Source organism: Nonomuraea sp. NPDC005501 (assembly GCF_040605905.1).
Classification (GTDB): domain Bacteria; phylum Actinomycetota; class Actinomycetes; order Streptosporangiales; family Streptosporangiaceae; genus Nonomuraea.
The window spans coordinates 1-56,129 of the sequence record NZ_JBEXDT010000053.1 but is presented as its reverse complement, the minus strand read 5'-3'; the positions used below and the strand labels follow the sequence as shown (position 1 = coordinate 56,129).

Sequence of the window (56,129 nt, the reverse complement as noted above, 5' to 3'; positions counted from 1 at the left end):
AGAAGCTCGGCGCCCCCGCGTACAAGATCGCCTCCTCGGAGCTGGTGGACCTGCCGCTGATCCGGCTGGCCGCCGCCACCGGCAAGCCGCTCATCCTGTCCACGGGCATGGCCACGGCCGGGGAGATCGACGCCGCCGTACGGGCGGCCCGCGACGCGGGCTGCGCCGAGCTGGCCGTCCTGTCCTGCACCGCCTCCTACCCCGCCTCGCCCGCCGAGAGCGACCTGCGCGGGCTGCCGCTGCTGGCCGGGCTCACCAGCGCGGTCGTCGGCGTCTCCGACCACACGCCTGGCATCGGCGCGTCGCTCGCGGCGGTGGCCCTGGGGGCCTGCCTGATCGAGCGGCACGTCACGCTGGACCGGGCGGGAGGCGGCGTGGACGCGGCGTTCTCTCTGGAGCCGGCCGAGCTGGCGACGCTGGTCGTGGAGAGCGAGCGGGCCTGGCAGGCGCTCGGCGAGGCCCGCATCGGCCCCAGCCCGTCGGAGCGGGAGGGGCTGCGCTTCCGCCGGTCGCTGCACGTGGTGGCCGACGTGCGGGCGGGCGAGGAGGTGACCGGGCGCAACGTACGCTCGATCCGGCCGGCCGGCGGGCTGCCGCCCGCGGCGATGACCGACGTGGCGGGCCGCCGCTTCACCCGGGACGCCGCGGCGGGCACGCCGCTCACCTGGGACCTGGTCTGACCCTTTGTGACCTGGTCTGAGCCTTCACCGCAGGGAGAGACCTGGTCTGAGCCTTTACCGCAGGGAGAGACCTGGTCTGAGCCTTCACCGCAGGGAGAGACCTGGTCTGAGCCTTTACCGCAGGGAGAGCAGCACGTCGGCGACGCGTTCGCGGCCCTTGCCGTCGACGAGGCCGCTGCCCCGCCGGCCGTACTCCTCGCGCAGCCCCGCGTCGCCGAGCAGGCGGGCGAGCACCTCGACGGCGGCCTGTCCGGGGTCGGGGCCGAGCGCGGCGGCGATGCCGCCGGCGGCCAGCGCCTCGTAGCCGATGAGCTGGTTGGCGGCCACCCAGGTCAGCGCCGCCGGCACGCCGAGATAGAGCAGCTCCCAGATGGTGGAGCCGGCGGCGGTGAGCACGAGGTCGGCCTCGGCCATGAGCTGCGGCAGCCGGTCGGTGGGCGGGATGACGGTGATCGGCCCCTCCACCGCGAACAGCCGGGGGCTCACCACCGTCGCGCGGAACGGCAGCCCCGTGGCGTTCAGCGCGCCCGCCCAGGCCGACGTCACGCCGGCGCTGTCGGTGCCGCCGAAGAAGCACAGCACGCGGGGCACCTCGCCACGTGGGCCGGGCGCCCGGCGCAGCCGGCGGACGCTGTCGCGCAGCAGCGCGTAACGGACCCCGGCCAGCCGCTCGGCGAGCAGCGGGAAGGGCCGCAGCTCCGCGCCGAGGTTCTGGTCGAGGTAGAGGTCGGCCTCCTGACCGAGCGGGTCGCCGTCCACGATCGCCAGCACGGCCGCGCCCGTCGCCCTGATCCGGGCGCCCGTACCCGGAGCCAGGTCGTACGAGTCGAGCACCACCACGTCGAGGCGCAGGTCGCGCACCAGCTCCGCGAGGCGCTCGGGGTCGGCCGGGGCCGGGACGAGCGGCAGGCCGCGCGCCAGGAGCTGCGCCCGCGCCCACGCCGAGCCGGCCAGGTCGCCCAGGAAGCCGACCTCGACGCCGCGCCCGCGCAGCTCCTCGGCGAGCGCCACGCAGCGCACCAGATGGCCGACGCCCCTGCCGGCGCCGGCGTCGCAGCGGACGCCGACCCGGCCGGTCATGCCTCCTGCAGCGCTTTCTGCTGGACGTGCGCGTTGAGCCTGAGCACCTCCGGCCGGGCCCGCAACCAGCCCACGAGCGTCGCGTACGGCAGGCACCGGTCGCCGAGGGCGGCCACCACCCGCGAGATCAGCCGCCAGTCGTCCTCGGTGTCGAGGGTGACCCGCAGGTCGGCCGCCGCCGGGGCGTAGGCGAGGCCGAGCAGCCGCGACGCGCCCGGATGCGTGTAGAGGTAGGAGGTGACGTGGACGCGATGGTGGGCGGTTGCCTCCCGCCCGGCCCGCGCCAGCGCCTCCCGGCTCGCGATCTCGACGTCGAGGCCGCGGGGCAGGGTCCGGGTCAGGCTCGTGCTCAGGTAGTCGAGGCCCGGCACGGCCCGGTAGACGAGCGCCGCCTCGCGGACGATCGCGGGGTCGAGCAGCGGGCAGTCGGCGGTGAAGCGCATGACCGCGTCGGCCGGGTGCAGCTCCAGCGTCTGCTGGAACCGGGTGAGCACGTCGTCGACCGGCCCCCGGTGCCACGCGACGCCCAGCCGCAGGCACTCGGCCACCACGGCCTCGTCGGCGGGCTCGGTCGTGGTGGCCACCACCAGCTCGTCCACCGCGTCCGCCTGGCGGACGGCCCGCACCACCCAGCCCAGCACGGACCTGCCGCCCAGGTCGCGCAGGACCTTGCCCGGCAGCCGCGTGGACCCCGTCCGCGCCTGAATGACTCCGACAATCCGCACTGAAGCCCCATTCCCCCGTGTGACCGTGCGTTGCTGGTCGATCGCGCTATGCTACCGGCTCAGCTCCGGCGACTACAGGGCGTGAACACGATTCAGGGGGTCACGTGAGCATTCTGAACGGCTCATCCGTTCTGATCACCGGCGGCACGGGGTCCTTCGGCAAGGCGTTCATCCGCCACGCGCTGGGCGTCCTCGACGTGCGCCGCCTGGTGGTCTTCTCCCGCGACGAGCTCAAGCAGTGGGAGGCGCGCCAGGTCTTCGGCGACGACAAGCGGCTGCGCTGGTTCATCGGCGACGTGCGCGACCGCGACCGGCTGACCCGCGCCATGCACGGCGTCGACTTCGTGGTCCACGCCGCCGCGCTCAAGCAGGTCGACACCGCCGAGTACAACCCGTTCGAGTACGTCCGCACCAACGTCACAGGCTCGCAGAACGTCGTCGAGGCCGCCATCGACAGCGGCGTGCGCAAGGTCGTCGCCCTGTCCACCGACAAGGCGTCCGGCCCGGTCAACCTCTACGGCGCGACGAAGCTGGTCGCCGACAAGCTGTTCGTGTCGGCCAACCACTACGCCGCCGGCCACGCCACCCGCTTCGCCGTGGTCCGCTACGGCAACGTGGTCGGCAGCAGGGGCTCGGTCGTGCCGTTCTTCCAGCGGCTCGCCGCCGAGGGCGCCAGCCTGCCGATCACCGACAAGCGCATGACCCGGTTCTGGATCACCCTCGACCAGGCCGTGCGGTTCGTCGTCGACTCCTTCGACCTCATGCGCGGCGGCGAGCTGTACGTGCCGCGCATCCCCAGCATGCGCATCACCGACCTGGCCGAGGCCGTCGCGCCGTGCGCCACCGTCCACGAGGTCGGCGTCCGGCCCGGCGAGAAGCTGCACGAGGAGATGATCGGCTCCGACGACGGCCGCCGCGCGCTGCGGCTCGGCGACCGCTACGTCGTGCTCCCGGCCATCGCCACGTGGGGCTACGAGCCGCCGCCCGCGGGCGAGCCGCTGCCCGACGGCTTCGCCTACCGCTCCGACACCAACGACCTGTGGCTGTCGGCCGAAGACCTGCGCCGCATGCTCGCGGACGGCCGCTGGTGATCCCGTACGGCCGGCATTCGGTCGACGAGGACGACGTCCGGGCCGTCGCCGAGGTGCTGCGCGGCGACTGGCTCACCACCGGGCCGGAGGTGACCCGGTTCGAGGCGGAGCTGGCCCGGTGGACCGGCGGCGTGCCGTGCCTGGCGGTCACCTCCGGCACCGCCGCGCTGCACGTGGCCTACGCCGCCGCCGGCATCGGGCGGGGCGACGAGGTCGTCACCTCGCCGCTGACGTTCGTGGCCACGGCCGCCGCGGCCGCGCTGCGGGGCGCCCGGGTCGTCTTCGCCGACGTGCAGGACGACACCGGCAACCTCGACCCCGACGCGGTCGCCGCCCTGGTCACGGGCCGCACGCGGGCCGTGACCGCCGTCGACTACGCCGGCCACCCCGCCGACTACGACGAGCTGCGCGGCGTCGCCGACCGGGCCGGCGCGACCCTCGTCGGCGACGCGGCCCACTCCCTCGGCGCCTCCTACAAGGGGCGGCCCGTGGGGCTGCTGGCCGACATCACCACGTTCTCGTTCTTCGCCACCAAGACCGTCACCACCGCCGAGGGCGGCGCGGTGGCCCTGCCCCACGGCGAGCGCCACACCCGCGCCGCGCGCTTCCGCAACCACGGCCTGGTACGCGACCCGGCCGAGCAGCGCGACCCCGGCCACGGCGGCTGGCACCAGGAGGTCCACGACTTCGGCCTCAACTACCGGCTGCCCGACGTGCTGTGCGCGCTCGGGCTGAGCCAGCTCCGGCGGCTGCCGGCCTTCCTGGCGCGCCGGGCGGAGCTGGTGGCGCGCTACGACACGCTGCTGGCCGGGGTGCCCGGACTGCGGCTGCCGGGGCGGCGCCCGTACACCGAGCCGGCCTGGCACCTGTACCCGGTGCGGGTGCTCGACGGCCGCAGGCGGGAGGTCTACGACCGGATGCGGGCGGCGGGGATCGGGGTGCAGGTCAACTACATCCCGGCGTACTGGCATCCGGTGTTCGAGGACCTCGGCTACCGGCGCGACATGTGCCCGCGAGCCGAGGCGTACTACGGGGAGGAGCTGTCGCTGCCGCTCTACCCCGGTCTGACCGACTCCCAGCAGGACCAGGTCGTGGAGTCGCTGCTCACCGTCCTCCACTGACGGCGCCGCCTCGCGGGGCCGCTCAGCCGGGCGGGCACTGCTCCACCAGCATCAGGCAGCCGTCGTCGCCCCGGTCGGCCACGAACCTGCGGCCCGCCACGGTCGCCGCCGGGCGGGCCCGCGTCCGCACCAGCGGGCGGATCTTCCTGCCCTGGTCCAGGACGACGTCCCAGCGCGGCTGCCGGCCCACCGGCTCGTCGATGTCGACGAGCCGGATCCGGCCGCTGAAGACGTGACCGTCCAGGGTGGCCGGGAAGTACACCTCCTCGCCGTCGCTGCGGCGGATCAGCCGGAGCACCGGGTCCTCGTCGCCGGGGTCGGCCAGCTCCCCCGCCACGAGCAGGTCGCCGCCCTCGATCCGGCACTCGCCGATCAGCGCCTCCGCCCGGCGCACCCGCAGCCCCCACACCCCTCTGGCGCCGCGTACGGGCACCACCCAGGAGCCCGCCCTGCGCACCGGCACCGGTACGGCCGGGGGCAGCCACCGGGGTCCCGCCACCTTCGCCTCCAGCCGCAGCCCCGTCGCGCGCAGCTCGACGCGCAACTCCCAGTGACCGCGCCGGGCCAGCCGGGCCGGGGTCAGCGTGGCGGGGTCGAAGGCGAAGCCGAAGGGGAAGCCGTGCTCCGCCACCACGCCGCCGTCCTCCTGGGCGAGGCCGAGGCAGGCGGGCATGACCCTGTCCTCCGAGAGCGGCACGGTGTCGGAGGTGCCGCGCTCCTGGAGCCACACGCGTACGCGGACGCGCCCCAGCCCCCGCACGTCGAACCGGCCGACCGACACCCAGCCCTCGCCGTGAAGCACGCCGTCCCGCCAGCCGGCGGACAGCAGGCGCGGCAGCAGGGCCAGCTCCTCGGTGACCTCCGACAGGGCCTGCGGCAGGGCGGGATGCCGGCCGTACCAGCGCCTGCGTCCCAGCCCGAGCCCACTCCCGAGCCCCCTTCCGAGTCCCTGGGGGACGAGGGGCGGCCACAGACGGCCCTCGTCCCGTTCCGCGAACACCGCCGCCAGCTCGTCCGGCCGCCTCCGGTGCAGCAGGTGCGTCAGCAGCCTGCGCGGGAACGGCAGGCTCAGCCAGTCCTCCGGGGCGACCCCGTCGAGGTAGCGGGCGGCGAGGTCCAGGAGCTCCGGGTCCGCCGCCGCGCCCATGACCGCCACCGCCTCCACGGCCACGCCCATGTCGATGTCGAGGGTGTCGCGGTCGAAGCGCGGCTTGACGGCCGGGGCCCGGCGGGCCAGCAGGGTGGCCGTCTCCAGCACCGACAGCAGGCGGTCGCGTACGTTGTCCGGCTCCATGCGGCGGTCCGTGACGGACTCCTCGCGCCTGCGCCAGTGGTAGACCACCGCCTTCAGCACGTCCACCGAGGCCGCGCCCACATGCGCCGCCATGGCCACGGGCTGGTCCTCGTACAGCCGCTCCGGGAACGTCAGGGCCAGCGCGTCCCAGGAGGATCGCCGGTAGACCTTGTTCCACAGCATGCGGTCGCGGACCAGCAGCGGGTGGCGGGTGATGTGGGTGCGCTCCAGCCGCCTCGCGAACGCCTGCCGGTGCGCCCACGAGGGCACGAGCTGGTTCCGGTGGATGCGCATGACGTTGCCGCAGGCCAGGTCCGAGCCGGTGGACTCCAGCGACGCCACCAGGCGGCGGAACGCCTCACGCGGCACCAGGTCGTCGCCGTCCACGAAGGCCAGGTAACGGCCGGTCGCGTGCCGCACCCCGGTGTTGCGCGCCCGCCCGACGCCGCCGCCCGTCAGCCTGACCAGGCGCACGCGCGGGTCGGCCGCCTGCCGCGCCTCCACCACGGCCCGCCCGCCGTCGCGGCTGCCGTCGTCGACGCAGATCACCTCCAGGTCACGCAAGGTCTGCGCGAGCAGGGAGTCCAGGCAGGGGCCCAGGTACTCCTCGACGTCGTGGAACGGGACGATCACCGACAGGATCGGCACGAAACCACCCTCTCTTCCTCAGCTTCGTCGTCTTCGCCGACCTTCGCCGGGCCTTACAGCGGGCTTTAGGGCGGGGCCGGCGGCTTCGCGGGCCGGGCTCAGCGGGACAGCAGGCGCAGGACCTTGCGGGCGGCCCGGCGGGGGCGCGACAGCCGGCGGGCCAGGCGGAACCCGAGCGACCTGCGCAGGGAGGCCGCCTTGCGCTGGCTCCTGCGCAGCTTGGCGCGGGTGCGTACCAGCTCGCGCTCGCGGTAGGTCAGCTTGGTCTCCAGACGCGTGATCCGGGCCAGCGACGCGGTCAGCTGATCGGTCAGCCGGTCGCGGGCGCTGAGCAGGTCCCGGTACGTGGGCGCGGCCCCCGCCAGCTCGGCCGTCCCCGGCGCCTGCCCGAGCTCGGCCTCCAGCTTGCGGGCCCGATCGAGGCCGTCCTGGTCGCACGGCTGCCCCGCCATGCCGCACAGCGTCAGCGCGAGCTGCCCGGCGTCCAGCGGCCACGGCCACGGGTGGTGGTGCCCGGCCGCCAGCAGCCGTACGGCGAAACGCCACAGGATCCGGCAGAGCACCACCTGCGCGGGCACGGGACCGCCCAGGGCGGGCGCCGGGATGATGGCGGTGAACCGCTCGCCGTCCCAGACGAGGTTGTCGGCGGCGGCGTCGCCCCCTTCCGCGACCCATGCGGCCAGCCCGGCCAGCAGGTCGCGCACGGACCGCACGTCCTCGCGGGCGCACGCCTCGACCAGGATCTCCTCGACGATGCGCCCACGCGGGATGGGCCGCACGGCTCCTCCGGGCAGCCTTCTGGTGGAGGTGGCGGTGACCTCGTGCACGGCCCGCCCGACCTCGACCAGCCCCTCCGGCAACGGCTCACCGCCCGCGCGGTCGTCACCGGCACGGACCTCGGCCGGATCGTCCCCGGAGGCCGGGCGGGTGGCGACCGTGAGCCACAGGGGCGCCAGGTGCTCTCCCAGCCCGTGACGGAACGCCAGCCGGGTCAGCCGAAGCGGGTCGGCCACCAGCATGGTGTCGCCGCCGGGCGCCGTCAGCGGCACGGTGAGCGCCTCGGGCAGGTTCTCGCGCAGCAGCTCCCGTCCGAACAGGGCACGCGGGGCGCTCCTGGCCGGATAGGCGGCGTAGCACCGCTCGACCACGAGCCCGGCCGCCTCCAGCGCCGCGTCCAGGGCCTCCGGTCCGCCGGGGTGGCTCGGGTCGAAGCCGTGCGGCTCCCAGTGCCCGTCCGCGCCTTCCCGGTCCGGCGGCCGGGCGTCCACGAACCGGTCGATCCCGAGGTCGTTCGGCACCGCCAGGACGAGCCGGCCGCCCGGCGCCACAAGTGCGGCGAGGGCGTCCAGCGAGGCACGCCACGGCGGGGCCGGCTCCTCGGCGGAGTGCGTGCGTTCCAGCCCGTCGAGCGCCAGCACCAGGTCGTACGGCTCCGCCACGGTCAGCGCGCGGAGCCGCCCGCAGTGGACGTCCAGCGCCTGGTGACGCTCGCCGAGGGCGCAGGCGTCGGGGTACGACCGCACGAGCACGGCCACCGACGACGCGCCACCGGACATCTCGTCGCCGGAGCCGGCACCACCGGAGAACCCACCGCGAGAGCCTTCGCCGCCGGCGAGCGCGGCGATGAGGCTCTTCGGGTGCGGGCCGGCCAGCAGCACGCGGCCGGCCGATGGGACCAGCCGGCGGACCAGCTCCAGCCCCGCGCCCCGCCAGTCGGTGGCCGCGTCGGCGTCGGACCACAGCAGCATCTCGCCGCCGATCAACCGGACGTTGCCGGGCGCCTCCGTCATGCGCATCGCACCCCCTTCCAGCCGAACATCCGCCGTAGCTCCTCAGGTGTCGCCTGACAGTCGAAGCCCAGCTCCCGCCGGGCGGCCTCGGCGGCCACGCCGCGGTCCACATGCTCGCCGTGCAGCTCGGGCCAGAGCCGCATGCGGCGGGCCGTGCCTCCGTATTCGGGGCGTTCGCCCTCGAACTGCATCGGATCGCCGTACACGGCGATGTCGCAGCCCACCGAGGCCCCGTAGAACAGCGCGCTGCCGAGCCGGTTGGACGCCACCCTGCGGTGGCGGCGCAGCTCGGTGAGCTGGCGCCGGAGAAAGTCACGTCCGGAGTCGTCCCAACGGGAGCCGCGCTCGCCGTGGCAGATGACCCGGAATCCGGCCGACTCGTACGCCCGCCTAATACCGATGTTTGCGAATTCGAGCCAGTAAAGGCATACGGTCACCGGGCCGGTCTCCACCTCGCGGATCCGCGCGGCGAGTTCGCCGTGATCACCGGTGACCGCGTTCTTCTCCCAGCCGTGGAAGGGGTACCAGATCGTGCCCTCCCGCTCCTCCTCCGGCACCCGGCCGAGATCGGGCTCCAGGTCGAGGAGGTAGATCCACGGCGCGCCGATGAGGTAGTGGCCCCGGCGCCCCATCGACCAGCCGCGCCGCCGGAGTACGTCGGCCCAGATGAACCGGGGATATCCCGGTGTGCACCAATGGTCGTTCGGTGGATATCCGTGCAGATAATTCCAGCCGTGCTGGAGAAATCCCTGTATACGCCGGGGAACGTCGTCCGGGAGCCCGCAGTATCCGGCGAGTATGCGGGAGTGCCCGTACCAGTGATTGGATTCGTCCATCATTCCCCCTGTAGCGGTTGGCGCGCCCCAAGGGACATTCGCAGCATCGCCGGTACATCACCCGGCTTTATACGGTTCCATTACCCGCGACTGGGTCTCGGTTTGAGCCATGGAGGATCGCCGATACACTACGTTCTGGTTCGACCACGGAGAGTGAGGGAGCATGACCCACCTCGACCGCCTGCGCGGGGTCTTCCGCGCCGCGCTGAGCCTTCCGGACGACGCCGACGTCGACGAGCTCCAATACCGGGCGATCCCGCAGTGGGACTCCCTGGCCCACATGGCGCTGGTCGCCGCCATCGAGGACGAGTTCGACATCATGATCGACACGGACGAGATCATCGACATGAGCTCGTTCGCCGAGGCCGCGCGGCTGCTGGAGAAGCACGGTGCCGGCGCCGCGTTCTGACCCACACCCGTCCCCGGCCGGCGCCCCCGGTGACGGGGCCCCGGCCGGCGCCCCCGGTGACGCGGCCCTGGCCGGCGCGGCCGGTGACACGGCCACGGACCGCGCCACCGGTGACGCGATCCCCGGAGCCGCCGGCGGCACGACCGCGGACCTCGATCCGGCCCCGCGCACGCGGGTGGCGCTGGTCACCGGCTCGACCTCGGGCATCGGGCGGGCCGTCGCCGTGGCGCTCGCCGCTGCCGGTGACGAGGTGATCCTGCACGGGCGCGACGCCGAGCGGGCCGCGAAGGCCGCGGCCGAGGTGGCCGCCGAGACCGGCGGCCGCACCTGGTCCGTCCACGGCGACGTGGCCGACCCCGGCGCGGTCTCCGCCATGATGCGCCACGTCCGGGAGCGCCACGGCCGCCTCGACGCGCTCGTGGTCAACGCCGGCACCCACGACGCGGCCCTGCTCGGCCTGCTGCCGGGCATGGCGGTGTCCCGGCTCTTCGACGTCAACGCGGTGGGCGCCGTCCACACGCTGCAGTCGGCGGTCCGGCTCCTGCGCCGGGGCACGAGCCCCGCCGTGGTGATGGTCTCGTCGATCATGGGGCGCCGCGGGTCGGCGGGCCAGGCCGTCTACTCCGCCACCAAGGCCGCGCTGCTCGGCCTGACCGTGTCCGCCGCCAAGGAGCTCGGCCCCGCCGGCATCCGGGTCAACGCGGTGGCGCCCGGCTTCATCGAGACGGCCATGCTGGCCACGCTCGACGACCGGGCCCGCGCCACGACGGTCGCCGCGACCCCGCTCGGCCGCGTGGGCCTGCCCGGCGAGGTCGCCGCCGCCGTGGCGTTCCTGCTCTCCGGCCACGCCTCGTTCGTCACCGGCCAGGTGCTCGGTGTCGACGGCGGGCTGGTGCTGTGAGGTTCCGACACGATGGATGGACGTCCCATGGATCGTTTCCCGCACCCTGACGCGCGGCTCGTCGTCGCCGGAGAGCCGGGGGGACTCACGGGCGACCTGCTGGCCGCCCGGGTCGACCGCGCCGCGCAGGTGCTCGCCGGCCTGCCGCCTGGCCCCGTGTTCTGCGGCATGCGCAACGACCTGGCGTCCGTGGTGCGTTACCTCGCCGCGTGGCGGACCCGCAGGCCGGTGGCGCTGCTCGACCCGGACCTGGCGGCGGGGGCGCTGACCGGCCTGATCAGGAGGTTCCGGCCGGTGGGGATGTTCGGGTTCGCGCATGCCGTGGAGGCCGCGCCGCGCGGGCGCCGCGACGCCGGCGACCCGCATCCCGACCTGGCCGTGCTGCTGGCCACGTCCGGATCGACGGGCAGCCCCAGGCTCGTGCGCCTGTCGCGCCGGGCCGTGCTGTCCAACGCCACGGCCATCGCCGCCGTCCTGGCCATCGGCCCCGGCGACGTGGCGCCGACCAGCCTGCCGCTCTACTACAGCTTCGGCCTGTCGGTGCTCAACAGCCACCTGGTGGCCGGCGCCACCGTGGTGCTCACCGACGCGGGCCTGCTGGAGCGGTCGTTCTGGACCCACCTCGACGGCCACGGCTGCACCTCGCTGGCGGCCGTCCCGTACCAGTACGAGATGCTGCGCAGGCTCGGCTTCGAGCACGCCGAGCACCCCACGCTGACCACGCTCACGCAGGCCGGCGGGCGGCTGCGGCCGGAGCTCGTGACGCGGTTCGCGGCCATGACGGAGCGGTTCTTCGTCATGTACGGCCAGACGGAGGCCACCGCGCGCATCGCGGTCCTGCCGCCGGACCGCCTGGCCGACAAGCCGGGCTCGGCCGGGACCGCCGTCCCGGGCGGCCGGCTCAGCGTGGACGGCGGAGAGGTGATCTACGAGGGGCCCAACGTGATGATGGGCTACGCGGAGACGGCCGCCGACCTGGCCAGGGGCGACGACCTGGGCGGCGTGCTGCGCACCGGCGACCTCGGCCACCTCGACGACGAGGGCTTCGTCTTCCTCACCGGCCGCATGAAGCGCATCGCCAAGATCTTCGGCGTACGGGTCAGCCTGGACGACGTCGAGGGCCTGCTGCGCGACTGCGGCCCGGTGGCGGTGACGAGCGGGGACGACCGGGTCACGGTATGGGCCGAGGGGCTCGACCGCGACGCCTGCGCCCGCCTGGCCCGCCGCCTCGGCACGGAGCTACGGCTGCACTGGAGCGGCTTCGACGTCCGCGCCGTGGACCGCCTCCCGCTGCTGACCACGGGCAAGATCGACTACCGCGCCCTGGAGGCCCGGACATGAGACGACCGGACGGTCCGAGGGCCACGACGGACCCGGCAGACCGGGTGGGTGTCTTCACGTTGGGCCAGGCCGAGCGGGAGCGGGTGCTGCTGCCGCGGCTGGCCGAGCTGACGGAGCGGCACCGGCACGCCTGCCCGCCGTACGCGCGGATCCTGGCGGCGATCGGGTCGCACGGGCCGTACGCGCGCGTGGCGGAGCTGCCGTGGCTGCCGGTGCGGATGTTCAAGACGCACGAGCTGCGCAGCGTGCCCGAGGAGGAGGTGTTCCGGGTGCTCACCTCCAGCGGCACCACGGGGCAGCGGCCCAGCCGCGTCCACCTCGACCGTGCGGCGGCCGCGGCGCAGCCACGCATGCTGGCGGCGACGCTCCGGGCGGTGCTGGGCGAGCGGCGGCTGCCCATGCTGATCGCCGACATCCGCTCGGTCGTACGGGCCACGACGCTGAGCGCGCGCGGCGCCGGGGTGCTCGGCATGATGAACCTCGGCCGTGACCACACCTTCGTGCTGGACGAGGGCGGCGAGGTGGACGCGGCGGCGGTGCGGGGGTTCCTGGCGCGGCACGGCCGGGAGCCGTTCCTGATCTTCGGGTTCACGTACATGGTGTGGCTGCACCTGCGCGGGCTGGGGCTCGATCTGTCGCAGGGGGTCTTGATCCACTCCGGGGGGTGGAAGAGGCTGGCCGACCAGGCGGTGGACGCGGCCGAGTTCCGCCGGCGGCTGGCGCGCGAGTGCGGGCTGACCCGGATCCACGACTTCTACGGCATGGTGGAGCAGATCGGCACGGTCTTCCTGGAGGGGCCGGAGGGCGGCGGGCTCTACTGCCCGGACTTCGCCGACGTGGTGATCCGCGACCCGGAGACGTGGGAGGAGGCTCCACCAGGCGTGCCGGGGCTCATCGAGGTGGTCAGCACGCTGCCGACGTCGTACCCGGGGCACGTGCTGCTGACCGAGGACCTGGGGGTCGTCCACGGGGTGGACGACGGCACATGGCCGGGCAAGCGCTTCTCGGTGCTGGGTCGGCTGACCCGCGCGGAGGCACGCGGGTGCAGCGACACGCTGGGCGGGATGGGGGCGGCCGCGTGACCGGCCCCGTCCACGTCCCGCGGCCTCCGTCCGAGCGGGCCGCCGGTGAGGGGCAGCCGCTGCGGGTTCGGGTGCCGGCCGAGGGGACCGCCGGTGACGGGCAACCGGTACGGGTCCAGATTTCCGCCGAGGGGACCGCCGGTGACGGGCAACCAGTACGGGTCCGGATTCCGGCCGAGCGAGCCACCGGTGAGGGGCAGCCGGTGCGGATCCGGTTTCCGGTCGAGGGGGCCATGGGGGTCGGGGATCTGGTTCGGGACGTGACCGGGGGGCCGGGGCTGAGCGTCGGGGACGATCGCGTGCGGGAGTTCCTCGTGGCCGTCGGGCGCGGGCTGCTCAGGCCCGCCGTGGCGCGGCGGCATCCCGAGCTGGCGTCCCTCGGGTTCTTCCTGCGGCCCCGCGAGCTGGAGCGGGCCCTCGGCCCGGCGTCCGGGGAGCACGTGCGGGTGCCGCGTGGGCTGGTGTTCCACGTTCCCCCGGCGAACGTCGACACCGTCTTCGTCTACTCCTGGGCCCTGTCGGCCCTCATGGGCAACCGCAACGTCGTCCGTCTTTCGGCCCGTGCCGGCGTCGTGGCCGAGGTGATCCTCGGCGTGCTGCACGAGGCGCTCGACGGCGCCGACCCGGTGGTGGCCCGCACGCAGCGCGTCGTCTCCTACGACCGTCCCGGGCGGGAGAGCGCGGGCGGCCGTCCCCTGCGGGAAGGCGAGGGCGGGCGTCCCCTGCGGGAAGGCGAGGGCAGCCGTCCCCTGCGGGAGAGCGAGGGCGGCCGTCCCCTGCGAGAAGGCGAGGGCGGCCGTTCCCCGTGGGAAAGCGGGGGCCGGGCCCCCGACCCCACCGCCGAGCTGTCGGCGGCGTGCGATCTGCGGGTGATCTGGGGCGGCGACCGTACGGTGGACGAGATCCGCCGGCATCCGCTCGCGCCCCATGCCCGCGATCTCGCCTTCCCCGACCGGTCGTCGTTCGCGGTGGTCCGGGCCGCGGCGTGGCTGGCCGCCGAGCCGGCGACGCGGGCGGCGGTGGCCGACGGGTTCGCCACCGACGCGTACTGGTTCGACCAGGCCGCGTGCTCCTCCCCGGGCACCGTCTTCTGGGTGGGCTCCCCGGGCGAGTGCGCGGCGGCCCGCGACGGGTTCACCGCCTGCCTGGCGGAGGCCGTGGCGCGGCGCGGGTGGACGGTGGACGCGGCGATGGCGGTCGAGAAGCGGGTGGCCGCGTACGGGCTGGCGGCCGACGGCGTGGCGAGCTCGGTCGAGTTCCGTGGCAACGCCCTGGCCCAGGTGGTTCTGACGGCGCCGGACCGGGCACCGCGGCGGTGGCTCGGCACGGGGACGTTCGCGCACGCCCGGCTCGGCACTCTCGGCGAGCTGGCGGGCGTGGTGCGGCGGAAGGACCAGACGATGACGCACTTCGGCTTCGGCCGCGAGGAGCTGGCCGAGCTGGCCGGGGCGTTGGGCGGGCGCGGGGTGGACCGGATGGTGCCGGTCGGGGCCGCGCTGGGGTTCCACCGGGTGTGGGACGGCGTGGACCTGCCGGCCGAGTTCACCCGGCTGGTGACCGTCACCGCGCCGCCCTCGTAGCGGCCCTGCCCGCCGCGTCCACCCCGCTGGTGACCGCCACCGCGTCGCACCCGTAGCAAACCTGCCCGCCGCGCTCACCCGGCTGGTGACCGTCACCGCGCCGCCCTCGGAGCAAACCTGCCCGCCGCGTCCACCCGGCTGATGGCCGCTACCGCGTCCTCCCGGTGGCTCTACTTCGCCCCATCCTGCTCCGGCTCGCCGCCGGACTCCAACTCCTCGGTCAGGAGCGCCAGCAGGCCGGGCAGGTGACGCTCGATGTCCTGCCTGGGCAGCGAGACCGCGCTGCCGTTGCCGTGGTCGCGCTGCACGATCAGCCCCGCCTCACGCAGCACCCGGAAGTGATGCGTGCGCGCGGCCTTCTTCACCGGCAGGTCGAAGGAGCCGCACGCGCGCTCGCGGCCCCCTGGATCGGCCGCGAGTTCGGCCACCACGCGGCGGCGGGAGCTGTCGGCCAGGGCGCCGAACACCTTGCCCAGATCCATGAATCTCCCCTAGGTACGATTTGTTTCGTACCTGATAGATGTCTACCATCGTCAGGTATGAAGATTATCGTACCTGAAGGAGACGGGGCCGTCGGCCTCTACGGCTTCGCCCGGCCGAAGCCCGAGCGGGCCGACGAACTGGAGCGACTGCTGCTGTCGTTCGTCGAACCGACCAGGGCCGAGCCGGGCTCGATGCAGTACCAGGTCCACCGGGACGCGGCCGACCCCGGCACGCTGGTGTTCTACGAACTGTGGCGGTCGGCCGACGACCTGCGCGCCCATCTCGCGCGTCCCGAGCTCGCGGACTTCCAGCGGCACCGCATGGACTACCTGCTGGAAGACCTGGAGATTCACTGGCTGACGCCTCTCAGCGCGACCCCCTGACCCCTCAGCGGACCGCAGACGGCCGCCCGCCCCGGCACCAGGGGCGGGCGGCCGTCGCCGCGATGATCGAGGGACAGCTCGCGCACAGGATGCCCGCTTCCGACACCGAGGCGAGGGGGAAGGCCGGCGCCAGTACGTGACACCCCGCGACGCCCCCCGAATGCGCCGGCGACGGCAGCGGCACCCGCCCGTCACTGTGCCGGCGAGTGATCCTCGTTCGGCCTGGAGGCGGTGGCGTCGCGGCGGGCGCGGAGGGCGCGGACCCTGCCCCGGCTCGCGCACGCCGGGGACGGGCACCAGCGCCGGCGCCCGGGTGGATCGATGAAGACGCCCCTGCAGTCGCGCTCCGGGCAGCTCTTGAGAGCCAGCCGGTCCGAGCCGGTCATGTGGTCCGCGGCCTGGCGGGCGACCCTGGCGAGGGCGCGTGCCGTCGTCGCCGGCGGTTCGCGGCGCAGCCGGTCCTCCGCGACCAACCGGACCGGATCGTCGTATGCGGCCAGGAACGCGGCCAGCTCCGCCACGGCATCCGCGGGCGGGGGGCGCTCGTCGACAGTGGCCAGGGCGAGCGCACGGAGGGTCTCCCGGAGTTTCCGCGCCTGGTCCACATCGTCCTCATCAGGCGGTAGAGCCGGGGACAGCTCGCAGCGCTCCAGCCACTCGGCGAGGCGGCCGGGCGTGCCCAGCCGCTCCACCGGGTCCGCGCTGAACGTGCGGCCCCTGGTGGCGAGGAGGTTCAGCCAGACGGCGCCGCAGTCGAAGCGGAAGGCGAACGGGTCCTCTTTGCTCATGGGTCCATGGTAACGCTCAGACCGTTACATCTGTTACCGTCCAGACTGTAACGTTCAGGGCGTTACAAGGACTGACCGGGAGCAATGGGCATGACGACGAATCGAACGCTGTCGGAACGACTGACGCAGGCGCGGCTGGACCGGGAAGAGGGATACCGGCTGCCGGCCATGACCTGAACCCTCCGCACGCGCGCCGGCCGGTGGCACGGTCCAGGAAGGCGGGGTGACCCGTCACGCGGGTGGGGATGTTTGGCTTTAAGGTGGCACCTGTGGTGATTCAGGGCTTGCTGGCAGCCGCACTGGTGATGAGCGGCGCCCCGGCTGCGGGCACGGGGACGAGCGCGGGAACGGGCACGAAGGCGCGGGTCGACTGCGCGAAGGTCAAGTGCCTGGCGCTGACCTTCGACGACGGCCCAGGCAAGTACACCGGCACCCTCCTCGACGTGCTCGAACGCGAGCACGTGAAGGCCACGTTCTTCCTCATGGGCAAGCACGTGGAGCAGATCCCGGCGGTCGTCAGGAGGACGGTGGCCGAGGGGCACGCGATCGGCAACCACACCTACTCGCACCCGTCGTTACCGACCCTGCTCGATCAGGAGATCATCGACGAGATGCGCCTCACCCAGGACGTCGTCCAGAACGTGACCGGCCGCCGGCTGCGGATGTTCCGGCCCCCGTACGGGCACACCGACGCCCGGGTGCTGGGGCTCGCCGGCTCGCAGGACCTCTCCCAGGTGCTGTGGACCGGCACGACCCTCGACTGGAAGCTGCGCGACCCGGCGAAGATCAAGGCCGCGGTGCTGCGGCTGGCCAAGCGCGACGGTGTGATCCTCATGCACGACACGGTCCCGCAGACGGTCCGGGCCATGCCGGCGATCCTCAAGGAGCTGAAGAAGCAGGGGTATCACCTGGTGACGGTTCCGACCCTGCTGGGCGGCAGGACTCCGGACGCCGGTGTGAGTTTTCCCTAGTTCGCGGTAGGAAGCACGTCGGGGCGACCGCCCCGGTAGCCGGGACGGGGAGCGCATGCTGACGGAGACCGCGAAGCCATCGCGCTGGGCGACGCTCGCGACCTTCCTCGCCATCCAGGCCGTGCTCGCGTGCTGGTGGGCCGCGTACTATCCGGGCCTGTTCAGCCGCGACTCGGTTCTGTACCTGAGCCACACCATGGTCGGGCCGTGGGTGAGCGACCACTCGGTGACCTACGACGCGCTGCTGTGGCTGAGCGTGCGTCTGACGGGCGACATCGGCGCGGTCACGCTGCTGCAGACGACCGCCATGGCGGCCACGCTCACGTACCTGGCCGCCGCGCTGAAGGCACTCGGCGCGCCGCGCAGGACGACGACGGCCGTGGCCGTCCTGCTGCCGTTCCTGCCGCCGGTGGGCGCGTTCTCGGTGGCGCTGTGGAAGGACGTGCCGTTCACGCTGTGCGCGGTCGCGATCGCGGCGTCGTGCGCCGGGCTGGCGGCGACCCGCCGCCTGACACGGTGGCGGCTCGCGGGGCTCGGGACGCTCATGCTGGCGCTCGGGCTGTTCCGGGCGAACGGCTTCCTCGTGGTCGGCGTCGCCGTGGCCGTGCTGCTGGTCGTGGTGCGGGGCGCGAGGATACGGCTGGCGCTGGTGGGGCTCGTCGCGGCGGCCGTCCCCCTGGTCCTCAGCAACGTCGTCCTGCCGCGCGTGGGCATCGCCGCCCCGTCCAGCACGTACGTCTACCACACGGCCTTCGGCGACATCGCGGTCCTGTACCGGGAGCATCCGGAGCTGTTCGACGACCGCGACAGGACGCTCATGACCGCCGTGGCCCCCCTGTCGCGGTGGAACGAGGGCGGCACCTGCCACACCATCAACCCGCTGATCTGGCGGCGCGACTTCAGCTGGCAGCAGGCCGACGCGCACGCGGGCGAGCTGCTGGAGCTGTGGCGGCGGCTGCTCACGGAGCGGCCCGTGGACGTCGTGGACGCGCGCCTGTGCCGGGGCTCGATCGCGTGGAACCCGGTGCAGGACGAGTGGGCCGTGGGCGGGCAGACGTACCACTTCTCGCGGCGGCCGAGCGCCGAGACGTACGTGGGCCCGAACAAGGTGCCCGACTACCCGCAGCGGTGGATGTTCTCGCTGCGGCCGAAGTCGGCGGAGCTGTACCGGGTGGCCGACTCGTGGCTGCTCGCCTCGGCGGAGCCCGGCTATGACTGGCTGCTCTGGCGGGGCGCGACTTGGGCGTACCTGTCGTACCTGACGGCGGGGCTGGCGGCGTGGGCGCTGCGCAACAGGTACGTGCCGGCGGTCGTGGCGGTGGTGGCGGGGCAGCAGCTCGCCGTGCTGGCCAACATCTCGGCGCAGGACTACCGGTACATGGCCACGCCGCTCTTCGTGGGGATGATGATGGCGCCGCTGCTGTTCGGCAGCCTGGTACGGGTGCTGCGCGGGGCTCGGCGGCCGGCCGCCGAGCCGGTCCCGGGCCCAGAAGCCGGCTAAAATTTGCGGATCACGCATCTTTGCAGACCACGCAAGTTTATGTATCGTGGTGGGTGTGGGAAGTGACGAACGTGAGCGTTCGGGGCTGCGCGAGCGCAAGAAGCGAGAGACGCGCATCGCGCTGAGCTGGGCCGCCATCCGGCTCACCGTGGAGCGCGGGTGGGACAACGTACGGGTGGAGGACATCGCCGCCGAGGCGGGCGTCTCCCCCCGCACCTTCAACAACTACTTCTCCAGCAAGGGCGAGGCCATCGCGGCCCGGCACGTCGAGCGGGCCCACGCGATCGCGGAGGACCTGCGCGCCCAGCCGGCGGACAAGCCGCTGTGGGAGGCGATCACCGACGCGGCGCTCTCGCAGTTCGCGCTCGGCCTTGACGCGCGGCCGGAGGCGTCGGACGAGCGGACCGCCGGGCTACGCCTGATGGTGCAGGAGCCGGCGCTGCAGACCGAGTTCGTCAAGGCGAACATGGCCGCCGAGGCCGAGTTCGCCGCGGTGATCGCCGAGCGCACGGGCACCGACGTCACCCGCGACCTGTACCCCAACCTCGTCGCCGGTGCCGTGAGCGCCGCCATCGCGGCGGTCACGCAGCAGTCGCTGCGCCCAGGACCGCCGGTCTCGGTACAGGAGTTGCTGCGCGAGGCGTTCGGCCGGCTCTCCCAGGGGCTCACCACCCCGTAGCCCCACACTCCCCACAACCGCACACGGTACGAAGCCCGGCGCCGCCGGGCCGATGCGTCATGCCCTTTTCCAATGACCAGGAGGATCGCCGTGTACACCGACATCTCCCCCGAAACCACCCCCGGCACGCTCGTCGACGTCGTCATCGCGGGCGGCGGCCCGAACGGGCTCATGCTGGCCTGCGAGCTCGCCCTCGCCGGGGTGCGGCCCGTGGTGCTGGAGCGGCTGGCCGCCCGCACCGAGGAGGCCCGCGCCAACGGCCTGGTCGGCCAGGTCATCCGGGTGCTCGACCGCCGGGGCCTGTACGAGCGCCTGACCGGCGACCCCGAGCCGCCCCGGCCCGTCCCCGGCTTCGTGTTCGGCGCGCTGCCGTTGATGCTGGCCGGCGTGGAGGACAACCCGCTCCACATCATCCAGGTGCCGCAGCGCCGCGTCGAGGAGGTGCTGGAGGAACGCGCGACCGAGCTCGGCGTCGAGATCCGGCGGGGACACGAGCTGACGGGCCTGTCCCAGGACGCGGACGGCGTCACCGCCGAGATCGCGGGGCCCGGCGGCCCGTACACGCTGCGCACCGGTTATCTGGTCGGCGCGGACGGCGGCCACAGCGTCACGCGCAGGCTGTCCGGCATCGGCTTCCCGGGGATCACCAGGGACGACACGATCTCCCGCACCGCGAACGTGTCCGTGCCGGCCTCGCTGATCGACCCCGCCACCGGCGCGTTGAACGTGCCCGGTTACGGCATCGTGCCGCCGTTCATGCACCATCGCACCGAGCACGGTCTGATCGCGTACGCCCCGTTCGCCGGCCGCCTGCCCGTGCTGACCACCATGGAGTGGGACAGCACGGAAGAGGGCACGGAGCCGCCGCCCATGTCTCTGGACGAGCTGCGGGAGAGCGTACGCCGGGTGCTCGGCGTGGACCTGCCCTTCGGGCCGCCGGAGGGCGACGGGCCGCACCTGCTACGCCGGCTGACCAGCGGTAACACCCGGCTGGCCGACCGGTTCCGCGATGGCCGGGTGCTGCTGGCCGGCGACGCCGCCCATGTGCACAGCGCGATCGGCGGCCCCGGCCTGAACCTGGGCCTCCAGGACACGGTCAACCTGGGCTGGAAGCTGGCCGCCGTGGTCCGGGGCCGGGCCCCCGAGGCGCTGCTGGACACGTACGAGAGCGAGCGGCGGCCGGCGGCCGAGCGGGTCGTCATGCACACGCAGGCGCAGTCCGCGCTGATCGCGCCGGGCGGCGAGGTGACGGCGCTGCGCGAGCTGTTCGCCGAGCTGCTCCGCGATCCGGCCAACGCCCGCCACATCGCCGCCACGATGGCCGGGTCCGACGTCCGCTACGACATGGGCGGCGGGGACGCGCACCCGCTGACCGGCCGCCTCGCCCCCGACCTGACGCTGGACACGGGCGGCGGCACCGGCGGCGGCTCGCTCCGGCTCGCCGAGCTAACCCGGACGGCCCGGCCGCTGCTGCTGGACCTGACCAGGGGCGCGTCACCGGCCAAGGAGGCGTCCGGCTGGCACGACCGGGTCGACACGCTCACCGCGCACTCCTCCGGGGCGGCGAGCGAGGTGAGCGCGCTCCTGATCCGGCCGGACGGCTACGTGGCCTGGGCCTCGTCCTCGCCGGACCCGGACGAGGGCGAGCTGCGGGCCCTGCGCGCGGCGCTCACCCGCTGGTTCGGCGAAGCCGCCTGACCCTCACCCGCCCGGCCCTCGCGGGGACGCCCTCGACCAGCCTCTCCAGCTCGGCGAAGCGAACGCGTCAGGAAGAGATCCCCCGGAACGGGGGCGTCACTCCCACTCGATGGTGCCCGGCGGCTTGCTCGTCACGTCGAGCACGACCCGGTTGACCTCCCGCACCTCGTTGGTGATGCGGGTGGAGATGCGCGAGAGCACGTCGTACGGCACCCGCGACCAGTCGGCCGTCATCGCGTCCTCGGAGGTGACGGGGCGCAGCACCACCGGATGGCCGTAGGTGCGGCCGTCGCCCTGGACGCCGACCGAGCGGACGTCGGCCAGCAGCACCACGGGGCACTGCCAGATGTCGCGGTCGAGGCCGGCCCGCGACAGCTCCTCACGGGCGATGGCGTCGGCCTCGCGCAGCAGGTCGAGCCGCTCGCGGGTGACCTCGCCGACGATGCGGATGCCGAGGCCGGGCCCGGGGAACGGCTGGCGCCACACCATGGCGGGCGGCAGGCCCAGCTCCTCGCCGGCCCGGCGCACCTCGTCCTTGAACAGCGTGCGCAGCGGCTCGACCAGGGTGAACTGGAGGTCCTCCGGCAGGCCGCCGACATTGTGATGGGACTTGATGTTGGCGGTGCCGGTGCCGCCGCCCGACTCGACCACGTCGGGGTAGAGGGTGCCCTGCACCAGGAAGTCGACCGGGCCGTCGGCCATGATCGCGCGCTGCTCGTCCTCGAAGACGCGGATGAACTCACGTCCGATGATCTTGCGCTTCTCCTCCGGGTCGCTGACCCCCTCCAGCGCCTTGAGGAAGCGGTCGGCGGCGTCGACGACGCGCAGCTTGACGCCCGTGGCGGCGACGAAGTCGCGCTCGACCTGCTCGGCCTCGCCCTTGCGCAGCAGGCCGTGGTCGACGAAGACACAGGTCAGCCGGTCGCCGATGGCGCGCTGGACCAGGGCGCCGGCCACGGCGGAGTCGACGCCGCCGGACAGGGCGCAGATCGCCCGCCCGTCGCCGACCTGCCTGCGCACCGCCTCGACGGAGTCCTCGACGATGTTGAGCATGGTCCACGTCGGGCGGCAGCCGGCCGCGTCGAGGAAGTGCTTGAGCACCGCCTGGCCGTGCTCGGAGTGGAGCACCTCGGGGTGGAACTGCACGCCGTACAGGCCGCGCTCGGGGTGCTCGAAGGCGGCGACCGGCGTCTCGCGCGTGGAGGCGGTCACCGCGAAGCCGGCGGGGGCGGCCTTGACGCTGTCGCCGTGGGACATCCACACCTTCTGCGTCGCGGGCAGGCCGGCGAAGATGACGCCCTCGGTGACGACGTCGAGCTGGGTCCCGCCGTACTCGGCGACGCCGGTGCGGGCGACGTCGCCGCCGAGCGCGCGCGCCATCGCCTGGAAGCCGTAGCAGATGCCGAACGTGGGCACGCCCGTCTCGAACAGGCCGTGCGGGACGGCCGGCGCGTTGTCGGCGTAGACCGACGAGGGCCCGCCGGACAGGATGATCGCCTTGGGCCGCTTGGCCAGCATCTCCTCGACGGGCATCGTCGACGGGACGATCTCGGAGTAGACGTGGCATTCGCGCACCCGCCTCGCGATCAGCTGCGCGTACTGCGCGCCGAAGTCGACCACGAGAACTGTGTCGAACTCAGACACCGAAGAAACCCCCCAGAGGCGAATGCGGTGTCCCCAGTCTATCGGCAGCCCGCCTTCGGCCCGGACCGGCCGCCCGTCCCGCTCACTCCTCCCCGGGCGCCGCCTCCCGCAGCGGGGGCAGGCCGCCGGCCAGCAGGGTCTCGGTCTGCCGGCGCATGCTCCTGCCGAACTCCGGATGGGTCAGCAGCAGGAAGCGCTCCTCGCGTACGGCGTCGACGACCATGTCCGCGACCCGCGCCGGGTCGATGCCGCCGGCGACTCCGGCGTCCACCCGCTCCTGGGACTCCAGCTCGTCGGAGCTGCGGGCGACGGACAGGTCGAACGGGCGCACCCGCTGTGAGCGGTTGATGCGCGTCCGGACCGCTCCAGGGCACAGCGCGGTGACGCGGAGCCTGGAGCCGGAGGCGATCAGGTCCTGGGCGAGCGCCTGCGAGGCGGCGAACGCGGCGTACTTGCTGACGGCGTAGCCGCCCGCGTGCGGCCCGGCGGACAGGCCCGCCACCGACACCGTGTTGACGATGTGCCCCTCGGTGTCCTGCTCGATCATGCGGGGCACGAACGCGTTGATGCCGTGGAGCACGCCCCACAGGTTGACGCCCAGCACCCAGGCGAAGTCCTCGCGGGTCCGGGTCCACAGGTGGCCACCCTGGTAGACGCCCGCGTTGTTGCACAGCAGATGGACGGCCCCCAGCTCGCCGAAGGCCCGCTCCGCGAGATGGTGCACGGCGGCCTCGTCGGACACGTCGGTGATCTGGGTGAGGACCTTGGTGTCGCCCGCCAGCGTCGCGGTCTCCGCGAGCCCGCCGGGATCGACGTCGGCGAGCATCAGGGACATGCCCTCGCTCGCGAACCTGACGGCGAGTGCCCGGCCGATGCCGCTCGCCGCACCCGTGATCACCGCGACCTTGCCGGAGAGTTCCCGCACCGAAGCCTCCTAGCGCTCGCCTCGACGCTACAGGAACTCGCCGGTCAGTCCAGGGCGTTCCGGAAAAGTCATGCCTATGACGGAAAAGCGGAGGAATTCGCGGGAAAGACCGCGCCACGTGGGCGAGCGCCACGCCCGCCGGCGGTTCCCGTGCACCCATTCTCACCATCAAAAGGAACAATCAGCGAGCGGCAGAAAAGGAAACTCCTGCCGAGAAGAGAAATCTCCTGGCAATTGGCGATACAGCCGAGCGGCATTCTCCGCGCCGCCATCCGGCCGTGGCGGTGACACAGGGAGCCGGTGGTCGATGAGACGGCGAACGGCTACCCTCGCCGAACAGGAGGATGACGATGAGGCATGACGCCGCACTCGATGCGATCGATCTCGCGATCCTGGCCGAGTTGCAGAACGACGCGCGGCTGCCCAACAAGGAGCTCGCCGACCGCCTGGGCGTCGCCCCCTCCACCTCGCTGGAGCGCGTGCGCTCGCTGCGCCGCCGGGGCGTCATCACGGCCTTCCGCGCCTCGGTCGACACCGCGCGCCTCGGCCGGCCGCTCCAGGCGCTGCTCGCCCTGCGCGTACGGCCCCACACCAGCCAGCTCGTCGACCCGATGCGGGCGTTCGTGCTGACCCTGCCGGAGACGATCACGCTGTTCCACGTGGCCGGGCCGCAGGACTTCCTCGTCCACGTCGCCGTGGCCGACGCCGACCACCTGCACCGGCTGGTGCTGGAGAAGTTCCTGACACGGCAGGAGATCGTCCACCTGGAGACGACCCTGATCTTCAAAACCGAGCATCAGCCCGTGCAACGGCCGTCCGAGATGTGACAATGATCCGCATGTCGCTGCGGATCACCACCCTCGCCGAGCGCCCCGAGTTCGCCACGGGGCTGTGGGACATGGCCCACGCGTGGGCGGGGTTCATGATGAACGACCCGGTCGCGGACATGTTCTACCCGGCCGCGACGACCACCTTCGCCGACTTCGTGCTGGTGGCCGACGACGACGCCGAGCCCGGCCGGCTGGTGGCGCGCGGGTGCATGATCCCGTACCCGGCCAAGGACGACCCGCTGCCCGACGGCGGCTGGGACACGGTGATCCGCCGGGGCAGGCTCGCCCGCGAGTCGGGCGCCGCGGCCGACAGCATCAGCGCCCTGGAGATCACGGTGCGCAGCGACCGGCTGGGGTCCGGGGTCTCGCCGCGCATGGTCGCCGCGATGCGCGAGCACGCCGCCCGGCTCGGCTTCCGGGAGCTGGTCGCGCCGGTCCGGCCCAACCAGAAGCACCTGGAGCCGCGCACCCCCATGGCCGAGTACGCCTTCCGCACCCGCGCCGACGGCCTCCCCCACGACGCCTGGCTGCGCGTCCACGTGCGGGCCGGCGGGCGGATCGTCCGGGTGGCGTCCCGCTCGATGGTGATCGCCGGGTCGCTGGCCGAGTGGCGCGAGTGGACCGGGCTGCCGTTCGACCGCACGGGGCCGGTGGAGGTGCCCGGCGGCCTCACGCCCGTGCACTGCGACGTGACCCACGATCACGCCGTCTACGTGGAGCCCAACGTGTGGGTCAGCCACCCCCTCGGCTGAGGCTCCGACGTTAGGCTTCGCCGGTTGGGGGCAAGCGCTCCGCATGGCCGAAGAATCGAACAGCACACCACCTGGGCAGACACAGGAATACCCGGGCCGCAGCGGCGAGATGACGCCCGAGCCGCGCGACGAGATGCGTGACTACGCGGGCCGCGACCTGCTGGCCGGCAAGCGCGCGCTGATCACCGGCGGCGACTCCGGGATCGGCCGGGCCGTCGCCGTCGCCTTCGCCAAGGAGGGCGCGGACGTCGCGATCGCGTACCTGAGCGAGCACGAGGACGCCAACCACACCAGGAAGCTCGTCGAGGAGGCCGGGCGGCGCTGCGTGCTCATCCCGGGCGACCTGAGCGACCGCGACCACTGCGCGTCGGTCGTCGAGCAGGCGGTCCAGGAGCTCGGCGGCCTGGACGTCCTGGTCAACAACGTGGCCTACCAGTCACCGGTCGAGGGGCTGGAGGAGCTGAGCGACGAGCAGTGGGAGTACACGTTCGCCGTGAACATCCACAGCTACTACCGCGTCACCAAGGCCGCCCTGCCGCACCTGCGCGAGGGCAGCGCGATCATCAACACCTCGTCCATCAACGGGCTGCGCGGCAACAAGACGCTGCTCGACTACGCCGCCACCAAGGGCGCGATCAACGCCTTCACCTACTCCATGGCGCAGAACCTGGTGGACCGGGGCATCCGGGTCAACGCGGTGGCGCCCGGTCCGGTGTGGACGCCGCTGATCCCGGCCACGTTCCCGGAGGAGAAGGTCGGCTCGTTCGGCAAGCAGGTGCCGATGGGGCGCGCGGCGCATCCGGACGAGATCGCGCCGTCGTACGTCTTCTTCGCGGCGAACCGGCTGTCGTCGTACTACACGGGCGAGGTCCTCGCCCCGATCGGCGGCGAGACGCTCCCGGGCTGAGGCGCCACGGGCTCAGGAGGTACGGCGGAGCAGCTCCTAGTCGTGGGCCCGCCGGTCGAGCCCTTTGGCCGTGGCCCACGCGTCGTCGTGGACGGTCGCCAGGTGCCTCGGGTGCGCGTCGCCGATGATGGACACCACCGTGCCGCTCTCCCCCCGCCCGGCCATCCGCCCGGCGAGCTCCAGCGCGGCCCAGAGCGCGGTGCCGGTCGAGCCGCCCACCGGCAGCCCTGTGACCGCGCACACCCGCCGGGCCGCCGCCACGGAGGCGGCGTCGGGCACGGGGATCACCAGGTCCACCAGGTCGGGCCGGAAGCCGGGCTCCATCCTGGGCCGCCCGATGCCCTCGATCCGCGACGGCATGCCGGTGGCGTAGTCGGGGGCGTCGAGCGTCCAGCCGGGGAAGTACGCGGAGTTCTCGGGGTCGGCCACCGCCACCCGGATCGGCCGTCCCTCGGCCGCACGGGCCGCGCGGCCGAGGGTCGCGGAGGTGGCTCCGGTACCGGCTCCCACCACGACCCAGTCGGGGCGTTCCTCCGCGAGCAGCTCCCCGGCGAGGTCGTGCTCGGCCGCGCGGCCGAACTGGTCGAGGAAGTGGCCGCCGCTCTCGCGGGCCGCCTCGCGCGCCGCATCGTAGATCGCGAGCGGCGGCGTCACGAACCGGCAGGCGCCGCCCAGCTCCTCCACCGGCCGCGCCCGCGCCTCGCTCCGCTCTCCCGGCATGACCACCAGGTACGGCAGACCGAGCCGCCGCGCGAACCACGCCTGCGCCACGGCCGCGTTGCCACCGGTCGCCTCCACCACGGGCGTCCCCTCGGCGACCAGCCCGTCCAGGACCGCCCGCCGGAACAGCGCGCGGGCGTGCCGGTGGCGCAGGCTCCCGGTGGGGTGCTTCGACTCGTCCTTCAGCAGCAGCCGCACCCCTGGCGCGGCGACCGGGAACTCGATGAGCGGCGTCGGCTCGCCCGGCTCCAGCAGGGCGAGCGCGTGTTCCGTCCAGGTCACCGGATCATGGTCCCACGCTCAGGGGAGGGTGACCCGCTCCCCAGGGGCGAGCAGGTGCGCCCTGTCCCCCAGCGGGGCCAGCGCGGCCGCGAGCGTGTCGCGGCCCTGCGAGAAGTGCGCCCAGTGCTCGAAGTGCAGCGGCACCACGTGCCCGGCGCCCAGCAGGTCGGCGGCCTTGACCACGTCGTCGCTGGTCAACGTCAGGTACGCGCCGTCCGCCAGCGCCGTGCGGGCCGCGCCCGCGAAGAGCACGGCGACGTCCACGGGGCCCACCCGGCCGGCGATGGAGCGCACCACGTCCAGCGACGCGTTGTCGCCGCTCACGTACACGGTCGGGAGACCGTCGCCGCTCAGCACGAACCCGGTCACCTCTCCCACGAGGTGCTCGCTCCCGTCGGGGCCGTGCTGCGCCGGCACACCGGTGATCCGCAGCACGCCGCCGGGCCGGGGCAGCTCGACGTGGCTCCAGTTGGGCAGGGCGCGCACGGGCGGGCCGACGCGCTCGGCAGCCGATCCCGTCGAGAGCGCGAGGGGCGCGCCGGCCAGGTAGGCACGGCCCGCGCGGTCGAGGTTGTCGGGATGCTGGTCGTGCGAGAGGAGCACCGCGTCCACCGGCCCCACCTCGTCCGGGCCGAACGCCGGGCCGCCCGTCTTGGTGAGCGCGCGCTGCCCGATCGGGTAGTCGCCGGGCGCGTCGAAGGTGGGGTCGATCAGCAGGCGCACGCCGCCGATCTCCAGAACGGCGGTGGGACCGCCCGCGTAACGAATCTCCATGCTCGGCTACGACACGGCCGGCGGACGGGATATTCCGCCCGTTCTCACTTGAGCCGCAGCCTGCGCATGGTCTTGAGCGTGGTCGCCAGCACGCCCGCCCACTTCTCGTACGGCATGCCGCCCGGCGGCTCGAACCCCAGCCACGGCGCCTGCGTGGCCACGGTCTGCGCCTCGGTGTAGCGCAGCAGGCCCTCGGCGCCGTGCCTGCGGCCGAGACCGGACGCCTTCATGCCGCCCATCGGGGCGTCGTAGGAGGCGTACGCGGCGCCGTACCCCTCGTTGACGTTGACCGTGCCGGCCCGGAGACGGGCGGCGATCGCGCGGCCGCGAGCCGGGTCGGAGGTCCAGACGGAGGCGTTGAGCCCGTAGACGGTGTCGTTGGCGAGCGCGACGGCCTCGTCGTCGGAGGTGAACGGGTGGAGGGCGACGACCGGGCCGAACGTCTCGTCGCGGCACAGCGCCATGTCCTCGGTGACGCCCGTGAGGACGGTCGGCTCGTAGAACAGCGGTCCGATGTCCGGCCTGGCCCTGCCGCCGGCGAGCAGCGTGGCGCCCTTGGCCAGCGCGTCCTCCACGTGCGCCGTGACCGTGTCGAGCTGCCGCCCGGACGTGAGCGAGCCCATCTCGGCGGACCAGTCGTGCCCGGCGGCCAGGCGGAGGCCGCGCGCCTGGGCGGCGAACCGCTCGGCGAAGGCGTCGAACACGCTCGCGTGGACGTACAGCCGCTCAACCGACAGGCAGAGCTGGCCGGCGTTGGTGAAGCAGGCGCGGACGGCGCCCTGGACGGCGAGGTCGAGGTCGGCGTCGTCGAGCACCAGCATCGGGTTCTTGCCGCCGAGCTCCAGCGAGCAGCCGATGAGCCGCTTGGCCGCCTCCTCGGCGATCTTCCGGCCGCCGCGGGTGGAGCCGGTGAAGGCCACGTAGTCGGCGCCGTCGAGCAGCGCCTCGCCGATCTCGGCGGGCTCGCCCAGCACCACCTGCCAGATCTCGCGCGGCATGCCCAGCTCGGCCAGCAGCTCGATGGTCCACAGCGTGGACAGCGCGGTCTGCGTGTCGGGCTTGTGCACGATCGCGTTGCCCGCCAGCAGGGCCGGCACGGCGTCGGTGACGCCGAGCGAGAGCGGGTAGTTCCACGGCGAGACGAGCGCCACCACGCCCTTCGGGGAGCGCAGCTCGCTCACCCGGGTGGCCACGGGGAAGACGCCCTGCCGGCGGCGCGGCGCGAGCAGGCGCGGGGCGCGCCGCGCGTAGTAGAGCGCGCAGCCCGCGACGTCCAGCACCTCCTCGAAGGCGTGCTTGCGGGCCTTGCCCGTCTCGTCCTGCACGATGTCGAGGATGTCGGAGCGCCGGTCGAGGATCGCGTCGTGCAGCCGCAGGAACGGGCGCACGCGCTCGGCGACCGGCCGGGCGGCCCACTCGGCCTGGGCCGCGCGAGCCCGGGCGTGGGCGCGGGCGACGTCGTCGGCACTGGAGAGGGGCAGCCGGGCCAGCGGCTCGCCGGTGAACGGGGTGCTGATCTCCCGCGTCTCCCCGCTGGACGTCACGTGGACCGTGGTCACGCGCTCGGGCGTTGTCACGTGCATGGTCAGAAGGATATTCCGGAACTGCTACCGACCGGTAGTTTTTGTGGATGCGCGGCTACGGGCCACAATCCCCTCATGCCATCCATCGCTCCGCTCAGGCCCGGCGATCCGCGACGCCTGGCGGGCCTGGAGCTCGCCGGCAGGCTCGGCGAGGGCGGCCAGGGCGTCGTCTACCTGGCCAGGGACGCCTCCGGCACGCCGCTGGCCGTCAAGTGGCTGCGCCACGACCTGGCGGCCGACCGGGTGAGCGTCGAGCGGTTCCTGCGCGAGGCGCAGGTGGCCCAGCAGATCGCGCCCTTCTGCACCGCGGCCGTCCTCGGCTCGGGCGTCGAGCAGGAGCGGCCGTACATCATCAGCGAGTTCATCGAGGGGCCGTCGCTCCAGCGGATCGTCCAGGAGGAGGGACCGCGCGCCGGGGCGTCCCTGCACCGGCTGGCGATCGGCACGGCCACCGCGCTGGCGGCCATCCACCAGGCGGGCATCGTCCACCGCGACGTCAAGCCGGCCAACGTCATCCTCGGCGCCGACGGGCCGCGCGTCATCGACTTCGGCATCGCCCGCGCCCTCGACGCCACCTCCACGATCAGCGGCATGCCCGTGGGCACGCCGTCGTACATGCCGCCCGAGCAGATCCTCGGCCACCCGGTCGGGGCGTCCGCGGACATGTTCTCGTGGGCCGGCACGATGGTGTACGCGGCGTCCGGGCGGGCGCCGTTCGGCAGCGACACGATGCCGGCCGTCATCAACCGGGTGCTCAACAACCCGCCCGACCTCGGTGTCCTGGACGGCCCGCTGCATGAGCTGGTGGCCGCCTGCCTGGACAAGGACCCCGCGCGGCGGCCGACGGCCGAGCAGGTGCTCATGCGGCTCATCCAGCAGCCGGGCCAGCCCGCGGCCCCCTTCCGGCAGCCGGGCCCGCCCGCGCCGCCCTTCCGACAGCAACCGGGCCCGCCCGCGGCTCAGCCCCCCTTCCAGCAGCCTCCGCCGCCGTGGGCGCCGCCCCCGCAGGGCCCGCAGTCGGGACCCGTGCCGGGGCCCATGCCGATGTCCACCGGCTTACCCCCGCGCCGCAGGAGCCGCGCTCCGGTGATCGTCGGCGTGACCGCGGCCGTCACGCTGCTCCTGCTGACCTGCGTCGCGCTGGTCGTGACGCAGCGTAAGACGACGACGGCCTCGTCCCGCGCCACGACGACCCCCACCGCCACCGGCCGCACGCCCAGCACCGGGCCCACGCCGACCCCCGTCAGGAAGAGGCTGCCGGGCGGCACCATCGACCTGTACGAGCTGCCGACCGACCCGGTCACGCTCACCTCGTACGAGGTCTACGACAAGCGCTCCGACGACTGGGTGGACTACGCCCGGCAGTCGCTGCGCGGCGGGTTCAAGAAGTACGCCGGCAACTGGGAGACGCTGGTCTCCCCCGACGGCCGCCGCATCGCCACGCGCGGCCGCAAGTACACCGCCGACGGCTACGACTCGGTCATCGTCACCGACCGCGGCACGGGCGCGACGTCCACGGTCAAGACCGTCCGCAAGCCGCTGATCAGCAGCATCCGATCGTGGTCCCGCGACGGCTCCAAGCTGCTGCTCAACATCGAGAAGGAGACCAAGGACACGCGCGGCAAGGAGGACTGGGTGTACCCGGGGTTCGTCCTGGTGGACGTGGCCGAGGCCAAGGCCGGCGTGGTGCGGCTGCCCGGCGGCGCCGCCCCGCCCGACACCGGGTTCGGCTGGGACCCCGGCCAGCGGGGCGTGGTCAACCTCTACGGCTCCGGCAAGGGACTGCGGTTCTACGACGCCGCCGGCAGGACCGTCCGCGACGTGCCGAGCGTCGGCTCGCTCGCGTCGGGCACGCAGGACCTCTTCTCCCCGTCGGGCAAGACGTTCGTGACGAACTGCCCCGGCGGCGACGACGGCGACCACTGCGTGTGGGACTCCGACACCGGCAAGCGCGTGCGGCAGTTCACCTCCGACTGCGACAAGGTGCTCGGCTGGTACGACGAGACGCACCTGTACTGCTGGGAGCAGGACAACGCCTCCACCGACCAGATCCAGGTGGTCGGGTTCGACGGCCGGCTGGTGCGCAAGCTGCTGGAAGTCCCCGACAATCTGGATTTCAGCCCGGTCTTCACCGTCAACCCCGTCAAGGGTGACTGAACCATCGGGTTCGGCCATCCGTGATGGTGGTCATGAAGACCCTGACCCGTACGGCGACGGCCGCCCTCGCCCTCGTCACGGCCACTGCCGCCTGCACCGCCACGCAGCCCGGCGGAACGGCCCCCGCCAGGCAGCGGCTCGGGGCCGTGCGCCTGGTGGCGTACAACGGCTGCGACGACATGCTGGCCGGCCTGCGTGAGCACGCCGCGCGCAACGTCGGGCCGTGGGGCTTCGGCGGCCCCATGCTGATGGCGCGGCGCGACACCGCGGCGGCGGTTCCCGAGGCCAAGTCGACGATCACGCTGGAGCACTCCACCACCAACACCCACGAGGCGGGTGTGGACGAGCCCGACCTGGTCAAGACCGACGGCGCCAGGGTCGTCACGGTCACCGGGGGCGTCCTGCGGGTCATCGACGCCGCCACGCGGAAGGTCACGGCCACGCTGAAGCTGACCGGCGGCGACGAGCCCGGCTTCGTGCCCGCCGACCTGCTCATGTCCGGCGACCGGGCGCTGGTGCTGATGCGCGGCGGCGACATCATGTTCAAGTCGATCCGGCCCATGACCAGCGACACCAGATACGTCCTCGTCGACCTGGCCGGCCAGCCGAAGGTGCTGTCCACGATCAGGCCGCGCGGGCGGTACGTGGACGCGCGGATGGTCGGCTCGGTCGTCCGCCTGGTCACCCGCAGCGAGCCGGACATCCAACTGCCGCAGCCCAAGGACGACGCCACGGACAAGGACCGGCGCAGGCTCAACCAGGAGGCGGTGCGGCGGGCGCCGATCGAGGCGTGGCTGCCCAAGGTGGAGATCACCGACGCCTCCGGGGCCAAGCGCGAGCTGAGCGTGCCGTGCGAGCGGGTCAGCCACCCCGCCGACTACACCGGCGCCTCGCTGCTGGCCGTCCACACCATCGACCTGGCCCAGGGGGTGACCGACGCGGGCACCGACCCGATCGCCCTGGCGGCGGACGGCGACATCGTGTACGGCACCGGTCAGAGCCTGTACGTGGCGAGCAACCCGCGCTGGTGGCCCGTCGACCCGGCGGTCATGGAGGACGCGGCGCCGGTGCCGGACCCGCCGAGCGGCACCGCCCAGGCCCCCGCCGACGAGCCCACCCCCACCGAACCCACGCCCGCGGAGCCCACCGTGAGCGGAACCCCGGCTCCCGCCCGCACCCCGGTGGTGCCCCCGGAGGAGACCGAGGTGCACCGCTTCGACATCGGGCGTCCCGGCGCTCCGGTCTACGCTTCGTCGGGCAAGGTGCCGGGCCGGCTGCTGAACCAGTACAGCCTGTCCGAGTACGACGGCCACCTGCGGGTGGCCACCACCGTGACCTCCGGCGACGGCGAGAGCAGTGTCAGCGGCGTCCACGTGCTCAGGACGTCCGACATGGCCGAGACGGGCCGGGTCGGCGGCCTCGGCCAGGACGAGCGGATCTACTCGGTCCGCTTCATCGGCCCGGTCGGCTACTGCGTGACGTTCAAGCAGGTGGACCCGCTCTACACGCTCGACCTGCGCGACCCGGCGGCGCCGAAGGTGACCGGCGAGCTGAAGATCACCGGCTACTCGGCGTACCTGCACCCGGCCGGCGACGGCCGGCTCATCGGCATCGGGCAGGAGGCCAGCGACAAGGGCCGGACGCTGGGCACGCAGGTGTCGCTGTTCGACGTCGGCGACCCGGCGGCCCCGCGCCGCCTGTCGCAGCTCTTCCAGAAGGACTCCGGCTCGGAGGCCGAGTGGGACCCGCACGCGTTCCTGTACTGGCCCAAGACCGGCATGGCGGTCCTCCCGTTGAACACGTACGGGCAGGACGCCGAGCGGAACGGCGCGGTGGTCCTGAGGATCACCGACTCCGCGATCACCCGGGTGGGCATGATCGAGCACCCGAGGAAGCGGCAGTCGGACATCGTCTACCAGCCGGGGATCCAGCGCTCGATGGTCATCGGCGACGCCATCTGGACGCTCTCCGACACCGGTGTCCAGGTCAACGACGCCGCCTCGCTGGCGCGGCGGTCCTGGATCCCGTTCGGCTGACGGACCCGTCACCCCGCCCGCAGGACCTCGACGAGATCGTGCGCCACGTCCACGAACTCCTCCCGCGAGGACGCCGTCGGCTGCACGTCCACGAACGTCTCATGGGCGCCCAGCTCGGCCAGGCTCAGCACGTAGTCGCCGATCTGGCGGACGGTCCCGGCGCGCGGCACCCGCTCGGCGGGTGCCGGCGCCCGGGTGATCTCCGGGTTGACGCGCACCACCATGCGCAGGGCGGACGGGTCGCGCCCCGCCCGCTCGGCCGCCCGCAGCGCCACGTCCCACAGGGAGATCAGGTAGGCGGGCGGCATCGCCGCGCCGAGCCAGCCGTCGGCCCGCCTGCCGACCCGCTCCAGGGCCGCCGGGGTGAAGCCGGCGAGCAGGATCGGCGGGCGCGGGTGCTGGAACGGCTTCAGGTCGACGTGGGACGGCGGCACCCGCCACAGCGGGCCGTCGTGCTCCACCACCTTCTCCGACCAGGCGGCCTCCATCAGGTCGAGCGTCTCCTCAAGCCGCTGCCCCCGGCCCCGCCACGGCACCCCGGCGGCGGCGTACTCGTCACGCAGCCAGCCGAGGCCGATCCCCACGTCCAGGCGTCCGTGGCTGAGCAGGTCGAGCGAGGCCAGGGCGCGGGCGAGCACGACGGGCGGCTGCCACAGGGCATTGAGGGCGCTGGTCCCGAGTCGCACGTCCCGCGTGCCGACGGCTGCCAGGGTCAGCGCCGCGAGCGGGTCGAAGAACGTCCTGAACGCCGCGGGGATCTCACCGTCGCCTCCCGGGTACCGGTCGCTGGGCTCCAGGGGCACCAGGACGCGGTCGCCGGCCCACAGGCTGTGGTAGCCCATGGTCTCCAGGTCCACGGCGGCCTGCCGGATGAAGTCCGGATCGGCGAAGACGCCGTACTGGGGGACCGCGAATCCGATCTGCATGAGACGTTCCTTCGGGGCTGGGCGGCCGCGACGCCGGATTGCGGCCGTTCGCCCATGATCATGCCGTGGGAGCCCGTGACGCGCACGCGCACAGGGCGCCCCCCGAGCCGTTGCCCGGGGACGCCCTGTGCCCCCGAAGGGCCCGCCCATGCGTGCGGCGGGGTCAGCGCACGACTGTCAGCGCCCGATTGTCAGCACACGATGAAGATGCTCTGCCAGCCGACGGAGGTGTGCTGCTCGGCGTTGCGGTTGGAGGCGAGCTCGAAGTGCATCGGGCCCCGCGCGTTGGGCTGGTTGTACATCCGGCCGCTCTGGCCGTCGCCGAACCACTTGTAGGACCCGTGATAGACGATGTTGGACACCCCGCAGGCGTCGATGAACTGCGTCCGGCCGGTGAAGCCGGGGCCTTCGTAGGCGATGTACTGCGAGGCGTAGGCGGCGCTGCCCATGATCGCGACCATGGCGGCCGCGAGGACGGGAACGAGGGCGATTCTCTTCACGATGATCCTCCCGATGCGACTCTCTCTTCACTGAGAGTATTCATACGGTAACCGTGTGCACAATGAAGAGGCAAGGGACGCCCCGGCGACGCCAAGAAGGCAACGCCCAGGTCAGGGCGCCGCGCCGGCATCCGCCGACGCGCCTTGAAGGGAGATCGCCGCACCCCCAACCTTTGACAAAACACTCATCGTCGACGATTGACCCCAAATCCGTAGTGGAAGGAAGCGGGTTGGTCGACCTGGACGGGGGAACGTCGTGAGCACCAGATATGGGGTCCACTCCGAGGTGGGCGCGTTGCGGCAGGTCATCGTGCACCGGCCGGACCTCAGCCTGAAGCGGCTGACGCCGGCCAACAAGGACGAGCTGCTCTACGACGACGTGCTGTGGGTCAGCCGTGCCCAGGTCGAGCACGACGCGTTCGTGGAGCTGATGCGCGGTCGCGGCATCGAGGTGTTCCACCACCAGCAGCTGCTCGCCGAGGCGCTGGAAGCCGCTCCCGAGGCGAAGAGGCACGCCGTCGAGCGCACCGTCACGCACCTGACGGTCGGCCCGCAGCTCGTCGACGAGATCCGCGCGGAGCTCTCCTCCTGGAGCGGGGAGAAGCTGGCCGAACACCTGGTCGGCGGGCTCACCAAGGACGAGTTCGTCGCCGAGACGCGGGCCAGCCGGGAAGGGCTCGACGCCCGCTCCCTGGTCACCGCCATGGCCCGGATCGGATCGTTCATCCTGCCGCCGCTGCCGAACTCGCTCTACCAGCGCGACCCTTCGGCCTGGCTGTACGGCGGGGTCTCGCTGAACCCGCTCTACTACCACGCCCGCCGCCTGGAGACCATCAACCAGAGCATCGTCTACCACTTCCACCCGATGTTCGCCGACGACGGCTTCGCGTACTGGTATCCGCCGATGGGCGACGACGGCGGCTTCGACGAGGAGGACTTCGGCCGGGCCTCGCTGGAGGGCGGCGACATGATGCCCATCGGCAACGCCACCGTCGCCATCGGCGTCAGCGAGCGCACCAGCCCGATCATGATCGAGCACCTCGCCGGGGAGTTGTTCGCCGCGGGGGCGGCCACCAGGGTGCTCGCGGTCAACATCCCGCCGCACCGCTCCTACATGCACCTCGACACCGTGTTCACGCTGCTGGACGTGGACAAGGCCACGGGGTACCCGCCGGTCGTCGAGAACGCCGCCGTCTACTCGCTGCGGCCCGGCGACAAGGAGGGCACCCTGGACGTGCACCGCGAGCCGAACCTGGCCGCCGCCTTCGAGGACGCGCTCGGCATCGGCAAGCTCGACATCATCCCCACGGGCGGGGACGACTACCAGCGGGCCAGGGAGCAGTGGGACAGCGGCAGCAACTTCGTCGCCCTGGAGCCGGGTGTCGCGGTCGGCTACCACAAGAACGAGTTCACCAACCGGAAGCTGCGCGAGCACGGCGTGGACGTCATCGAGATCGAGGGCTTCGAGCTGGGCAAGGGCCGGGGCGGCGGGCATTGCATGACCTGCCCGATCCTGCGTGACCCGGTCTAGAGCCCGTCGCGACCGCAGCGGCTTCCCGGCGTAAGGACTCCGATGACCCATCCGGCACTGATTCTCTTCCTGGCGCTGTTCGGGCTCTACAGCCCGGTCGCGGCACTGGCCTCGTACCTGCCGATCGTCCGGCCGTACACCCACAAGCAGGTCAACCGGCTCGCGATCGGGCTCGCCGTCAACGTCGCCGTCTTCGTCCTGGCGGCGTTGTGGATCGGCGAGCCGCTGCTCAAGCTGCTCGGCATCAGCACCGCGGCGCTGACGGCCACCGGTGGCATCGCCCTGGCGTACGCCGCCATTCCGCTGATGCGGGGCCAGGCCGGCGCGGTGGAAGAGCTGGAAAGGCTGGAGGAGGAGCGGCAGCCGGGTGCCACCCCCTCGTCCGAGCCGGTGCCGGAGCCCAAGTCGATCCTGTTCACCCCGCTCAGCTTCCCGCTGACCGTCGGCGGCACCACCTTCGCCTTCGGCGTCGCCGCGTCGGCGGCCGCGACCACCCTGCCGGACAAGCTCGCCCTGTCGCTGGCCGCCCTGTGCTTCGCCGTGGTCACGGGGGTGACGCTCTACCTGTCCGGCCACGTCCAGCGGCGCATCTCGTTCAAAGGGGCGATGATCCTGGATCGCGTCGCGGGCATCCTGCTGACCGCGATCGCCGTCATCCTGCTCGCCAACGGCTTCACCGACCTCGTCACCGCTCGCCTGGCTCACTGAAGCCCATGTGCGCCGACGACAGCAGAGCGACGGACGCCAGGACGACTGCCCAGAAACTGTCGCTGCCGACGCTGACCGCCATGGTCGTCGGCTCGATGGTGGGCGCCGGCGTGTTCTCGCTGCCGCGCAACTTCGCCCAGGCCACCGGCGTGTTCGGCGCGGTGATCGCCTGGGTGGTCGCCGGTGCGGGCATGCTGATGCTGGCCTTCGTCTTCCAGTCGCTGGCCGTGCGCAAGCCGGACCTGAACGCCGGCGTCTACGCCTACGCGAAGGCGGGATTCGGCGAGTTCCCCGGCTTCTTCTCCGCGTTCGGCTACTGGGCCAGCGCCTGCGTCGGCAACGTCTCCTACTGGGCGCTGATCAAGTCCACCCTGGGCGCGGTCATCCCGGGCTTCGGCGAGGGCAACACGCCGCTGGCGGTGGCGGTCTCCGTGGTGTGCGTGTGGGGCTTCCACTTCGTCATCATGCGCGGGGTCAAGGAGGCCGCCGGGATCAACAGGATCGTGACCGTGGCCAAGCTCGTGCCGATCCTGCTGTTCGTGGCGATCCTCGCCCTCACCTTCAAGGCGGACACGTTCAGCGCGAACCTGTGGGGCGACGGGCTGCTGTTCGAGCAGGTCAGGGCCACGATGCTGGTCACCGTCTTCGTGTTCCTCGGCGTCGAGGGCGCCAGCGTCTACTCCCGCTACGCGCGCAGGCGCGAGGACGTGGGCCGGGCCACGCTGCTCGGCTTCCTCGGCGTCCTCGCCCTGTTCGCCTCGGTCACGCTCCTGTCCTACGCCGCTCTGCCCAAGGCGCGTACGGAGGCGTTGCGCCAGCCGTCCATGGCGGGGGTGCTCGAGGCGGTCGTCGGCCCCTGGGGCGCCGTCCTCATCAGCGTCGGCCTCGTCGTCTCGGTGCTCGGCGCCTACCTCGCCTGGACGCTGATGGCCGCCGAGGTGCTGTTCGTGGCGGCCCGTGACGACGACATGCCCGCCTTCCTGCGGCGCGAGAACCGCCACGGCACCCCGTCGGCCGCCCTCGTGCTGACCAGCGCCCTCATCACCGCCGTGCTGCTCATCACGCTGCTGTCGGAGGACGCGTTCACCTTCACGCTCAAGCTGACCAGCGCGCTGGCGCTGGTGCCGTACCTGCTCGCCGCCGGCTACGCGCTCAAGCTGGGCGGCCCTCGCACGCAGGTGCTGGTGGCCGCGCTCGCCGTCCTCTACACGGCGTTCCTGATCTTCGCCGCGGGGCTGAAGTTCCTGCTGCTGTCATGCGTCGTCTACGCGCCCGGCACGATCCTGTTCGCCCTCACCCGCCGCGAGCACGGCAGACGCCTCTTCTCCTCCCCCGCCGAGGTGACCCTGTTCGCCGTGGTGGCCGTCGGCGCCGTCCTGGGCGTCATCGGCCTGGCCACCGGCTTCATCACCATCTAGGTCCCACGGAGGGCGTCAGGGGTGTTCGGGTGAGACGACCGGGACGATCTCCGGCGCGCCCAGCCTGATGGCGTCGGCCTCCTGGTCGGTGTCCTGCTCCTGGGAGAGCCGCTCGGCCTCCACCCGCTTGGTGTAGTACTCGACCTCCGCCTTGACCTGCTCCGCGTCCCAGCCGAGCGGCCCGGCCATCAGCTCCGCCGCCTCCCGGGCGACGGCCTTGCCCCGGTGGAACGTCTCGATCGAGATGCGGGTGCGGCGGGTCAGCGCGTCGTTCAGATGCCGCGCGCCCTCGTGGGTGGCGGCGTAGACGATCTCCGCGCGCAGGTAGTCGTCGGCGCCGTCCAGCGGCCTGGCCAGCGACCGGTCCTCCTGGATCAGCTCCAGCACCTCGTCGATCATCGAGCCGTACCTCTGCAGGAGGTGCTCGATGCGGGCCACGTGCAGGCCGGAGTCGTGGGCGATGCGGTGCCGGGAGTTCCACAGGGCCTGGTAGCCCTCGGCGCCGGCCAGCGGGATGCGGTCGGTGCACGACCGCGGGACGCGCTGGTCGAGGCCGTGCGCGACGGCGTCCACGGCGTCCTTGGCCATGACCCGGTACGTCGTGTACTTGCCCCCGGCGACCATCACCAGGCCGGGCACCGGGTGGGCGACGACGTGCTCGCGCGACAGCTTCGAGGTCTCGTCGGACTCGCCCGACAGCAGGGGGCGCAGCCCCGCGTACACACCCTCGACGTCATCGCGGGTCAGCGGCACCGCCAGGACCGCGTTGACGTGGTCGAGCAGGTAGTCGATGTCGGCGCGGGAGGCGGCGGGGTGGCTCTTGTCCAGGGTCCACTCGGTGTCGGTGGTCCCGACGATCCAGTGCCGGCCCCACGGGATGACGAACAGCACCGACTTCTCGGTACGCAGGATGATCCCGGTGCTGGAGTGGATGCGGTCGCGCGGCACCACCAGGTGGATGCCCTTGGAGGCGCGGACGTGGATCTGCCCCCGGCCGCCGACCAGCTCCTGGATGTCGTCGGTCCACACGCCGGTGGCGTTGACGACCTGCTGGGCGCGGATCTCGAACTCCTCGCCGCTCTCCAGGTCGCACACCCGTACCCCGGTGACCCGCTCCCCCTCGCGCAGGAACCCGACGACCTGGGCCCGCGGCGCGACGTGCGCGCCGTAGCCGGCGGCCGTGCGCAGCAGGGTCATCACGTAGCGGGCGTCGTCGACCTGGGCGTCCCAGTACTGCACGGCGCCGGTGAACGCGGCGCGCTTCAGCGCGGGCGCGAGCCGCAGCGCCTTGGACCGGGACAGGTGCCGGTGGCCCGGCACGCCCCGGGTGAGCCCGGAGGCGAAGCCGAGCATGTCGTAGAGCGCGACCCCGGCCCCCACGTACGGCCGCTCCCACCCGAGGTGCGTCATCGGGAAGAGGAACGGCACCGGCCGAACCAGGTGCGGCGCGATGCGCTGGAGCAGCAGGGAGCGCTCCTGCAACGCCTCGCGGACGAGCTCGAAGTTCAGCTGCTCCAGGTAGCGGAGCCCGCCGTGGATCAGCTTGGAGGAGCGGGAGGACGTGCCGGAGGCGAAGTCACGCGCCTCCACCACTCCCACGTCGAGGCCACGGGTCGCGGCGTCGAGCGCGATCCCCGCTCCGACCACACCACCCCCCACCACCACGACGTCCAGCTCCTCGGCGCTCATCCGGGCGAGCGCCGCCGTCCGCTCGGCGGGCCCGAGCCGGGCCACGCCTCTTCCCGCCGTCATTAGCTCTCCCTGGTGTACGGCCTGCATCCCTTGCGCTCCCATACCTACCCGCCGGGCGACGGGCATGTAACGCCGGGGAAAGTTGCCCTCGCCACACCGGCCGCCCGCTGGGAGCGCTAGGCGCGGACGACCTTGACGCCCGCGTCCGTGAGCCGGGCGGCCTGGTCGTCGGGGAGCCCGTCGTCGGTGACGAGCGTGTCGATCTCGCCGATGCCGCAGATCCGGGAGAACGCCCGGCCGCCGACCTTCGAGGAGTCGGCCACGGCCACCACCTGCTGGGCGCGGCTGATGAGCAGGTGATTGACGCTCGCCTCGCCCTCGTGGTGGGCCGAGGCCCCGAGCTCGACGTCGATCGCGTCGACGCCGAGGAAGGCCACGTCCAGCGTCACCTGCTCCAGGACGCCGGAGGCGAGCGGCCCGATCAGCTCGTACGACTGCGGCCGCGCCACCCCGCCCGTGACCACGATCTTCACGTGCCGGCGGACGGTGAGCTCGGCGGCGATGTTGAGCGCGTTGGTGACGACCGTGAACCCGGACTCCAGGGCGGTGCTGGTGGCCAGCGCGCGGGCCAGCTCGGAGGTGGTGGTGCCGCCGTTCATGCCGACCACCGCGCCGGCGGAGACGAGCGAGGCCGCGGCGGCCGCGATGCGGTGCTTGGCGTCGGCGTGCCGGGCGGTCTTGTAACGCAGCGGCAGGTCGTAGCTGACGCTCTGCGCCACCGCGCCGCCCCGCGTGCGCATGAGCATCTGCTGCAAGGAGAGCTGGTCGAAGTCGCGCCGGATGGTCGCCGCGGAGACGTCGAGCGCCTGCGCGGCCTCCTCGACGGACAGGCGGCCCTCCTGAGCGAGCAGCTCAAGAATGGCGTTCCACCGGTCGTATCGGGACACGCGCGCCTCCTCCGGGCTCCGTCAGCAGCAAGGGTGGCACACCAGAGCCGACGCAGCCACACCTGCACAATTGTGCTCCTTTCTGCTATAAAAAGCACAGGAACACGCAAACCCCGCACCCGGGAGGTAACTGGTGACCACCCACACCGAAGCCGAGATCGCCTCCCAGCCGGAGTGCTGGCGTCGCGCCGTCGCCGACGTGCCCGCGGACGCGCTGCCCGTACCCGGCGAGCGCGTCGCCGTCGTCGGGTGCGGCACCTCCTGGTTCATCGCCATGGCGTACGCGGCCCTGCGCGAGCGGGCCGGGCAGGGCGAGACCGACGCGTTCGCCGCCTCCGAGGCCCCCACCGGCCGCCGCTACGACCGCGTCATCGCGCTGAGCCGCTCCGGCACCACGACCGAGGTCCTGGAGTTCCTGAACCGGACCGGCTCGCCCACCACGGCCATCACCGCCGACCCCGACACTCCCATCATGACCGCCGCCGGCCAGGTGATCGTGCTCGACTACGCCGACGAGCGGTCCGTCGTGCAGACCCGGTTCGCCACCACCCAGCTCGCGATGCTGCGCGCCAGCCTCGGCGAGGACCTCGGCCCGGCCATCGCCGACGCCGAGCACGTGCTGGCGTCGCCCCTCGACCCCGCGCTCGTGGAGGCGGAGCAGTTCAGCTTCCTCGGCGCCGGCTGGTCGGTCGGCCTGGCGCAGGAGGCCGCCCTGAAGATGCGCGAGGCGTCGCGCTCCTGGACCGAGGCGTACCCGGCGATGGAGTACCGTCACGGCCCGATCAGCATCGCCGGGCCCGGCCGCGTCACCTGGATGCTCGGCAAGGCGCCCGACGGGCTGCGCGAGCAGGTGGAGGCCACCGGCGGCGCGTTCCACGAGAGCGGGCTCGACCCGATGGCCGAGCTGGTCCGCGCCCAGCGCGTCGCGGTCGCCCGCGCCACGGCCCGCGGCCTCGACCCGGACGAGCCCCTGCACCTCACCCGATCTGTGATCCTTTCTTCATGAGCCTCACTCTCGCCGACGCCCGCGTCGTGACCCCCGAAGGCATCCACGACGGCTGGCTGGCCATCGAGGACGGCCGCATCACGCACGTCGGCCACGGCCGCGCGCCGCGGGCCGGCCACAGCCTGGGCGGCCGGTACGTCGTCCCCGGATTCGTCGACATCCACAACCACGGCGGCGCGGGCGGCTCCTTCCCCACCGGTGACCAGGACGGCGCGCGGGACGCCGTGGAGCTGCACCGGCGCCACGGCACCACGACCCTGGTGGCGAGCCTGGTCACGGCCGCCGTGGCCGACCTGGAGGCCGCCGCGTCGTCGCTGGCCGACCTGTGCGACGACGGCCTGCTCGCCGGCCTGCACTTCGAGGGCCCGTACATCTCCGGGGCACGCTGCGGCGCGCACGACCCGGCGCTGCTGCGCGAGCCGTCGCCGCGCGAGTTCGAGCGGCTGGTGAAGGCTGGCCGCGGCCACGTCCGCATGCTGACGATCGCGCCGGAGCTGCCCGGGGCGCTCGACACCGTGCGCGCGGCCCGCGACCACGGCGTGCTCGCCGCCCTCGGCCACAGCGACGCCACCTACGAGCAGACCCTCGACGGCATCGACGCCGGGGCGAGCGTGGCCACCCACCTCTACAACGCGCTGCCGCCGCTCGGACACCGCTCCCCCGGCCCGGTCGCCGCCCTCCTTCAGGACGAGCGGGTGACGGTCGAGCTGGTCAACGACGGCGTCCACGTGCACCCGGCCATGCTCCGCCTCGCCTGCTCGGTGGCCGGGCCGGGCCGGACGGCGCTGGTCACCGACGCGATGTCGGCGGCCGGGATGGGCGACGGCGACTACGAGCTCGGCGCGCTGCGCGTGACCGTGTCCGGCGGAGTCGCCCGGCTGGCCGAGGGCGGCACGATCGCGGGCAGCACGCTCACCATGGACGTCGCCTTCCGGCGCTCCGTCACCGAGGTGGGCCTGACGCTGTCCGAGGCGTCCGTGGCCGCCTCCCTCACCCCGGCGCGCGTGCTGGGGCTCGACGCTCAGATCGGCTCCATCGCCGCCGGCAAGACCGCCGACCTGGTCGTCCTGACCGACGAGCTGGAGGTGGCCGGCGTGATGAGGCGCGGCGCCTGGCTGACGGAGCCCCGATGATCCTCACCGTGACGCTCAACGCCGCCCTCGACGTCACCTACCAGGTGCCCGAGGTCGACTGGGCCGGGGTCAACCGGGTGCAGGCCGTCCACCGGCGGGCCGGCGGCAAGGGCGTCAACGTGGCCCGCGTCCTGCGCGGCCTCGGCCAGGAGGTGCTGGTCACCGGCCTGGCGGGCGGCCCTGTCGGGCGGGCCGTCGAGGCCGACCTGGAGGTCGCCGGACTGCCCCACGCGCTGGTCCCCATCGCCGCCGAGTCCCGTACGACGCTGGCCGTCACGGGCGGCCCCGGCGGGGCGGCGCTGTTCAACGAGCCCGGTCCTGAGGTGTCGGCGGCGGAGCTGCGGGAGTTCGGCCGGGTGTACGCGTCGCTGCTGGAGCGGGCGGACGCCGTGGTCCTCTCGGGCAGCCTGCCCCGTGGCGTCCCGGCCGGCACGTACGCGACGCTGGCCGCCCTGGCCGCCGAGCACGGGGTGCCCGCCATCGTCGACGCCGACGGGGAGGCGCTCCGCCACGCCCCGGCCGGCCGTCCCGCGATCGTCAAGCCCAACGTCCACGAGCTGGCCCGGGCCGTGCCGCCGCACGACCACCCGGTCGAGGGAGCCGAGCACCTGCGGGCCCGCGGGGCCGAGTCCGTGGTCGTCTCGCTCGGCGAGGAGGGCGTGTACGCGGTCACCCCCGAGGGCACGTTCCGGGCCCGCATGCCGTACCGGGTGGAGGGCAACCCGACGGGCGCCGGTGACTCGCTGGTGGCGGGGCTCGCGCTGGGGCTGGTCGAGGGCGCCGCGTGGCCCGAACGGCTCCGCACGGCCGCGGCGCTCGGCGCGGCCGCCGTGGCCGCCCCGGTGGCCGGCGACTTCGACCGCGACGTCTACGCCAGGACGCGCCCGCTCATCGAGATCACCTGAATCGCCTGAAGCAGCAGATCACCTGAACCGTCGAGATCACCTGAGCCTGATCCAGGAGGAGCCCGCCATGCCTCTCGCCACCACCGGCGACATCGTCCACGCGTCCGCCGCGGGGGTGGGTGCCTTCAACGTCATCCAGCTCGAACACGCCACCGCGATCGTCGCCGGAGCCGAGGCCCTCGGCCTGCCCGTGGTGCTCCAGATCAGCGAGAACTGCGTCCGCTACCACGGCGCCCTGGAGCCCATCGCGCTGGCCTCGCTCGCGGTCGCCCGCCGCGCCGCCGTGCCGGTGTCCGTCCACCTCGACCACGCCACCGACCGGGCACTGGTCGAGGAGGCGGTGGAGCTGGGCATCGGGTCGGTGATGTTCGACGCCTCGGCGCTGCCCGACGAGGAGAACGTGGCCGCCACCGCCGCCGTCGCCGCCTGGTGCCACGAGCGCGGCGTGTGGGTGGAGGCCGAGCTGGGCGAGGTCGGAGGCAAGGACGGCGTCCACGCCCCGGGCGCCCGCACCAAGCCGCACGAGGCCGTGGACTACGTGGCGCGCACCGGCGTGGACGCCCTGGCCGTGGCCGTGGGCACCTCCCACGCCATGACCACCAAGGACGCCGTGCTCGACCTGGACCTCATCGCCGAGCTGCGCGACGCGGTGCCGGTGCCGCTGGTCCTGCACGGCTCGTCGGGGGTGCCCGACGACACCCTCCAGGCCGCCGTACGACAGGGCATGAAGAAGATCAACATCGCGACGCACCTGAACAAGGCGTTCACCGGCGCCATCCGCGACCACCTGACGCACGACGCGAAGGTCGTGGACCCCCGCAAGTACGTGCGGGCGGGCCGCGACGCGGTCACCCGCGAGGTCATCCACCTGCTGGGCGTCCTCGGCGAGTGACCCGGCGGCTCAGCCGCCCAAGCAGCGCAGCACCCGCCCGGCCTGCCGCCGGAACGTGCCGGGCGGGTTGCGCGGCCCCTCGGGGGACAGCAGGAACAGCCACATCAGCGCGTGCAACCGCCGGCACCCGGCCAGGCGCCGCTCCTCGGCCGGGGACAGCTCGACGTGGGCCAGGACGTCCACCTCACCGTCCACCCACATCGACACGTGCTGGGAGATCTCGGACAGCTCGAAGGCGCGGTCGCTCCGCCCCGACTCCTCGAAGTCGACGATCCGCACCCGGACACCGTCCCACAGGAAGTTCGCCAGGTTGCCGTCGCCCGCGCCGAACACCGGCGTCACGCCCTCCTCGCCGGGGCGCCACCGCTCCAGCCACCGCGCTCCCTCGCGGACGGCCTGATCGGCGAGCGGCTCGCGAGGGGTCCAGCGGGCGCACCACTCCCGCACCTGGGCGGCGAGCGGGGCGAGGTGCCAGGGACGTTCGGGCAGGCGGGCGAGCACGTCGCGCGGCACCGCCGCGTGCAGCCGGTCCGCGGCCCGCGCCAGGTGCCCCGCGTACGCCCCGGCGTCCGGCACCGACCGCAGCGGAATCCCGGCGAGGCGCGACATCGTCACCGAGCCGTCGAACGCGATCGGCGCCGGCGCCAGCCCCGGCGCGTGCTCGGCCAGCAGCGTCAGCGCCCGCCACTCCCGCTCCCCCGCCTCCCGGTCGTCGCCGGTGTACCGCTTGACGACCCGGTCACCCAGCAGCTCCACCTGATGTGTCCACTGAAGATCCGCCACACCCGGATGTTAGGCGACGGAGCCGCTCGCGGCGGGCCGCCCGGAGCTCGACGGGAGACCGGGGCCGGGGAGACTGGAGGAGGGGGCCGAGCGAGGAGGGCGCCATGACGACGTACGACCGGCCTCCCGGGGACGCCGCGCGCGCCGTGGACGAGATCGCCGCCGCGGTGGGGAGCGTGCCGGAGGCCGAGCTCGACGCGATCGCCGGGGAGCTGCTCGCGGCGCGCCGGATCGCCTGCTACGCGCCCGGCCGGGAGGGCCTGGCGCTGCGCGGGCTGGTGATGCGGCTGTTCCACGCCGGGCTCGACGCTCACTACGCCGGCGAGATGACCTGCCCGGCCGTGGGGAAGGGGGACGTGGTCGTCCTGTCCTGCGGCCCCGGCCGGCTGTCCACGGTGGAGGCGCTGGCCGGCGTGGCCGTGCGGGCGGGCGCCCGCGTGCTGTACCTGACGGCCCAGCCGCGGAACCCGCCCGCCGGCCGGGCGGATCGCGTCGTCCGGATCAGGGCCCAGACCATGGCCGACGACCGTGACTCGACGGCCGTGCTGCCCATGGGGAGCGCCTACGAGATCGCCCTCTTCGTCCTGGCCGACCTGATCACCAACCGGGTCCGGGCACACCGGTCGGAGTCGGCGGAGATGTCGCGATCACGCCACACCAACCTCGAATGAGCCCGGACCCTCAGGAACAGGTCTTCGTCTCGGGGGCGCAGAACTTGACCTCGGGGTAGCGCGCCGACGCCTTGTCGAGCAGGGGCTCCCGCTCGCCGCGCAGGTGACGGTCGAAGAAGGCCCCGACGTAGGCGCGCGTGACCTTCATCGAGCGGGCCCCCGACAGCTTGGCTCCGATCTCGATGCCGAACTGGTCGGCCAGCAGCCCGACGTCGGTGAAGGACTCGTGCACCGTCCCCGTCACCAGCAGCCAGCGCTTCCACCCGGTGAGCAGCTTCCAGTCGTTCTCCCAGGAGGCGGCGGGGCCGCCGGATCCCGGCGTGTACGTCGCCGGCTTGCCCAGGAACAGGAACGGGCGCGACAGCCCGCCCTCCGGGATCGGGCCCTCCGTGGTGCCGTCGATGTCGATACCGGCGCGCAGCCGGGAGTCCCGCACCATCGCGTCGAGGGTGCTCGCCCCGCCGGCGGAGTGCCCGGCCATCGCGATCCTGGACGGGTCGACGAGGGCGGCGAGCTTGCCGCCCTTCCCGGTCAGCTCGTCGAGCACGAAGGAGACGTCGGCCGCCCGACCCTTGCCCAGCTTCTGCCAGAACGCCGGGTCGTGGTCGCCCTCACAGGCGACGCAGGTGGTGACCCGCCCGTCGGGGAAGGTCGTGGCGACGTTCTCGTACGTGTGGTCGATCGCGGCGACCGCGTAGCCCCTGCTGGCCAGGTCCTCGGCCAGGCCGGTGAGCGTGGCGCGGGGCTTGGTGAAGCCCGGCGAGAGGACGACGAGGGGCAGGCCGTGGCCGCGCCGCGCGGGCCGGGCGTCGGTGAAGGCGTTGGTGCGCGTCCTGCTCAGCGCGTCCAGGGGCACGCCGGTGATCCCGCCGTCCTTCAGCAGGGCCTCGGACTCCTTCGCCGTCATGTACGGCGCCCGCCGCTTGCCCGGCGACGCGGCCGGATACCACAGCGACACCATGAGCTCCCTGGCCTTCGCCGTGGGGACCCAGGGATCGGGGCGCGAGGTGTCCTTCAGGTACAGGGACGTGGTGCCGACCGCGTGCGACCCGGTCGGCTTCGGCAGGGCGGGCGTGACCGCCCGGACGCCGGTCGCCGGCGTGGCCGCGGTCGTTGACGGTGCCGCGGTCGTTGACGGTGCCGCGTTCGCGGGGGACGTCAGGCAGGCGGACGTCACCAGGATCAGAACCCCGGCCGCCAAGCCGGACATGCGAGACGTGTTCATGACCACAGTGTATATACCCGGTGTATATACGCAGCACATAAGCAGGACGGAGGCGGTGACTTCGCGGTAACCGAGTGAGGTGAAAGTGCCGTCTTCCCTGCATGCCGCCGGTGACGAAAGATGCTCCTAGTTACCAGAAAGAACCAAAAATGCGGAAGGCTCTCATGTCCTCATCCACCGAACGCATGGACGCGCGCTCCTGGGGCGTCCTGCTCGTCCTCGCCGGCGCCGTCTTCCTCGAAGGCATCGACGTGGCCATGCTCAACGTGGCGCTGCCCGCGATCCGGGCCGACCTCGGCCTGTCCACGGAGGTGCTCAGCGGCGTCGTCTCCGCGTACGTGCTGGGCTACGGCGGGTTCATGCTGCTCGGCGGGCGGGCCGCCGACCTGCTGGGCCGGCGCCGGATGTTCCTGACCTGGCTCACGGTCTTCCTGGCGTTCTCGGGGCTGGGCGGCCTGGCCACCGAGGGATGGACGCTGCTGGTCGCCAGGTTCGTCACAGGGGTGGCGGCCGCGTTCATGGCGCCCGCCGGGCTGGCGCTGCTCACCGGCAACTTCCCCGAGGGCCCCCGGCGCACCAAGGCACTCGGCGTGTACGCGGGCATCGCCGCGGGTGGCTTCTCCCTCGGCCTGGTCGCCGGCGGGCTGCTGGCCGCGCTCGGCTGGCGGTGGGTGTTCTTCGCCCCGGTCGTCCTGTCCACGCTGATCCTGGCGGCGGCCGTCCCGCTGGTCAAGGACTCGCGCGAGCGGCAGCGGGGCGGCTTCGACCTGGCCGGCGCGTTCACCATCACCGGGTCGATGCTGCTGCTGGTCTACGGGGTGATCCGGCTGGAGCATCCCGGCCAGGGGCTGTGGGGCACCGTCGCGGCGTTCGCGGCGGGACTGGCGCTGCTGGCGGCGTTCGTCGTGATCGAGCGGCGTTCGGCCGACCCCCTGGTGCGGCTCGGCATCCTGCGGTCGGCGCCGCTCGTCCGCGCCAACCTCGGAGCGCTGCTCTTCCTCGCCTCGTTCGCCGGTTTCCAGTTCCTGGCCACCCTCTACCTCCAGGAAGTGCGCGGCTGGAGCACCATCCAGACCGGCCTCGCCATGCTGGTGATCGGCATCGACACCGTCCTGGCCCCGACCGTGACACCGTGGCTGGTCAACAGGTTCGGCAACGCGCGGGTGCTGTTCGGCGGGCTGGCGCTGGCCGCCGTCGCGTACGCGCTGTTCCTGCCGGTCGGGAACGACTGGACGTACGCCGCCATGTTCCCGACCATGCTGCTGCTCGGGCTGTCGTTCTCCCTGGCGTACGGGCCGCTGACCATGGCCGCCACGGAGGGCGTGGACGAGCACGAGCACGGCCTGGCCGGCGGCCTGCTCTACACCGCCTTCCAGTTCGGCACCGCGCTGGGGCTGGCGGCCGTCACCGCCGTGAGCGTCGCCGCGCTCGGCGACGCCACCGGCCCCGAGGCCAGGCTCGACGCGATCCGCGCGGCCCTCGTCGTCCCCGTGGCCGCCGCGGTGCTGGCCGTCCTGGTCACCGCCTTCGGCCTGCGCGGCGCCCGCCGGCCCGCGCCCGAGACCGCCGAGCCCGCCCCCGCGCGGGCATCGGCCTGAGGAGGATGGCGATGGCCTCCAGGACGCGGTCGTTCGCGGCGATCGAGCCCCGGTTCAACGCCTACATCGGCGACATCGTCTACGCCACGATGACCACCGTGGACGCCAGGGGACGGCCCCGGGCCCGGGTGCTCATCCCCGTCTGGGAGGTGGTGGACGGCCGCCCGCTCGGCTGGCTGGCCACGTACCGGACGCCCGTCAAGGCCGCCCACCTGGCGGGCAACCCGCACACCACGTTCTCGTACTGGAGTCCCCGCCAGAACGCGGTGAGCATCGACGCCGTCGCCGAGTGGGTCGTCGACAGGGAGATCGGCCGCCACGTCTGGGACCTGTACGCCAACGGCAGCCCGCCGGGCGCCGGCTACGACCTGGGCGCCTTCTGGAAGGGCGTCGACGACCCGAAGCTCCATGTGCTGCGGCTGACGCCGTGGCGGGTCCAGGTCATCCGGGGCACCGACCTGCACAGCGTGATCTGGCGGGACGACCTCCCGGGATGACGTGACCGGTCAGGCCACCCTGGGAGGACCGCCCGGCAGGTGAACCGGCGGGGACGGCGGACGCGTCAGGGCTGGATCGGGGCGACGACCACCTCGACGCGCTGGAACTCCTTGATGTCGGAGTAGCCCGTCGACGCCATCGTCCGCTTGAGCGCGCCCATGAGGTTCATCGACCCGTCGGCGACACTCGACGGCCCGTGCAGGATCTGCTCCAACGTGCCCACCGTGTCGAACCTGACGCGGCGACCGCGCGGCAGGTCGGGGTGGTGCGCCTCCGAGCCCCAGTGGTAGCCGTGGCCGGGCGCCTCGGAGGCGCGGGCCAGCGGCGAGCCGACCATGACGGCGTCGGCGCCGCAGGCGATGGCCTTGGCGATGTCGCCCGAGGTGCCCATGCCGCCGTCGGCGATCACGTGCACGTAGCGGCCGCCCGACTCGTCGAGGTAGTCGCGGCGGGCCGCGGCGACGTCGGAGACGGCGGTGGCCATCGGCACGGCCACGCCCAGCACGTTGCGCGTGGTGTGCGAGGCGCCGCCGCCGAACCCGACGAGCACGCCCGCCGCGCCCGTGCGCATGAGGTGCAGCGCGGCCGTGTACGTGGCGCAACCGCCCACGATGACCGGCACGTCCAGCTCGTAGATGAACTGCTTGAGGTTGAGCGGCTCGGCCCGGCCCGACACGTGCTCGGCGGAGACCGTGGTGCCGCGGATGACGAAGATGTCGACGCCCGCGTCGATCACGGCCTTGTGGTACTGGACGGTGCGCTGCGGCGAGAGCCGCACGGCCGTCGTCACGCCGGAGGCGCGGATCTCCTCGATGCGCCGGCCGATCAGCTCTTCCTTGATCGGCGCCGTGTAGATCTCCTGCAGCCTCTTGGTCGCCGCCTCGGCGTCCAGCCCGGAGCACTCCTCCAGCAGCGGCGCCGGGTCCTCGTAGCGCGTCCACAACCCTTCGAGGTCGAGCGGGGCCAGGCCGCCGAGCCGGCCGATCTCGATCGCGGTGGCGGGCGACACCACGCTGTCCATGGGGGCGACCACGACGGGCAGCTCGAACCGGTAGGCGTCGATCTGCCAGGCGATCGAGACCTCCTCCGGGTCACGCGTGCGCCGCGAGGGAACGAGGCCGATCTCGTCGAGCGCGTACGCCCGGCGTCCCGTCTTCCCCCGGCCGATCTCCACCTGCTGAGTCATGGATTACCTTCTGTGATAGTTCGGAGCTTCGACGGTCATCTGGATGTCGTGCGGGTGGCTCTCCTTGAGGCCCGCCGCGGTGATCGGCATCAGCTGGCAGTCGGTGTGCATCTGCCCGATCGTGCGGCACCCCGCGTACCACATGCCCTGCCGCAGGCCGCCGATGAGCTGGTGCGCCACCGCGGCGACCGGGCCGCGGAACGGGACCTGGCCCTCGATGCCCTCGGGGATGTACTTGTCCTCGCCGCCGACCTCCGCCTGGGCGTAGCGGTCCTTGCTGAAGGAGGTGCCGCCGCGCTCGCGGTTGCGGACCGCGCCGAGCGAGCCCATGCCCCGGTACGACTTGAACTGCTTGCCGTTGATGAAGATCAGCTCACCCGGCGACTCCTCGCAGCCGGCGAGCAGCGAGCCGAGCATGACCGTGTCGGCGCCCGCGGCGATCGCCTTGACGATGTCGCCGGAGTACTGCAGGCCGCCGTCGCCGATGACCGGCACCCCGGCGGGGCCGCAGGCCAGCGCCGCCTGGTGGATCGCGGTCACCTGCGGCGCGCCGACCCCGGCGACGACCCGCGTGGTGCAGATGGAGCCCGGCCCGACGCCCACCTTGACGGCGTCAGCGCCCGCGTCGACCAGCATCTGGGCGCCGGCCCTCGTCGCGACGTTGCCGGCGATGACGTCGACCCTGCTGTTGGCCTTGACCTTGGCGACCATGTCGGCCAGACCCTTGGAGTGGCCGTGCGCGACGTCGACCACGATGACGTCGACGCCCGCCTCGATGAGCGCCTTGGCTCGCACCTCGGCGTCGCCGCCGACGCCCACCGCCGCGCCGACCACGAGCCTGCCGTCGGCGTCCTTGGTGGCCAGGGGGTACTGCTCGCTCTTGGTGAAGTCCTTGACCGTGATGAGGCCGCGCAGCCGGCCGTCGGGGTCGACGAGGGGCAGCTTCTCGATCTTGTTCTGCCGGAGAAGGGCGAACGCGTCGTCGCGGGAGACGCCGACCGGGGCGGTGACCAGCGGCATCGAGGTCATCACCTCGCGCACCGGGCGCGCCTGGTCGGTCTCGAACCGCATGTCGCGGTTGGTCACGATGCCGACGAGGATGCCGTCGCGGTCGGTGACGGGCACGCCGGAGATCCGGTACGTGGCGCACAGCCGCTCGACGTCGGCCAGCGTGTGGTCGGGGGTGCAGGTCACCGGATTGGTCACCATGCCGGCCTCGGACCGTTTGACCAGGTCGGCCTGCTGGGCCTGCTCCTCGGCCGCCAGGTTGCGATGGAGGACGCCGATGCCGCCCTGCCGGGCCATGGCGACCGCCATGCGGGCCTCGGTGACCGTGTCCATGGCCGCCGAGACCAGCGGGATGGACAGCGTGATGTTGCGTGACAACCGCGAACTGGTGTCGGCCTCACCCGGCTGGAGATCCGAATAACCCGGCACGAGCAGCACGTCGTCGAAGGTAAGACCCACCTCGGTGAACTTGGACATGCTGCGGCCCCCTCCTGCCGTTGCGCGTGATGGGGACAAGTCTAGGGCCTGCGTCCAAACAGGAAGGATGCCGGGAGGACGATGACCCCCACGGCCCGTCGTACTCCCGGCATCGAAAAAGGGCCGGGGGACGGGACGGTCGGTGATCCGTCCCGTCCCCCGGCCACCGGCGGCCCGGGCCGGAGCGCGCGTCGCGCCACCGGACCCCCCTCCGTGCCCTGATGGCCTGCGCTCCGCGGCCCGCTGGTCCGCCGACTCTCTGTCAAGCCTGCGTCACCCAGCGGCACGCCGCAATGTGCAAACGTGCAATTGCACGAAGTTGCACCGATGCCGCGTCATCCCGCGCAAGGAGGCGGACATGGCGCCGATGCCGCGTTATCCTCGCGGCACCCCCGGTCCCCCGTACGGAGCCATCCGCCATGCGCAACGAGTCACCCGACGTGCCCGATCCCCTCGCGGCGCTGGGCCTCGACCCCGCTCAGTCGGCCCTCTACACGGCGGTGCTGCGCCTGCACCGCGCCACGCTCACGGAGCTGGCGGAGGCGATGGGCGGGCCGTGCGACAAGGTCGGCAGGCAGCTCGACGACCTCGTACGGCTGGGCGTGGTCGACGAGCACTCGGGCGAGTACCTGGCCCGTCACCCGGCGGGCGCGCTCGGGCGGCTGATCGCGCAGCGGCTCGACCGGCTCGCCGAGGAGAGCAGGCGCATCGACTCGGCCCTCGGGTCGATCCGCGGCCTCATCCGCGACTACGACGCGGGACGCGACTACCAGAGCGGGCCGTTCCCGGTGGAGCTGGTCAGCGGGGCGGACGTGCTGTACGAGAGCGTGGTCGGCATGGCCGTGCAGTCGCCGCCGATGACGGTGCTCACCGCCATCCCGGACGAGCGCACCATGAGCGACTTCGCACGGAAGTTCGCCGATCCCTGGATCGACGCGCAGCAGCGCGGCCTGCTCACCGTGCGCGCCGTCGTCCCCGTCGAGACCCTGGCCATGCCCGGCGTACGCGACCGGCTCGGCCGCCTGCTGGAGACCGGCGGCGGGGTCCGCACGCTCGACCGGGTGCCGAGCTGGTTCATGACCGCCGGCGACGAGGCCGCCGGCCTGCCCGCGCTGTGGGGCGGCAACCTGCCCGACCACGCCTACAACTTCTACCTGTTACGCACGCCGATCGTCGTGGGCGTGCTCACGTCGCTGTTCGAGGAGTGGTGGGGCCGATCCGTTCCCATGCCGTGGGGCCACCGCTCCGACGGCACCGTCCAGGTGATCCGGCTGGCCGCCCAGGGCATGTGCGACGAGTCGATCGCCCGGCACCTCGGCGTCTCCGTCCGCACCGTGCGCGCCAGATTCGCCGACGCGATGACGCGGCTGGGCGCGCAGTCCCGCTTCCACGCGGGTGTGGAGGCCGCCCGGCGCGGATGGCTTGGCCAGGCCACTGACGACCGGTGACCACCACTGGGGCCGCATCGGTCATATGGTGGGAAGGTGCTGGAAGACGTCCCCCGCGACCCGTTCGCGGACGATCCGAACGACCCCTCCGCCGCGATGGGTGAGCTCGACGACGCCGAGCCGCTCACGGCCGCCGAGCGCGACGAGGCCATCACGGACCTCGCCGACGTGGAGGTGTTCCGCTCCCTGCTGGAGCCGCAGGGGGTGCTCGGCCTGGTACTCGACTGCCCAGAATGCGGCGAGCAGCACTTCTTCGACTGGGACCTGCTGCGCGGCAACCTACGCCAGATGATCGAGAAGGGCCGGCCACAGGTGCACGAGCCCGCCTTCCACCCCGACCCGGCCGACTACGTCACATGGGAGTACGCCAGGGGCTACGTCGACGGCGTCATCGACACCGAGGAACGCCGCTGACCGACGGGCCCCGCACCGCCCTCAGGGGCGCCACCGTCCTCGTCGTCGTAGGTGTCGGCCCGCAGGACGGCCAGCAGCCGCGCGGCGGGATCGTCATGAGGGGGCGGCTCCCCACGGGCGAGGGCATCGAGCAGCGCGTCGCTCCCGTCCTCCGGAGCCGCGACGGAGCCGGGAGCCGGTCCGGCCGCAGCGCACTCCTGCGTCAAGCCGACTCCAGCTCGGCCATCTGCCGCAACCTCGCGAGCGCCCGGTGCTGGGCGACCCGGACCGCACCTGGTGACATGCCCAGTACATTACCGGTCTCCTCGGCAGACAGCCCCGACACCACCCGCAACAGCAGCAACTCACGCTGGTTGTCGGGCAGCCTGGCGAGCAGCCGGCGGGCGTGCTCGACCTCGATGTAGCGGACCACGGTCTCCTCGGGCCCCGGTCCGTCGTCGGGCCCGTCGGGCAGGTCCTGCGTCGGCACGGCCGAACGCACGGAGCTGCGCAGCGCGTCGGCCACCTTGTGCGAGGCGATGCCGAAGACGAACGAGGCGAACGGACGGCCCATGTCGCGGTAGCGCGGGAGCGCGGACAGCACCGCGATGCACACCTCCTGGGCCACGTCATCGGCAATGTGATATTGCCCTGAAACCCTGCCCAGCCTGGCGCGACAATAGCGCACCACCATCGGACGCAACTCGGCGAGCAGGGATTCGATCGCACCGCGATCTCCCTGCACGGCGAGACTGGTCAGTTCCCTAAGGTCGGAGTCATCCGTCCGTGCCGGAAGTCTCGACGCGAGCCTTACCCCAATTTTGGCGTCGGCGACGCTTCCCTCGCTCACGTTAGGCATGATGCCCGCCCTGATCGGGCCTGTCGTCATCGCGAACGGCTACGGATTGGTCACATTGAAGAGACGGCGACGGCCCGTGATCGAATGACGACAGTAAGGCTTTCGCACTGGAGGAATATTTCACCCCATAAGGCGAAATGCGCGGAATTTGTCAGCGGTGCAGCCCGGACAGCACGGTGCCACAACAGGTGCGACAACACGGCTCAGACAACGCACCGAGGCGAGAACATGTCAGGCACACGACGCTTTGCCGGCACCTTTGGTTTACCGCGATAAGTCACTATTTTCAGGTACGTGGCGGCGCGCGTGCGTTGTATCTATTGGTACCACGTCACATCTCATCAGCCGCCTTATCCGGACGAGTCAACCGGGCGCCTCGCCCGTCCGGCCGCCGGCCGCCTCCCACAGGAGAGCCCAGCACGACCTCACCCCGGGAGGCCCGGACACGCAGGCCCATCCCGCCAGAGGCCGGGCACCCGCAACCCCCACCCCCGCCATAGGCCGCACATTCGCACACCCCGCCCCGCCGGGGGCCCGGCACCCGCACACCCCACCCCCGCCATAGGCCGGGCACCCGCAGCCCGCGCGGGAGGCCGGGCACGCGAACGGCCCGCCCCCGGGAGTGGGGGCGGGC

Annotated in this window: 52 protein-coding genes (1 of these 52 running past the window's edge); 30 read left to right on the top strand and 22 right to left on the bottom strand. The window is 73.0% G+C overall.

Going from position 1 to position 56,129, the window contains the following annotated elements:
- A protein-coding gene (gene pseI / locus ABZS51_RS24660) for a pseudaminic acid synthase (RefSeq protein ID WP_355445249.1) crosses the window boundary here: on the top strand, positions 1 to 680 show its 3' portion. It extends 370 nt beyond the left edge of the window; the window shows 680 of its 1,050 coding nt (coding positions 371–1,050); its start codon lies off the left edge, out of view; the stop codon is at positions 678 to 680.
- 114 nt (positions 681 to 794) lie between these two features.
- Here pseI and ABZS51_RS24655 read toward each other — a convergent pair whose 3' ends face one another.
- A complete protein-coding gene (locus ABZS51_RS24655; protein WP_355445246.1) occupies positions 795 to 1,760 on the bottom strand; it encodes a hypothetical protein in 966 nt (321 codons plus the stop codon).
- Positions 1,757 to 2,485: a glycosyltransferase family protein gene (locus ABZS51_RS24650; protein WP_355445243.1), complete on the bottom strand. Its 729-nt coding sequence runs from the start codon at positions 2,483 to 2,485 to the stop codon at positions 1,757 to 1,759. The genes ABZS51_RS24655 and ABZS51_RS24650 overlap by 4 nt, the downstream gene beginning before the upstream one ends.
- A 104-nt stretch (positions 2,486 to 2,589) precedes the next feature.
- Here ABZS51_RS24650 and pseB point away from each other — a divergent pair, with 104 nt between their 5' ends.
- Both pseB and ABZS51_RS24640 read left to right on the top strand, forming a co-directional pair.
- Positions 2,590 to 3,576 (top strand): UDP-N-acetylglucosamine 4,6-dehydratase (inverting), encoded by a 987-nt coding sequence (pseB, locus tag ABZS51_RS24645; RefSeq protein WP_355445240.1) that lies wholly within the window; start codon positions 2,590 to 2,592, stop codon positions 3,574 to 3,576.
- On the top strand, positions 3,573 to 4,697 hold the full coding sequence (locus ABZS51_RS24640; RefSeq protein ID WP_355445237.1) for an aminotransferase class I/II-fold pyridoxal phosphate-dependent enzyme: 1,125 nt from the start codon (positions 3,573 to 3,575) through the stop codon (positions 4,695 to 4,697). Before pseB ends, ABZS51_RS24640 begins: the two co-directional genes overlap by 4 nt.
- Before the next feature lie 22 nt (positions 4,698 to 4,719).
- On the opposite strand, the gene ABZS51_RS24635 is transcribed toward ABZS51_RS24640, so the two are convergent.
- The 3 genes from ABZS51_RS24635 to ABZS51_RS24625 form a co-directional block, all read right to left on the bottom strand.
- Complete coding sequence (locus ABZS51_RS24635; RefSeq protein WP_355445234.1) at positions 4,720 to 6,639, bottom strand: glycosyltransferase family 2 protein; 1,920 nt, start codon at positions 6,637 to 6,639, stop codon at positions 4,720 to 4,722.
- A 98-nt stretch (positions 6,640 to 6,737) separates the two neighbouring features.
- Positions 6,738 to 8,435, bottom strand: a complete 1,698-nt coding sequence (locus tag ABZS51_RS24630; RefSeq protein WP_355445231.1) for a hypothetical protein — start codon at positions 8,433 to 8,435, stop codon at positions 6,738 to 6,740.
- The gene (locus tag ABZS51_RS24625; protein ID WP_355445228.1) at positions 8,426 to 9,061 is read right to left on the bottom strand and encodes a hypothetical protein; all 636 of its coding nucleotides are present in this window, start codon (positions 9,059 to 9,061) and stop codon (positions 8,426 to 8,428) included. Before ABZS51_RS24625 ends, ABZS51_RS24630 begins: the two co-directional genes overlap by 10 nt.
- A 367-nt stretch (positions 9,062 to 9,428) precedes the next feature.
- Here ABZS51_RS24625 and ABZS51_RS24620 point away from each other — a divergent pair, with 367 nt between their 5' ends.
- From ABZS51_RS24620 to ABZS51_RS24600, 5 genes are all read left to right on the top strand, one after another.
- Positions 9,429 to 9,674 (top strand): acyl carrier protein, encoded by a 246-nt coding sequence (locus tag ABZS51_RS24620; RefSeq protein WP_310708423.1) that lies wholly within the window; start codon positions 9,429 to 9,431, stop codon positions 9,672 to 9,674.
- Entirely contained in the window at positions 9,655 to 10,575 is a 921-nt protein-coding gene (locus ABZS51_RS24615; protein WP_355445225.1) for an SDR family oxidoreductase, read from the top strand. The genes ABZS51_RS24620 and ABZS51_RS24615 overlap by 20 nt, the downstream gene beginning before the upstream one ends.
- A gap of 27 nt (positions 10,576 to 10,602) precedes the next feature.
- Positions 10,603 to 11,916 carry an AMP-binding protein gene (locus ABZS51_RS24610; protein WP_355445222.1) on the top strand — a complete coding sequence of 438 codons (1,314 nt, stop codon included), beginning with the start codon at positions 10,603 to 10,605 and terminating at the stop codon, positions 11,914 to 11,916.
- Complete coding sequence (locus ABZS51_RS24605; RefSeq protein WP_355445220.1) at positions 11,913 to 12,998, top strand: acyl-protein synthetase; 1,086 nt, start codon at positions 11,913 to 11,915, stop codon at positions 12,996 to 12,998. Before ABZS51_RS24610 ends, ABZS51_RS24605 begins: the two co-directional genes overlap by 4 nt.
- A gap of 260 nt (positions 12,999 to 13,258) precedes the next feature.
- Positions 13,259 to 14,578: an acyl-CoA reductase gene (locus tag ABZS51_RS24600; RefSeq protein ID WP_355445217.1), complete on the top strand. Its 1,320-nt coding sequence runs from the start codon at positions 13,259 to 13,261 to the stop codon at positions 14,576 to 14,578.
- 170 nt (positions 14,579 to 14,748) lie between these two features.
- On the opposite strand, the gene ABZS51_RS24595 is transcribed toward ABZS51_RS24600, so the two are convergent.
- Complete coding sequence (locus ABZS51_RS24595) at positions 14,749 to 15,060, bottom strand: helix-turn-helix domain-containing protein (protein ID WP_355445214.1); 312 nt, start codon at positions 15,058 to 15,060, stop codon at positions 14,749 to 14,751.
- 57 nt (positions 15,061 to 15,117) lie between these two features.
- On the opposite strand from ABZS51_RS24595, the gene ABZS51_RS24590 reads away from it, so the two are divergent.
- Positions 15,118 to 15,444, top strand: a complete 327-nt coding sequence (locus tag ABZS51_RS24590) for a putative quinol monooxygenase (protein WP_310708429.1) — start codon at positions 15,118 to 15,120, stop codon at positions 15,442 to 15,444.
- Between the two features lie 191 nt (positions 15,445 to 15,635).
- Here the strand turns inward: ABZS51_RS24590 and ABZS51_RS24585 are convergent, their stop codons facing one another.
- Complete coding sequence (locus tag ABZS51_RS24585; RefSeq protein WP_355445211.1) at positions 15,636 to 16,232, bottom strand: CGNR zinc finger domain-containing protein; 597 nt, start codon at positions 16,230 to 16,232, stop codon at positions 15,636 to 15,638.
- A gap of 269 nt (positions 16,233 to 16,501) precedes the next feature.
- Between ABZS51_RS24585 and ABZS51_RS24580 the strand changes: the two genes are divergently transcribed.
- The 4 genes from ABZS51_RS24580 (at position 16,502) to ABZS51_RS24565 (ending at position 21,081) form a co-directional block, all read left to right on the top strand.
- Positions 16,502 to 17,203 (top strand): polysaccharide deacetylase family protein, encoded by a 702-nt coding sequence (locus tag ABZS51_RS24580; protein WP_355445209.1) that lies wholly within the window; start codon positions 16,502 to 16,504, stop codon positions 17,201 to 17,203.
- Between the two features lie 55 nt (positions 17,204 to 17,258).
- On the top strand, positions 17,259 to 18,704 hold the full coding sequence (locus ABZS51_RS24575; protein ID WP_355445206.1) for a hypothetical protein: 1,446 nt from the start codon (positions 17,259 to 17,261) through the stop codon (positions 18,702 to 18,704).
- A 55-nt stretch (positions 18,705 to 18,759) separates the two neighbouring features.
- A complete protein-coding gene (locus ABZS51_RS24570) occupies positions 18,760 to 19,383 on the top strand; it encodes a TetR family transcriptional regulator (protein WP_355445203.1) in 624 nt (207 codons plus the stop codon).
- A gap of 72 nt (positions 19,384 to 19,455) precedes the next feature.
- On the top strand, positions 19,456 to 21,081 hold the full coding sequence (locus ABZS51_RS24565) for an FAD-dependent monooxygenase (protein WP_355445200.1): 1,626 nt from the start codon (positions 19,456 to 19,458) through the stop codon (positions 21,079 to 21,081).
- A 96-nt stretch (positions 21,082 to 21,177) separates the two neighbouring features.
- Here the strand turns inward: ABZS51_RS24565 and guaA are convergent, their stop codons facing one another.
- The gene (guaA, locus tag ABZS51_RS24560; protein WP_310708438.1) at positions 21,178 to 22,725 is read right to left on the bottom strand and encodes a glutamine-hydrolyzing GMP synthase; all 1,548 of its coding nucleotides are present in this window, start codon (positions 22,723 to 22,725) and stop codon (positions 21,178 to 21,180) included.
- Positions 22,726 to 22,807: 82 nt separating this feature from the next.
- Positions 22,808 to 23,650, bottom strand: a complete 843-nt coding sequence (locus ABZS51_RS24555) for an SDR family NAD(P)-dependent oxidoreductase (RefSeq protein ID WP_355445195.1) — start codon at positions 23,648 to 23,650, stop codon at positions 22,808 to 22,810.
- A gap of 350 nt (positions 23,651 to 24,000) precedes the next feature.
- Between ABZS51_RS24555 and ABZS51_RS24550 the strand changes: the two genes are divergently transcribed.
- From ABZS51_RS24550 to ABZS51_RS24540, 3 genes are read left to right on the top strand one after another with little or no spacing between them, the layout of a single operon-like run.
- Entirely contained in the window at positions 24,001 to 24,477 is a 477-nt protein-coding gene (locus ABZS51_RS24550; protein ID WP_310708440.1) for an Lrp/AsnC family transcriptional regulator, read from the top strand.
- A gap of 11 nt (positions 24,478 to 24,488) precedes the next feature.
- Positions 24,489 to 25,232 (top strand): N-acetyltransferase, encoded by a 744-nt coding sequence (locus ABZS51_RS24545; protein ID WP_355445191.1) that lies wholly within the window; start codon positions 24,489 to 24,491, stop codon positions 25,230 to 25,232.
- A gap of 43 nt (positions 25,233 to 25,275) precedes the next feature.
- The gene (locus ABZS51_RS24540; RefSeq protein ID WP_355445188.1) at positions 25,276 to 26,139 is read left to right on the top strand and encodes an SDR family oxidoreductase; all 864 of its coding nucleotides are present in this window, start codon (positions 25,276 to 25,278) and stop codon (positions 26,137 to 26,139) included.
- 36 nt (positions 26,140 to 26,175) lie between these two features.
- On the opposite strand, the gene ABZS51_RS24535 is transcribed toward ABZS51_RS24540, so the two are convergent.
- Genes ABZS51_RS24535 through ABZS51_RS24525 form a run of 3 tightly spaced genes read right to left on the bottom strand, consistent with a single transcriptional unit; the run spans position 26,176 to position 29,498 of the window.
- The gene (locus ABZS51_RS24535) at positions 26,176 to 27,141 is read right to left on the bottom strand and encodes a pyridoxal-phosphate dependent enzyme (protein WP_355445185.1); all 966 of its coding nucleotides are present in this window, start codon (positions 27,139 to 27,141) and stop codon (positions 26,176 to 26,178) included.
- A gap of 18 nt (positions 27,142 to 27,159) precedes the next feature.
- Positions 27,160 to 27,915, bottom strand: a complete 756-nt coding sequence (locus ABZS51_RS24530; RefSeq protein ID WP_355445182.1) for an MBL fold metallo-hydrolase — start codon at positions 27,913 to 27,915, stop codon at positions 27,160 to 27,162.
- Positions 27,916 to 27,959: 44 nt separating this feature from the next.
- Positions 27,960 to 29,498 (bottom strand): succinic semialdehyde dehydrogenase, encoded by a 1,539-nt coding sequence (locus tag ABZS51_RS24525; protein WP_355445179.1) that lies wholly within the window; start codon positions 29,496 to 29,498, stop codon positions 27,960 to 27,962.
- A 75-nt stretch (positions 29,499 to 29,573) separates the two neighbouring features.
- Between ABZS51_RS24525 and ABZS51_RS24520 the strand changes: the two genes are divergently transcribed.
- Together ABZS51_RS24520 and ABZS51_RS24515 are read left to right on the top strand one after the other, a co-directional pair.
- Positions 29,574 to 31,655 carry a serine/threonine-protein kinase gene (locus ABZS51_RS24520; protein WP_355445176.1) on the top strand — a complete coding sequence of 694 codons (2,082 nt, stop codon included), beginning with the start codon at positions 29,574 to 29,576 and terminating at the stop codon, positions 31,653 to 31,655.
- A gap of 32 nt (positions 31,656 to 31,687) precedes the next feature.
- The gene (locus tag ABZS51_RS24515) at positions 31,688 to 33,691 is read left to right on the top strand and encodes a beta-propeller domain-containing protein (RefSeq protein WP_355445173.1); all 2,004 of its coding nucleotides are present in this window, start codon (positions 31,688 to 31,690) and stop codon (positions 33,689 to 33,691) included.
- Between the two features lie 8 nt (positions 33,692 to 33,699).
- On the opposite strand, the gene ABZS51_RS24510 is transcribed toward ABZS51_RS24515, so the two are convergent.
- Entirely contained in the window at positions 33,700 to 34,617 is a 918-nt protein-coding gene (locus tag ABZS51_RS24510; protein WP_355445170.1) for a TIGR03619 family F420-dependent LLM class oxidoreductase, read from the bottom strand.
- A 191-nt stretch (positions 34,618 to 34,808) separates the two neighbouring features.
- On the bottom strand, positions 34,809 to 35,117 hold the full coding sequence (locus ABZS51_RS24505; protein ID WP_310708449.1) for a MiAMP1 family antimicrobial peptide: 309 nt from the start codon (positions 35,115 to 35,117) through the stop codon (positions 34,809 to 34,811).
- A gap of 256 nt (positions 35,118 to 35,373) precedes the next feature.
- Between ABZS51_RS24505 and ABZS51_RS24500 the strand changes: the two genes are divergently transcribed.
- From ABZS51_RS24500 to ABZS51_RS24490, 3 genes are read left to right on the top strand one after another with little or no spacing between them, the layout of a single operon-like run.
- On the top strand, positions 35,374 to 36,648 hold the full coding sequence (locus ABZS51_RS24500) for an arginine deiminase (protein ID WP_355445167.1): 1,275 nt from the start codon (positions 35,374 to 35,376) through the stop codon (positions 36,646 to 36,648).
- 42 nt (positions 36,649 to 36,690) lie between these two features.
- Positions 36,691 to 37,356 (top strand): MarC family protein, encoded by a 666-nt coding sequence (locus ABZS51_RS24495; protein ID WP_355445164.1) that lies wholly within the window; start codon positions 36,691 to 36,693, stop codon positions 37,354 to 37,356.
- 5 nt (positions 37,357 to 37,361) lie between these two features.
- On the top strand, positions 37,362 to 38,774 hold the full coding sequence (locus ABZS51_RS24490; RefSeq protein WP_355445161.1) for a basic amino acid/polyamine antiporter: 1,413 nt from the start codon (positions 37,362 to 37,364) through the stop codon (positions 38,772 to 38,774).
- Between the two features lie 15 nt (positions 38,775 to 38,789).
- Here the strand turns inward: ABZS51_RS24490 and ABZS51_RS24485 are convergent, their stop codons facing one another.
- Positions 38,790 to 40,526 carry a glycerol-3-phosphate dehydrogenase/oxidase gene (locus tag ABZS51_RS24485; RefSeq protein ID WP_355445158.1) on the bottom strand — a complete coding sequence of 579 codons (1,737 nt, stop codon included), beginning with the start codon at positions 40,524 to 40,526 and terminating at the stop codon, positions 38,790 to 38,792.
- Between the two features lie 116 nt (positions 40,527 to 40,642).
- Positions 40,643 to 41,413 carry a DeoR/GlpR family DNA-binding transcription regulator gene (locus ABZS51_RS24480; RefSeq protein ID WP_355445155.1) on the bottom strand — a complete coding sequence of 257 codons (771 nt, stop codon included), beginning with the start codon at positions 41,411 to 41,413 and terminating at the stop codon, positions 40,643 to 40,645.
- Between the two features lie 133 nt (positions 41,414 to 41,546).
- Between ABZS51_RS24480 and ABZS51_RS24475 the strand changes: the two genes are divergently transcribed.
- The 4 genes from ABZS51_RS24475 to ABZS51_RS24460 all read left to right on the top strand — a co-directional run bounded on the left by ABZS51_RS24475 (position 41,547) and on the right by ABZS51_RS24460 (position 45,349).
- On the top strand, positions 41,547 to 42,419 hold the full coding sequence (locus tag ABZS51_RS24475) for an SIS domain-containing protein (protein WP_355445153.1): 873 nt from the start codon (positions 41,547 to 41,549) through the stop codon (positions 42,417 to 42,419).
- Positions 42,416 to 43,552, top strand: a complete 1,137-nt coding sequence (gene nagA / locus ABZS51_RS24470) for an N-acetylglucosamine-6-phosphate deacetylase (RefSeq protein ID WP_355445150.1) — start codon at positions 42,416 to 42,418, stop codon at positions 43,550 to 43,552. The genes ABZS51_RS24475 and nagA overlap by 4 nt, the downstream gene beginning before the upstream one ends.
- Entirely contained in the window at positions 43,549 to 44,457 is a 909-nt protein-coding gene (locus tag ABZS51_RS24465) for a 1-phosphofructokinase family hexose kinase (protein WP_355445147.1), read from the top strand. The genes nagA and ABZS51_RS24465 overlap by 4 nt, the downstream gene beginning before the upstream one ends.
- Positions 44,458 to 44,524: 67 nt before the next feature.
- Positions 44,525 to 45,349: a class II fructose-bisphosphate aldolase gene (locus tag ABZS51_RS24460; protein WP_355445144.1), complete on the top strand. Its 825-nt coding sequence runs from the start codon at positions 44,525 to 44,527 to the stop codon at positions 45,347 to 45,349.
- A gap of 9 nt (positions 45,350 to 45,358) precedes the next feature.
- On the opposite strand, the gene ABZS51_RS24455 is transcribed toward ABZS51_RS24460, so the two are convergent.
- A complete protein-coding gene (locus ABZS51_RS24455; protein ID WP_355445141.1) occupies positions 45,359 to 46,132 on the bottom strand; it encodes an aminoglycoside phosphotransferase family protein in 774 nt (257 codons plus the stop codon).
- 104 nt (positions 46,133 to 46,236) lie between these two features.
- Between ABZS51_RS24455 and ABZS51_RS24450 the strand changes: the two genes are divergently transcribed.
- Positions 46,237 to 46,803 carry a hypothetical protein gene (locus ABZS51_RS24450; RefSeq protein ID WP_355445138.1) on the top strand — a complete coding sequence of 189 codons (567 nt, stop codon included), beginning with the start codon at positions 46,237 to 46,239 and terminating at the stop codon, positions 46,801 to 46,803.
- Positions 46,804 to 46,813: 10 nt separating this feature from the next.
- Here ABZS51_RS24450 and ABZS51_RS24445 read toward each other — a convergent pair whose 3' ends face one another.
- Positions 46,814 to 48,028, bottom strand: a complete 1,215-nt coding sequence (locus ABZS51_RS24445) for an alpha/beta hydrolase (protein ID WP_355445135.1) — start codon at positions 48,026 to 48,028, stop codon at positions 46,814 to 46,816.
- Between the two features lie 164 nt (positions 48,029 to 48,192).
- Here ABZS51_RS24445 and ABZS51_RS24440 point away from each other — a divergent pair, with 164 nt between their 5' ends.
- Positions 48,193 to 49,626, top strand: a complete 1,434-nt coding sequence (locus ABZS51_RS24440; RefSeq protein WP_355445132.1) for an MFS transporter — start codon at positions 48,193 to 48,195, stop codon at positions 49,624 to 49,626.
- An 11-nt stretch (positions 49,627 to 49,637) separates the two neighbouring features.
- On the top strand, positions 49,638 to 50,123 hold the full coding sequence (locus ABZS51_RS24435; protein WP_355445129.1) for a pyridoxamine 5'-phosphate oxidase family protein: 486 nt from the start codon (positions 49,638 to 49,640) through the stop codon (positions 50,121 to 50,123).
- Positions 50,124 to 50,188: 65 nt separating this feature from the next.
- Here the strand turns inward: ABZS51_RS24435 and ABZS51_RS24430 are convergent, their stop codons facing one another.
- Positions 50,189 to 51,310: a GuaB3 family IMP dehydrogenase-related protein gene (locus ABZS51_RS24430; RefSeq protein WP_355445126.1), complete on the bottom strand. Its 1,122-nt coding sequence runs from the start codon at positions 51,308 to 51,310 to the stop codon at positions 50,189 to 50,191.
- A gap of 3 nt (positions 51,311 to 51,313) precedes the next feature.
- A complete protein-coding gene (guaB, locus tag ABZS51_RS24425) occupies positions 51,314 to 52,795 on the bottom strand; it encodes an IMP dehydrogenase (RefSeq protein WP_355445123.1) in 1,482 nt (493 codons plus the stop codon).
- Positions 52,796 to 53,214: 419 nt separating this feature from the next.
- Between guaB and ABZS51_RS24420 the strand changes: the two genes are divergently transcribed.
- Positions 53,215 to 54,243 (top strand): LuxR C-terminal-related transcriptional regulator, encoded by a 1,029-nt coding sequence (locus tag ABZS51_RS24420; protein ID WP_310708470.1) that lies wholly within the window; start codon positions 53,215 to 53,217, stop codon positions 54,241 to 54,243.
- Between the two features lie 36 nt (positions 54,244 to 54,279).
- Positions 54,280 to 54,657, top strand: a complete 378-nt coding sequence (locus ABZS51_RS24415; protein ID WP_175587859.1) for a DUF5319 domain-containing protein — start codon at positions 54,280 to 54,282, stop codon at positions 54,655 to 54,657.
- Here the strand turns inward: ABZS51_RS24415 and ABZS51_RS24410 are convergent.
- Both ABZS51_RS24410 and ABZS51_RS24405 read right to left on the bottom strand, forming a co-directional pair.
- On the bottom strand, positions 54,618 to 54,863 hold the full coding sequence (locus ABZS51_RS24410) for a hypothetical protein (protein ID WP_355445120.1): 246 nt from the start codon (positions 54,861 to 54,863) through the stop codon (positions 54,618 to 54,620). The two genes, ABZS51_RS24415 and ABZS51_RS24410, sit on opposite strands and share 40 nt — an antisense overlap.
- Complete coding sequence (locus ABZS51_RS24405) at positions 54,860 to 55,495, bottom strand: sigma-70 family RNA polymerase sigma factor (RefSeq protein ID WP_310708553.1); 636 nt, start codon at positions 55,493 to 55,495, stop codon at positions 54,860 to 54,862. The genes ABZS51_RS24410 and ABZS51_RS24405 overlap by 4 nt, the downstream gene beginning before the upstream one ends.
- Positions 55,496 to 56,129: the final 634 nt, after the last annotated feature.

Excerpts from the sequence above, each read along its gene's own strand:
- ABZS51_RS24655 (WP_355445246.1), bottom strand. The coding sequence starts at position 1,760 with ATGACCGGCCGGGTCGGCGTCCGCTGCGACGCCGGCGCCGGCAGGGGC.
- ABZS51_RS24630 (WP_355445231.1), bottom strand. The coding sequence starts at position 8,435 with ATGCGCATGACGGAGGCGCCCGGCAACGTCCGGTTGATCGGCGGCGAG.
- ABZS51_RS24625 (WP_355445228.1), bottom strand. The coding sequence starts at position 9,061 with ATGGGGCGCCGGGGCCACTACCTCATCGGCGCGCCGTGGATCTACCTC.
- ABZS51_RS24620 (WP_310708423.1), top strand. The coding sequence starts at position 9,429 with ATGACCCACCTCGACCGCCTGCGCGGGGTCTTCCGCGCCGCGCTGAGC.
- ABZS51_RS24610 (WP_355445222.1), top strand. The coding sequence starts at position 10,603 with ATGGATCGTTTCCCGCACCCTGACGCGCGGCTCGTCGTCGCCGGAGAG.
- ABZS51_RS24605 (WP_355445220.1), top strand. The coding sequence starts at position 11,913 with ATGAGACGACCGGACGGTCCGAGGGCCACGACGGACCCGGCAGACCGG.
- ABZS51_RS24595 (WP_355445214.1), bottom strand. The coding sequence starts at position 15,060 with ATGGATCTGGGCAAGGTGTTCGGCGCCCTGGCCGACAGCTCCCGCCGC.
- ABZS51_RS24590 (WP_310708429.1), top strand. The coding sequence starts at position 15,118 with ATGAAGATTATCGTACCTGAAGGAGACGGGGCCGTCGGCCTCTACGGC.
- ABZS51_RS24585 (WP_355445211.1), bottom strand. The coding sequence starts at position 16,232 with ATGAGCAAAGAGGACCCGTTCGCCTTCCGCTTCGACTGCGGCGCCGTC.
- ABZS51_RS24575 (WP_355445206.1), top strand. The coding sequence starts at position 17,259 with ATGCTGACGGAGACCGCGAAGCCATCGCGCTGGGCGACGCTCGCGACC.
- ABZS51_RS24565 (WP_355445200.1), top strand. The coding sequence starts at position 19,456 with ATGACCAGGAGGATCGCCGTGTACACCGACATCTCCCCCGAAACCACC.
- ABZS51_RS24550 (WP_310708440.1), top strand. The coding sequence starts at position 24,001 with ATGAGGCATGACGCCGCACTCGATGCGATCGATCTCGCGATCCTGGCC.
- ABZS51_RS24545 (WP_355445191.1), top strand. The coding sequence starts at position 24,489 with ATGTCGCTGCGGATCACCACCCTCGCCGAGCGCCCCGAGTTCGCCACG.
- ABZS51_RS24540 (WP_355445188.1), top strand. The coding sequence starts at position 25,276 with ATGGCCGAAGAATCGAACAGCACACCACCTGGGCAGACACAGGAATAC.
- ABZS51_RS24530 (WP_355445182.1), bottom strand. The coding sequence starts at position 27,915 with ATGGAGATTCGTTACGCGGGCGGTCCCACCGCCGTTCTGGAGATCGGC.
- ABZS51_RS24525 (WP_355445179.1), bottom strand. The coding sequence starts at position 29,498 with ATGCACGTGACAACGCCCGAGCGCGTGACCACGGTCCACGTGACGTCC.
- ABZS51_RS24520 (WP_355445176.1), top strand. The coding sequence starts at position 29,574 with ATGCCATCCATCGCTCCGCTCAGGCCCGGCGATCCGCGACGCCTGGCG.
- ABZS51_RS24515 (WP_355445173.1), top strand. The coding sequence starts at position 31,688 with ATGAAGACCCTGACCCGTACGGCGACGGCCGCCCTCGCCCTCGTCACG.
- ABZS51_RS24510 (WP_355445170.1), bottom strand. The coding sequence starts at position 34,617 with ATGCAGATCGGATTCGCGGTCCCCCAGTACGGCGTCTTCGCCGATCCG.
- ABZS51_RS24495 (WP_355445164.1), top strand. The coding sequence starts at position 36,691 with ATGACCCATCCGGCACTGATTCTCTTCCTGGCGCTGTTCGGGCTCTAC.
- ABZS51_RS24490 (WP_355445161.1), top strand. The coding sequence starts at position 37,362 with ATGTGCGCCGACGACAGCAGAGCGACGGACGCCAGGACGACTGCCCAG.
- ABZS51_RS24485 (WP_355445158.1), bottom strand. The coding sequence starts at position 40,526 with ATGACGGCGGGAAGAGGCGTGGCCCGGCTCGGGCCCGCCGAGCGGACG.
- nagA (WP_355445150.1), top strand. The coding sequence starts at position 42,416 with ATGAGCCTCACTCTCGCCGACGCCCGCGTCGTGACCCCCGAAGGCATC.
- ABZS51_RS24465 (WP_355445147.1), top strand. The coding sequence starts at position 43,549 with ATGATCCTCACCGTGACGCTCAACGCCGCCCTCGACGTCACCTACCAG.
- ABZS51_RS24460 (WP_355445144.1), top strand. The coding sequence starts at position 44,525 with ATGCCTCTCGCCACCACCGGCGACATCGTCCACGCGTCCGCCGCGGGG.
- ABZS51_RS24450 (WP_355445138.1), top strand. The coding sequence starts at position 46,237 with ATGACGACGTACGACCGGCCTCCCGGGGACGCCGCGCGCGCCGTGGAC.
- ABZS51_RS24445 (WP_355445135.1), bottom strand. The coding sequence starts at position 48,028 with ATGAACACGTCTCGCATGTCCGGCTTGGCGGCCGGGGTTCTGATCCTG.
- ABZS51_RS24440 (WP_355445132.1), top strand. The coding sequence starts at position 48,193 with ATGTCCTCATCCACCGAACGCATGGACGCGCGCTCCTGGGGCGTCCTG.
- ABZS51_RS24435 (WP_355445129.1), top strand. The coding sequence starts at position 49,638 with ATGGCCTCCAGGACGCGGTCGTTCGCGGCGATCGAGCCCCGGTTCAAC.
- ABZS51_RS24430 (WP_355445126.1), bottom strand. The coding sequence starts at position 51,310 with ATGACTCAGCAGGTGGAGATCGGCCGGGGGAAGACGGGACGCCGGGCG.
- guaB (WP_355445123.1), bottom strand. The coding sequence starts at position 52,795 with ATGTCCAAGTTCACCGAGGTGGGTCTTACCTTCGACGACGTGCTGCTC.
- ABZS51_RS24420 (WP_310708470.1), top strand. The coding sequence starts at position 53,215 with ATGCGCAACGAGTCACCCGACGTGCCCGATCCCCTCGCGGCGCTGGGC.
- ABZS51_RS24405 (WP_310708553.1), bottom strand. The coding sequence starts at position 55,495 with ATGCCTAACGTGAGCGAGGGAAGCGTCGCCGACGCCAAAATTGGGGTA.